55 protein-coding genes (2 of these 55 cut by a window edge) are annotated in these 56079 nt (G+C 61.2%); 19 read left to right on the top strand and 36 right to left on the bottom strand.

Annotated elements, in window-relative coordinates; translation table 11 throughout:
* A protein-coding gene (locus DXY02_RS07835) for a DNA topoisomerase (ATP-hydrolyzing) subunit A (protein ID WP_114988815.1) crosses the window boundary here: on the top strand, nucleotides 1-2437 show its 3' portion. Its footprint begins 32 nt before the window's first position; the window shows 2437 of its 2469 coding nt (coding positions 33-2469); its start codon lies beyond the left edge, outside the window; its stop codon occupies nucleotides 2435-2437.
* 7 nt (nucleotides 2438-2444) lie between these two features.
* Here the strand turns inward: DXY02_RS07835 and purF are convergent, their stop codons facing one another.
* From purF to DXY02_RS07800, 7 genes are all read right to left on the bottom strand, one after another.
* Nucleotides 2445-3902: an amidophosphoribosyltransferase gene (gene purF, locus DXY02_RS07830; RefSeq protein ID WP_114988814.1), complete on the bottom strand. Its 1458-nt coding sequence runs from the start codon at nucleotides 3900-3902 to the stop codon at nucleotides 2445-2447.
* Nucleotides 3903-3963: 61 nt separating this feature from the next.
* Entirely contained in the window at nucleotides 3964-6270 is a 2307-nt protein-coding gene (gene purL / locus DXY02_RS07825) for a phosphoribosylformylglycinamidine synthase subunit PurL (RefSeq protein ID WP_114988813.1), read from the bottom strand.
* Nucleotides 6271-6310: 40 nt separating this feature from the next.
* A complete protein-coding gene (locus DXY02_RS07820; RefSeq protein ID WP_114988812.1) occupies nucleotides 6311-7066 on the bottom strand; it encodes an RNA methyltransferase in 756 nt (251 codons plus the stop codon).
* A gap of 1 nt (nucleotide 7067) precedes the next feature.
* Complete coding sequence (gene dnaN, locus DXY02_RS07815; protein ID WP_114988811.1) at nucleotides 7068-8225, bottom strand: DNA polymerase III subunit beta; 1158 nt, start codon at nucleotides 8223-8225, stop codon at nucleotides 7068-7070.
* Between the two features lie 436 nt (nucleotides 8226-8661).
* On the bottom strand, nucleotides 8662-9720 hold the full coding sequence (gene thrC / locus DXY02_RS07810) for a threonine synthase (RefSeq protein WP_114988890.1): 1059 nt from the start codon (nucleotides 9718-9720) through the stop codon (nucleotides 8662-8664).
* Between the two features lie 101 nt (nucleotides 9721-9821).
* A complete protein-coding gene (locus DXY02_RS07805; protein WP_244276200.1) occupies nucleotides 9822-10328 on the bottom strand; it encodes an alpha/beta hydrolase in 507 nt (168 codons plus the stop codon).
* Nucleotides 10329-10427: 99 nt separating this feature from the next.
* A complete protein-coding gene (locus DXY02_RS07800; RefSeq protein ID WP_114988809.1) occupies nucleotides 10428-12287 on the bottom strand; it encodes an AarF/ABC1/UbiB kinase family protein in 1860 nt (619 codons plus the stop codon).
* A gap of 77 nt (nucleotides 12288-12364) precedes the next feature.
* On the opposite strand from DXY02_RS07800, the gene recN reads away from it, so the two are divergent.
* Genes recN through DXY02_RS12845 form a run of 3 tightly spaced genes read left to right on the top strand, consistent with a single transcriptional unit; the run spans nucleotide 12365 to nucleotide 17290 of the window.
* Nucleotides 12365-14047, top strand: coding sequence for a DNA repair protein RecN (gene recN, locus DXY02_RS07795; protein ID WP_114988808.1), 1683 nt, complete (start codon nucleotides 12365-12367; stop codon nucleotides 14045-14047).
* Nucleotides 14048-14092: 45 nt separating this feature from the next.
* Entirely contained in the window at nucleotides 14093-17068 is a 2976-nt protein-coding gene (gene uvrA, locus DXY02_RS07790; protein WP_114988807.1) for an excinuclease ABC subunit UvrA, read from the top strand.
* A gap of 57 nt (nucleotides 17069-17125) precedes the next feature.
* Complete coding sequence (locus DXY02_RS12845) at nucleotides 17126-17290, top strand: hypothetical protein (RefSeq protein WP_244276199.1); 165 nt, start codon at nucleotides 17126-17128, stop codon at nucleotides 17288-17290.
* A 91-nt stretch (nucleotides 17291-17381) separates the two neighbouring features.
* Here the strand turns inward: DXY02_RS12845 and DXY02_RS12840 are convergent, their stop codons facing one another.
* Nucleotides 17382-17531, bottom strand: a complete 150-nt coding sequence (locus DXY02_RS12840) for a hypothetical protein (protein ID WP_206749634.1) — start codon at nucleotides 17529-17531, stop codon at nucleotides 17382-17384.
* Between DXY02_RS12840 and DXY02_RS07780 the strand changes: the two genes are divergently transcribed.
* Nucleotides 17511-19634 (top strand): HAD family hydrolase, encoded by a 2124-nt coding sequence (locus DXY02_RS07780; protein ID WP_114988806.1) that lies wholly within the window; start codon nucleotides 17511-17513, stop codon nucleotides 19632-19634. The two genes, DXY02_RS12840 and DXY02_RS07780, sit on opposite strands and share 21 nt — an antisense overlap.
* Here DXY02_RS07780 and purT read toward each other — a convergent pair.
* Entirely contained in the window at nucleotides 19620-20798 is a 1179-nt protein-coding gene (gene purT, locus DXY02_RS07775; RefSeq protein WP_114988889.1) for a formate-dependent phosphoribosylglycinamide formyltransferase, read from the bottom strand. The two genes, DXY02_RS07780 and purT, sit on opposite strands and share 15 nt — an antisense overlap.
* A 137-nt stretch (nucleotides 20799-20935) precedes the next feature.
* Here purT and DXY02_RS07770 point away from each other — a divergent pair, with 137 nt between their 5' ends.
* Complete coding sequence (locus DXY02_RS07770) at nucleotides 20936-21088, top strand: hypothetical protein (protein ID WP_206749632.1); 153 nt, start codon at nucleotides 20936-20938, stop codon at nucleotides 21086-21088.
* 4 nt (nucleotides 21089-21092) lie between these two features.
* Here DXY02_RS07770 and DXY02_RS12530 read toward each other — a convergent pair whose 3' ends face one another.
* From DXY02_RS12530 to DXY02_RS07755, 4 genes are all read right to left on the bottom strand, one after another.
* Entirely contained in the window at nucleotides 21093-21260 is a 168-nt protein-coding gene (locus tag DXY02_RS12530; RefSeq protein WP_170951322.1) for a hypothetical protein, read from the bottom strand.
* Nucleotides 21260-21508, bottom strand: a complete 249-nt coding sequence (locus DXY02_RS07765; RefSeq protein WP_114988805.1) for a hypothetical protein — start codon at nucleotides 21506-21508, stop codon at nucleotides 21260-21262. Before DXY02_RS07765 ends, DXY02_RS12530 begins: the two co-directional genes overlap by 1 nt.
* A gap of 306 nt (nucleotides 21509-21814) precedes the next feature.
* On the bottom strand, nucleotides 21815-22849 hold the full coding sequence (gene mraY, locus DXY02_RS07760; protein ID WP_244276207.1) for a phospho-N-acetylmuramoyl-pentapeptide-transferase: 1035 nt from the start codon (nucleotides 22847-22849) through the stop codon (nucleotides 21815-21817).
* Between the two features lie 137 nt (nucleotides 22850-22986).
* A complete protein-coding gene (locus tag DXY02_RS07755) occupies nucleotides 22987-23256 on the bottom strand; it encodes a DUF3134 domain-containing protein (RefSeq protein ID WP_114988803.1) in 270 nt (89 codons plus the stop codon).
* Between the two features lie 152 nt (nucleotides 23257-23408).
* Here DXY02_RS07755 and DXY02_RS12525 point away from each other — a divergent pair, with 152 nt between their 5' ends.
* The gene (locus DXY02_RS12525; protein ID WP_170950881.1) at nucleotides 23409-23549 is read left to right on the top strand and encodes a hypothetical protein; all 141 of its coding nucleotides are present in this window, start codon (nucleotides 23409-23411) and stop codon (nucleotides 23547-23549) included.
* Nucleotides 23549-24760, top strand: a complete 1212-nt coding sequence (locus tag DXY02_RS07750) for an argininosuccinate synthase (protein ID WP_114988802.1) — start codon at nucleotides 23549-23551, stop codon at nucleotides 24758-24760. The genes DXY02_RS12525 and DXY02_RS07750 overlap by 1 nt, the downstream gene beginning before the upstream one ends.
* On the opposite strand, the gene DXY02_RS07745 is transcribed toward DXY02_RS07750, so the two are convergent.
* From DXY02_RS07745 to DXY02_RS07730, 4 genes are all read right to left on the bottom strand, one after another.
* Entirely contained in the window at nucleotides 24752-25087 is a 336-nt protein-coding gene (locus tag DXY02_RS07745) for a hypothetical protein (RefSeq protein WP_114988801.1), read from the bottom strand. The two genes, DXY02_RS07750 and DXY02_RS07745, sit on opposite strands and share 9 nt — an antisense overlap.
* Nucleotides 25088-25128: 41 nt before the next feature.
* Entirely contained in the window at nucleotides 25129-25503 is a 375-nt protein-coding gene (gene rpsF / locus DXY02_RS07740; RefSeq protein WP_114988800.1) for a 30S ribosomal protein S6, read from the bottom strand.
* 80 nt (nucleotides 25504-25583) lie between these two features.
* Nucleotides 25584-26096: a Tic20 family protein gene (locus DXY02_RS07735; RefSeq protein ID WP_256377311.1), complete on the bottom strand. Its 513-nt coding sequence runs from the start codon at nucleotides 26094-26096 to the stop codon at nucleotides 25584-25586.
* Complete coding sequence (locus tag DXY02_RS07730) at nucleotides 26086-26955, bottom strand: shikimate dehydrogenase (RefSeq protein WP_114988888.1); 870 nt, start codon at nucleotides 26953-26955, stop codon at nucleotides 26086-26088. The genes DXY02_RS07735 and DXY02_RS07730 overlap by 11 nt, the downstream gene beginning before the upstream one ends.
* A 116-nt stretch (nucleotides 26956-27071) precedes the next feature.
* Between DXY02_RS07730 and dnaK the strand changes: the two genes are divergently transcribed.
* Nucleotides 27072-28985, top strand: coding sequence for a molecular chaperone DnaK (gene dnaK, locus DXY02_RS07725; protein WP_114988798.1), 1914 nt, complete (start codon nucleotides 27072-27074; stop codon nucleotides 28983-28985).
* Between the two features lie 44 nt (nucleotides 28986-29029).
* Here dnaK and DXY02_RS07720 read toward each other — a convergent pair whose 3' ends face one another.
* Together DXY02_RS07720 and psbQ are read right to left on the bottom strand one after the other, a co-directional pair.
* Nucleotides 29030-30097, bottom strand: a complete 1068-nt coding sequence (locus DXY02_RS07720) for an FAD-binding oxidoreductase (RefSeq protein ID WP_114988797.1) — start codon at nucleotides 30095-30097, stop codon at nucleotides 29030-29032.
* A gap of 14 nt (nucleotides 30098-30111) precedes the next feature.
* Complete coding sequence (gene psbQ / locus DXY02_RS07715) at nucleotides 30112-30558, bottom strand: photosystem II protein PsbQ (protein ID WP_114988796.1); 447 nt, start codon at nucleotides 30556-30558, stop codon at nucleotides 30112-30114.
* Nucleotides 30559-30632: 74 nt separating this feature from the next.
* Here psbQ and purU point away from each other — a divergent pair, with 74 nt between their 5' ends.
* Nucleotides 30633-31487, top strand: a complete 855-nt coding sequence (purU, locus tag DXY02_RS07710; protein WP_114988795.1) for a formyltetrahydrofolate deformylase — start codon at nucleotides 30633-30635, stop codon at nucleotides 31485-31487.
* Complete coding sequence (locus DXY02_RS07705; RefSeq protein ID WP_114988794.1) at nucleotides 31484-32764, top strand: O-antigen ligase; 1281 nt, start codon at nucleotides 31484-31486, stop codon at nucleotides 32762-32764. Before purU ends, DXY02_RS07705 begins: the two co-directional genes overlap by 4 nt.
* Here DXY02_RS07705 and DXY02_RS07700 read toward each other — a convergent pair.
* The 3 genes from DXY02_RS07700 to acnB are packed head-to-tail and all read right to left on the bottom strand — an operon-like array spanning nucleotide 32751 to nucleotide 38428.
* Nucleotides 32751-34325: a radical SAM protein gene (locus DXY02_RS07700; protein ID WP_114988793.1), complete on the bottom strand. Its 1575-nt coding sequence runs from the start codon at nucleotides 34323-34325 to the stop codon at nucleotides 32751-32753. The genes DXY02_RS07705 and DXY02_RS07700 overlap by 14 nt on opposite strands.
* A 56-nt stretch (nucleotides 34326-34381) precedes the next feature.
* Nucleotides 34382-35827: a ClC family H(+)/Cl(-) exchange transporter gene (locus DXY02_RS07695; protein ID WP_114988792.1), complete on the bottom strand. Its 1446-nt coding sequence runs from the start codon at nucleotides 35825-35827 to the stop codon at nucleotides 34382-34384.
* A gap of 18 nt (nucleotides 35828-35845) precedes the next feature.
* The gene (gene acnB, locus DXY02_RS07690; protein ID WP_114988791.1) at nucleotides 35846-38428 is read right to left on the bottom strand and encodes a bifunctional aconitate hydratase 2/2-methylisocitrate dehydratase; all 2583 of its coding nucleotides are present in this window, start codon (nucleotides 38426-38428) and stop codon (nucleotides 35846-35848) included.
* Nucleotides 38429-38524: 96 nt separating this feature from the next.
* On the opposite strand from acnB, the gene DXY02_RS07685 reads away from it, so the two are divergent.
* Nucleotides 38525-39592, top strand: coding sequence for a 3-deoxy-7-phosphoheptulonate synthase (locus DXY02_RS07685; protein ID WP_114988790.1), 1068 nt, complete (start codon nucleotides 38525-38527; stop codon nucleotides 39590-39592).
* A gap of 16 nt (nucleotides 39593-39608) precedes the next feature.
* Here DXY02_RS07685 and DXY02_RS07680 read toward each other — a convergent pair whose 3' ends face one another.
* The 4 genes from DXY02_RS07680 to DXY02_RS07665 form a co-directional block, all read right to left on the bottom strand.
* The gene (locus DXY02_RS07680; protein WP_114988789.1) at nucleotides 39609-40259 is read right to left on the bottom strand and encodes a diacylglycerol/polyprenol kinase family protein; all 651 of its coding nucleotides are present in this window, start codon (nucleotides 40257-40259) and stop codon (nucleotides 39609-39611) included.
* Nucleotides 40260-40264: 5 nt separating this feature from the next.
* On the bottom strand, nucleotides 40265-41251 hold the full coding sequence (locus tag DXY02_RS07675; protein ID WP_114988788.1) for an RpoD/SigA family RNA polymerase sigma factor: 987 nt from the start codon (nucleotides 41249-41251) through the stop codon (nucleotides 40265-40267).
* 203 nt (nucleotides 41252-41454) lie between these two features.
* Complete coding sequence (ppk1, locus tag DXY02_RS07670; protein WP_114988787.1) at nucleotides 41455-43593, bottom strand: polyphosphate kinase 1; 2139 nt, start codon at nucleotides 43591-43593, stop codon at nucleotides 41455-41457.
* Between the two features lie 45 nt (nucleotides 43594-43638).
* A complete protein-coding gene (locus tag DXY02_RS07665; RefSeq protein WP_170951521.1) occupies nucleotides 43639-44880 on the bottom strand; it encodes an MFS transporter in 1242 nt (413 codons plus the stop codon).
* A gap of 45 nt (nucleotides 44881-44925) precedes the next feature.
* Here DXY02_RS07665 and DXY02_RS07660 point away from each other — a divergent pair, with 45 nt between their 5' ends.
* Nucleotides 44926-45393, top strand: a complete 468-nt coding sequence (locus DXY02_RS07660) for a GNAT family N-acetyltransferase (protein ID WP_114988785.1) — start codon at nucleotides 44926-44928, stop codon at nucleotides 45391-45393.
* On the opposite strand, the gene DXY02_RS07655 is transcribed toward DXY02_RS07660, so the two are convergent.
* The gene (locus DXY02_RS07655) at nucleotides 45354-46424 is read right to left on the bottom strand and encodes an anthranilate phosphoribosyltransferase family protein (RefSeq protein WP_114988784.1); all 1071 of its coding nucleotides are present in this window, start codon (nucleotides 46422-46424) and stop codon (nucleotides 45354-45356) included. The two genes, DXY02_RS07660 and DXY02_RS07655, sit on opposite strands and share 40 nt — an antisense overlap.
* Nucleotides 46425-46496: 72 nt before the next feature.
* A complete protein-coding gene (locus tag DXY02_RS07650) occupies nucleotides 46497-46667 on the bottom strand; it encodes a cyanate hydratase (protein ID WP_114988783.1) in 171 nt (56 codons plus the stop codon).
* A gap of 228 nt (nucleotides 46668-46895) precedes the next feature.
* On the opposite strand from DXY02_RS07650, the gene cynS reads away from it, so the two are divergent.
* Nucleotides 46896-47348 carry a cyanase gene (cynS, locus tag DXY02_RS07645; RefSeq protein WP_114988782.1) on the top strand — a complete coding sequence of 151 codons (453 nt, stop codon included), beginning with the start codon at nucleotides 46896-46898 and terminating at the stop codon, nucleotides 47346-47348.
* A 52-nt stretch (nucleotides 47349-47400) separates the two neighbouring features.
* On the opposite strand, the gene DXY02_RS07640 is transcribed toward cynS, so the two are convergent.
* The 5 genes from DXY02_RS07640 to DXY02_RS07620 form a co-directional block, all read right to left on the bottom strand.
* The gene (locus DXY02_RS07640) at nucleotides 47401-48123 is read right to left on the bottom strand and encodes a HEAT repeat domain-containing protein (RefSeq protein WP_114988887.1); all 723 of its coding nucleotides are present in this window, start codon (nucleotides 48121-48123) and stop codon (nucleotides 47401-47403) included.
* Between the two features lie 7 nt (nucleotides 48124-48130).
* On the bottom strand, nucleotides 48131-49018 hold the full coding sequence (locus DXY02_RS07635) for a formate/nitrite transporter family protein (protein WP_114988781.1): 888 nt from the start codon (nucleotides 49016-49018) through the stop codon (nucleotides 48131-48133).
* 35 nt (nucleotides 49019-49053) lie between these two features.
* Entirely contained in the window at nucleotides 49054-49188 is a 135-nt protein-coding gene (locus tag DXY02_RS07630; protein ID WP_006851080.1) for a hypothetical protein, read from the bottom strand.
* 70 nt (nucleotides 49189-49258) lie between these two features.
* A complete protein-coding gene (locus DXY02_RS07625; protein WP_114988780.1) occupies nucleotides 49259-50800 on the bottom strand; it encodes a ferredoxin--nitrite reductase in 1542 nt (513 codons plus the stop codon).
* Nucleotides 50801-51057: 257 nt separating this feature from the next.
* Nucleotides 51058-51363 carry a hypothetical protein gene (locus DXY02_RS07620; RefSeq protein WP_137024470.1) on the bottom strand — a complete coding sequence of 102 codons (306 nt, stop codon included), beginning with the start codon at nucleotides 51361-51363 and terminating at the stop codon, nucleotides 51058-51060.
* Nucleotides 51364-51405: 42 nt separating this feature from the next.
* Here DXY02_RS07620 and DXY02_RS07615 point away from each other — a divergent pair, with 42 nt between their 5' ends.
* Together DXY02_RS07615 and cobA are read left to right on the top strand one after the other, a co-directional pair.
* Nucleotides 51406-52053 carry a DNA mismatch repair protein MutS gene (locus DXY02_RS07615; RefSeq protein WP_244276198.1) on the top strand — a complete coding sequence of 216 codons (648 nt, stop codon included), beginning with the start codon at nucleotides 51406-51408 and terminating at the stop codon, nucleotides 52051-52053.
* A complete protein-coding gene (gene cobA / locus DXY02_RS07610) occupies nucleotides 52050-52838 on the top strand; it encodes a uroporphyrinogen-III C-methyltransferase (protein ID WP_114988777.1) in 789 nt (262 codons plus the stop codon). The genes DXY02_RS07615 and cobA overlap by 4 nt, the downstream gene beginning before the upstream one ends.
* Before the next feature lie 21 nt (nucleotides 52839-52859).
* Here cobA and moaB read toward each other — a convergent pair whose 3' ends face one another.
* Nucleotides 52860-53357, bottom strand: a complete 498-nt coding sequence (gene moaB / locus DXY02_RS07605) for a molybdenum cofactor biosynthesis protein B (protein WP_114988776.1) — start codon at nucleotides 53355-53357, stop codon at nucleotides 52860-52862.
* 45 nt (nucleotides 53358-53402) lie between these two features.
* On the opposite strand from moaB, the gene DXY02_RS07600 reads away from it, so the two are divergent.
* Together DXY02_RS07600 and DXY02_RS07595 are read left to right on the top strand one after the other, a co-directional pair.
* Nucleotides 53403-53639: a MoaD/ThiS family protein gene (locus DXY02_RS07600; protein WP_114988775.1), complete on the top strand. Its 237-nt coding sequence runs from the start codon at nucleotides 53403-53405 to the stop codon at nucleotides 53637-53639.
* A 3-nt stretch (nucleotides 53640-53642) separates the two neighbouring features.
* Entirely contained in the window at nucleotides 53643-54071 is a 429-nt protein-coding gene (locus DXY02_RS07595) for a molybdenum cofactor biosynthesis protein MoaE (protein WP_114988774.1), read from the top strand.
* Here the strand turns inward: DXY02_RS07595 and DXY02_RS07590 are convergent.
* On the bottom strand, nucleotides 54035-54898 hold the full coding sequence (locus DXY02_RS07590; RefSeq protein WP_114988773.1) for an NAD-dependent epimerase/dehydratase family protein: 864 nt from the start codon (nucleotides 54896-54898) through the stop codon (nucleotides 54035-54037). The two genes, DXY02_RS07595 and DXY02_RS07590, sit on opposite strands and share 37 nt — an antisense overlap.
* Before the next feature lie 59 nt (nucleotides 54899-54957).
* Between DXY02_RS07590 and DXY02_RS07585 the strand changes: the two genes are divergently transcribed.
* Complete coding sequence (locus DXY02_RS07585; protein WP_114988772.1) at nucleotides 54958-55767, top strand: hypothetical protein; 810 nt, start codon at nucleotides 54958-54960, stop codon at nucleotides 55765-55767.
* On the opposite strand, the gene glp is transcribed toward DXY02_RS07585, so the two are convergent.
* Nucleotides 55752-56079, bottom strand: the final stretch of a protein-coding gene (glp, locus tag DXY02_RS07580; RefSeq protein WP_114988771.1) for a gephyrin-like molybdotransferase Glp. The gene runs 923 nt beyond the window's last position; 328 of the gene's 1251 nt are visible here — the last part of the coding sequence; the start codon falls outside the window, past its right edge; it ends in the stop codon at nucleotides 55752-55754. The genes DXY02_RS07585 and glp overlap by 16 nt on opposite strands.

The following is a 56079-nucleotide window of genomic DNA, read 5'->3' as shown; positions in this document are numbered from 1 at the left end:
GCATCAGGAGATGCAGCGCTCCTACCTCGAATACGCGATGAGCGTGATCGTGGGTCGGGCGTTGCCCGATGCCCGCGATGGTCTCAAACCCGTCCAGCGGCGGATTCTGTACGCGATGCAGGAACTGGGGCTCACCCCAGACCGTCCTTATCGGAAATGCGCGAGGGTTGTTGGTGACGTCCTCGGCAAATACCACCCCCACGGTGATCAGGCCGTTTACGACGCCTTGGTGCGGCTTGTTCAGAGCTTCTCCAGCCGTCATCCACTGCTCGACGGCCATGGCAATTTCGGCTCGGTGGATGACGACCCACCGGCGGCCATGCGGTACACCGAAACCCGCCTGGCGCCGATCTCTTACCAGGCGATGCTGGAGGAGATCGGTGAAGACACGGTTGATTTCGCACCGAACTTCGATGGGTCCCAACAGGAACCCACCGTTCTTCCAGCCCAGCTTCCCTTTCTGCTGCTGAACGGCTGCTCCGGCATCGCCGTTGGCATGGCCACCAGCATTCCCCCGCACAACCTGGGAGAGGTGGTGGATGGCCTGATCGCCCTGATCCGCAAACCGGAACTGAGTGACGAAAAACTGCTGGCGCTGATCCCAGGGCCCGACTTCCCCACAGGCGGTGAAGTGCTTATCAGCTCAGGCCTGCGGGACACCTACCTGCATGGACGCGGCAGCATCCCGATGCGCGGCGTGGCCCACACCGAAGAGGTGCAACCGGGCAAAGGGCGCCACAAACGCAATGCCGTGGTCGTCACCGAACTGCCGTACCAGCTCAGCAAGGCCGGCTGGATCGAAAAACTGGCGGAGTCCGTCAACGACGGAAAAATCGGCGGAATAGCCGACATCCGCGATGAAAGCGATCGCGAAGGCATGCGTGTGGTGGTGGAGCTGCGTCGCGATGCAGATCCCGAGAAGGTGCTGAAGGATCTGCAACGGCGAACGGCACTGCAGAGCAACTTCGGAGCCATCCTTCTCGCCCTGGTGGATGGACAACCCCAGCAACTGTCGCTGCGCCAACTGCTGCAAACTTTCCTCGATTTCAGGGAACTGACCCTGATCCGGCGCACCAGTCATGCCCTGCGCAAGACCGAAGACCGGCTTGAGGTGGTGGAAGGACTGATCACAGCCCTGAACAACCTTCAGGCCGTGATCGCCATGATTCAGAAAGCGAATGACGCCGCTTCAGCCCGCGCCAGCCTGATGGTGCGCCTCGACCTCAGCGAACGGCAGGCGGATGCGGTGTTGGCCATGCCCCTGAGGCGCCTGACCGGACTCGAACAGGAAAGCCTGCGCCAGGAGCTGGATGAGCTTCGAGCGGAACGCCAACGCCTGAAGTTGCTCCTGGATAACCGGGATCAGCTGCTGGACGCGATGGTGACAGAGCTCAAGGCCTTGAAAAAACGCTTCAGCACCCCGCGGCGAACTCGCCTGGTGGAGGGCGGTGATGCCCTGATGGCCGAGCGGGCAGCCAGCCTACGGCCGAACACGGAACTGCTGCGTCAGCAGGCCCTGGCTGCACTGCCCGGAGATGGTCGGGTGCTGATCCAGGCCGATGGTCAAGTGAAAATCGTCACCCCCCAGGTGCTGGGACGACTGCACCTCAATGATCCCTGCCCCATTGGTGATGCACCATCTCCGGCACGGGTGATCCTGCCGATCGAGCCACCACCACGACTCTTGGCGGCGAGTGCGGGAGGACGCATCGCCCAGGTGCGCTGGGAATTTGCTGGACAGCAACCCGGCCCGATTGACCGATTCCTGCCCACGGGCCTTGACGGGGACCCCATCGTTTCGCTGCTGTCGCTGCCCAGCCAGAACCTCGACGCCCTGAGTCTGGGCTTGCTCAGCAGCGATGGACGCTTTAAGCGGCTCCCCCTCAGCGAAGTGGTGGACCTTTCCGGTCGAGCCACCAGCGTTCTCAAGTTGAAAGAGGGAGTCGAGCTCAACAGTGCAGTGATCTGCCGCGATCAGGGAACACTGGTGCTGATCAGCGACATCGGTCGCCTGCTGCGACTGCGAGTCACTGAAGATTCACTTCCGTTGATGGGTCGATTGGCACAGGGACCCATGACCATGCGATTGCTCCCCGGGGAACAGATCGTTGGAGCCGTCTGCACGGAACAGGCACCACTGATGCTGATCACCAGGCAGGGAATGATCGGGCGAATCGACTGTTCAGGCCTGCGCTACAACCAGCGGGGCGATCTTGGCAGCATGGCGGTACAGATTGATGCGGAATCGGATCGCCTGGTGGGCATCAGCACCGGACCAGGTCTTGTTGGTGTGCGCACCAGCAAGGATCGTCACGGACGATTGGATCCGGACAACATCAACATCTCAAAACCCGGAGACAAACTCACGGAACAGACGTCTCTTCAGAAGGGAGAGGCCATCGTTGATGTGATCAACGCCATTCAACCGAACCCCTAAACCCCGATTAGGAGCGGCAGTTCTGCTCCAACCACTGGAAATAATCTTCGTCGATTCCACCGGTCACATAGTGGCCATCAAAACAAGACATCTCGAGATCCTTGATCTCAGTGTTCTCCACAATGCTTTCCAGCAAGTTCTCAACGGTCTGATACACAACATGATCGGCCCCGAGAACATCTGAGATCTGCTCACTGGTTCGGCCGTGGGCAAGAAGCTCCGCCCGGGTTGGCATGTTGATCCCATAAACATTGGGATAGCGAACCGGTGGAGCAGCCGAGGTGAACGTCACCTTGTTGGCACCAGCACTGCGTGCCATCTGAACAATCTCGCGGGATGTTGTTCCACGAACAATCGAATCGTCAACAATCAGAACATTTTTCCCGGCGAATTCAGTTCCGAGAGCATTGAGCTTCTGCCGCACTGATTTCTTCCTTTCAGCTTGACCCGGCATGATGAAGGTGCGGCCGACATAACGGTTTTTATAAAACCCTTCTCGATACTCAAGACCCAATTGCTTGGCCACCTGCATCGCCGAAGGTCTTGCTGAATCAGGAATCGGCATCACAACATCAATATCACCAGCCGGCAATGTTTCAGCAATGGTTTGAGCCAGACGATCACCCATCCGTAAACGCGACTCATAGACCGATATGCCGTTCATAACAGAATCCGGCCGCGCCAAATACACGTACTCAAAAGCACAGGGAATCAAGCGAGGAGACTCAGCACACTGACGCTGGTGCAAGTTCGAATCAGCATCGATGAACACCGCCTCGCCGGGATCAACATCGCGAACGATCTCGTAACCACTGTTTTCAATCACCAGCGATTCGCTAGCGACAATCCACTCCTCACGACCCTGGTCAGACAACCGCCTGCCGAGAATCAGGGGACGAATTCCATAGGGATCCCGGAAGGCCAGCATTCCGTGGCCCGCAATCAAAGCAATCGCCGCGTAGGAGCCCTGAACGCGGTGATGGAGTGACGCCACCGCATCAAACAACTGATCCGGTGTCAGATCACGACCTGTGAGTTGGGATTGAATCTCCGTGGCCAACACATTGACCAGCATCTCCGTATCGCTGGTGGAATTGGTGTGACGACGATCAATCTTGAACAGATCCTGCTCAAGCTGAAGGGTGTTGGTGAGATTGCCGTTGTGAACGAAAGTGATGCCATAGGGGGCATTCACATAGAACGGCTGAACTTCCTCTTCTGACGCAGCAGCTCCACGGGTGGCATAACGAACGTGACCGATCCCGGCATTACCCAGCAGCTTTCGCATGTCTCTTGTGCGAAAGGCTTCACGCACACGTCCCCTTTGTTTGTGCACGTGGAAGGTGTGATTGTCCATCGTGACAATCCCTGCCGAGTCCTGACCGCGGTGCTGAAGCAGAAGCAGATTGTCGTAGATCTGTTGGTTGACCGAGTCAACACAGAACATTCCGATAATGCCGCACATGATGAATCCGAAGTCAGAGAGATAAGGAAGAGAAACGACCGTCAGGCAACGCCTGACTCAATCACTCCGAATGAATCCGTCGGGGCAACGCATCACGGAAAACAGCAGCACAGCGTTGCACCTCAAGATCAAGCTGAACGGCTGATTCGGATCGGATCACCAATCGAGGCTCCGCAGTCACGCTGCCCAGCTGGGTGACGCAAAGCGCTGGCTTGGATCCGATCAACTGCTCCCATGCAGGGAAGGATGCTGCATTCACCGACACAATCACCCGGCTGCCACCTTCGGCGAACAGAACCCGCTCCAAGCGCGCTGAGCCTGTGGACAAGGTCACGCTGATGCCCAGATCGGAGGCGATGCAGGATTCGGCCAACGCCACGGCCAAGCCGCCATCACTGCAATCGTGGGCGGAGGCCAACAAACCTTGAGCAATGGCCTCACGCACCAAATGCCCCACCGCTGCTTCGAGGGCAAGATCGGGCTTGGGCGGTCGTCCGGCCAAGGAGCCAAGGGTCTGCTGCTGATAGGCACTACCGGCCAAACCAAGGCTGGGATCGGCACCATCCTCCGGGGGAACACCAATGAGGAAGATCGCATCGCCGGGCTGTTGCCAGGCCAAGCCAGTCACACGGCTGATGTCATCCACACCACCAACCATGCCGATCACCGGCGTGGGGTGGATCGGCTGCATCGTTCCGTCGTCCTGTTTGGTCTCGTTGTAGAGCGAGACATTGCCTCCAGTGACGGGGGTGTTGAGGGCACGGCAGGCATCGGAGATCCCGCGGCAGGCCATGGCCAGCTGCCAGAAGCCCTTGGGTGTTTCCGGTGACGGGAAATTGAGGTTGTCGGTCACCGCTAGGGGCTCCGCCCCGACACAGCTCAGGTTGCGTGCCGCTTCGGCAACGGCCGCCTGAGCGCCGCGTTCGGGATCCAGGGCAACCCAACGGTTTGGGCAATCCACCGTGGCAGCAACACCACGATTGGATGCGGCCATGGATCCATCGCCTTGCTGAGGTCTCAACCGCACCACGGCGGCATCAGCGGCTCCAGAAGAGACCACCGTGTTGGCCAGCACCTGCTGGTCGTACTGACGGTGAACCCACTGCTTACTCGCAATGGTGGGGTCATCCAGAAGCTGAAGCAGGGCTGTCGCTGCATCGCTCAGCTCCGGAAGCTCCTGCTCGGTCCAACTCCAGAGCGCCTGAAGGTCGGCCGGGGGCTCCTGCAACAGAGCATGTTTTTCGATTGGGGTGTCATCGGCAAGAGCCGTGGCCGGCACCTCAGCGGCGACAGCACCGTGATGCAACACCCGCACAATCGGTTCCTGGAGCACCTTGCCCACAACCGCCGCCTGCAGTCCCCAGCGACGGAAGCGCTGCATCAAGGCGTCCTCCCGGCCGGCCTTCACCACGAACAACATCCGTTCCTGGGATTCCGACAACAGGAACTCGTAAGCCGTCATCCCGGTTTCACGGGCCGGAACACGGTCCAGATCCAGTTCCACCCCCAGGCCCCCTTTGGCAGCCATTTCCGAACAGCTGCAGGTGAGACCAGCGGCGCCCATGTCCTGAGCAGCCACCACATCACCACTGGCGAAGGCCTCAAGGCAGGCTTCGATCAGCCCTTTCTCCAAAAACGGATCGCCCACTTGCACGGCGGGGCGATCATCGAGGGAATCGGCACTGAGCTCAGCACTGGCAAAGCTGGCTCCCCCCATACCGTCCCGACCGGTGGTGCTGCCCACGTACACCACAGGATTGCCGACGCCGATCGCACCGGATTTGACGATCTCCTCGGTCTCCATCAGGCCAAGGGCCATGGCATTCACCAGCGGATTGCCGGAATAGGAAGGATCAAAAGCCACCTCGCCACCCACCGTCGGCACCCCAACGCAGTTGCCGTAATGGGCAATGCCGGCCACAACGCCTTCCATCAGGCCAACGTTGGCGGGATCCTCAAGTGGGCCGAAGCGCAGAGCGTTCAGCAGCGCGATCGGACGGGCCCCCATCGTGAAGATGTCACGCAGGATGCCGCCCACCCCTGTGGCCGCCCCCTGAAAGGGTTCGACGGCGGAAGGGTGGTTGTGGCTTTCGATCTTGAAGGCCAACCGGTGGCCCCCACCGAGATCCACCACACCAGCGTTTTCGCCGGGTCCAACAAGGATGCATGGTCCCTCCGTGGGGAAACCACTCAGCAGAGGCCGGGAATTGCGATAACAGCAGTGTTCGGACCACATCACGCCGAACATGCCCAGTTCGGCTCGATTCGGCTCGCGGCCGAGACGCCGACAGATCTCATCCCAGTCACTGGGCTTGAGCCCTTCCTGCTTCAGGGCTGCAGCTATGTCGTACGCAGGGGAGGAAACCACGAATCGCGGAGCACCTCCTCCCAGTGTTGCCGACCGCCCGTCAGACCCAGGGATCTTCGTCCTCGCAGCGGCGGCGAGAGGGAGGCTCATCCCAGCTTTCGTCGTCCCAGACTTCAGGTCCAGACACCTCTCTTGGTTCATCCTCGTCGTCGGATCTGAAGCGCACGCTTTCCGATCGCAGCTCTTCGATGGGCGAGTCGTCCAACCAACCCTCCAGGCGATCGCTGGCCCGATCACCCATGGAACGCAACTGGTCCCGCCAGTGTTGGGTGCGTTGGAGCAGATCGTGCCGAACGCTGGCGCGGGCCATGGGCAGATCGTCCAATCCCATCAGGCCGGTTTGGATCTGGCCCGGTTGTTGATCAAGGATGCGATCGGGAGCCAAACGCCATCGGGAACTCCCCGGCAACCGCGGGTCGCTGCGGGCGATCAGGTAGTGAAGAATCGCGCCATCGGCAGGTCGAAAATCAAGGTCCACAACGCTGCCGATCCGCTCACCGTCACGATCCAGCAAGGCTGCATCCATCAGCGTGGGCAAGCGCTCCAGAGTCACCTGATCGGTGACCGCCGGCTCGCCACGGACAAACACCTGTTGATCGCTCAAACCACAACACTGGTTCAAACGCCAGACATCCCGTGACATGCGCAGGGCTGATGGACGGCTGACCCAGCCCAGAAGACGATGCACTGGCGGATGCATCCAGGCCATGACCCCAGGCCCGTGATCCAGACCCAGATCACAACGAACCGTATGACTCAGAAGATCACTGAGGAGCAGCTGATCCGGTAGCGACACATCAGGAACGAATCTGAACAGGCATCACCAGATAGGTGAAGGCTTCGGACGCGTCCTCGGAACGGAGCACAGCCGGCGTGGTGGGCGCGTTGCAGTGCAGAACAATCCGATCAGAGCCCATGGCTTTCAGGCCATCCAGCAGATAGCGAACATTGAAGGCGATCTGCATGGCGTCACCCTCCAAGTTGGAGGGAAGCGATTCAGAGCCACTGCCCACATCCTGCGCATCGGCACTGATCTGGACAACACCGTCCTCGGGCTGACTGCTGAATTTCACAACGTTGTTGTGTTGATCAGCGAGAACAGCAATCCGCTCCAAAGCAGCGATCAGGGCGCGACGGTCCATTCCAAAGGTGCGGGTGAAACCATCGGGGATCAGCTGGCCGTAATTGGGATAGGTGCCTTCCAAGGTGCGGCTGGTGACCATTTGATCGGCCGCAAGAAACACCACCTGGCCGCGATCACAGAACAAACTGACCGGTTCATCGGACCGCCAGGACGCCATCAGCCGCTCCACCTCCCGAAGGGAGCGCGATGGAAGAGTCACGGCGAACCCCTCGTCGTCCACCGCATCGGTCACGGCCGCATCCTGCAGGGCATCTTCAACATTGAGCACGGCAAGGCGGTGACCATCGGTGGCAGCCGCTTCCAGAGCTCGCTGGTTGAATTTGAGATGCACGCCGGTGAGCAGTTGCTTCGCTTCATCAGCACTGCTGGCAAACAGAGTGCCTTTGAGGGCCTGCACCAACCGTTCAGGTTGCAGCTTGAGCGTCATGCCGCTCTCCACCATCGGAAGATCGGGATAGTCGTCAGCGCTCATGCCGCGCATCTGATAGCTACCGCTGAGGCTGGTGAGCTGAACCTGCTCACCGGAATCGTCTACGGCGAGGGTGACCGGAGAATCGCTGGACAAGCGCGACACGATCTCTCCCAGCAGCCGGGCCGGCAGTGTGATGGCCCCGCTGGTTTCCACACTCGCGGCGAGGGACGTCTGAATTCCCAGGCTCAGGTCAAAACCGGTCAGGCTGAGGCGGTTGCTGCCGGCATCGGCGGTGAGCAAAACATTGGCCAAAACCGGGTGCGTGGGGCGTGTAGCGACTGCACGGCTCACCAATTGCAGAGCGCTATTCAGTTCGGACTGTGAACAGACCACCTTCATCGTCCTGAAGACCTGAGCGCGCTGAGGTGTCCCACGGTTTCACAGGCTGAGGGGAAGTGCAATGGCCAACGGTTCGGGTGCCTCTGTTCGGCTGTTTGGTTGTTATGGATTTAAAAAATAAAAAACAAAAACAGCAGTTGTAGGGCCTGGGGAAAAGGGGGAAAGAAGCTCAGAACTCAGTGCTCACAACAGTTCTCGATGAGCCAGAACTGAGGAGAATTTTTCACAGGATGGGGAGTAAGGCTTCGTTTTCCACCTCTTCACAGCGGGTGGAAAACTCGCGCGACAAACCGGTGGATAGTTCTCGGCTGTTTTCCACAGCGTGTTGGGGTGGTTTTCGGGTGTCTTCCGCAGCCGCTTTGTCGGTTGGTTTTGTCTTACGGCCACAAAAAAGCCCCCTGACGGGGGCAGCAGTGCGTTGATGCAAGGCGGTGTGTCAGAAGCCCATCACACTGGCGACGGTGTCCAGATCAGGATTGAGGTTGGTGTGGAAGGCGGCGTCGTTGTTGCTGATGGCGCAGTCGGGATCCTTGAGGCCGTTGCCGGTCAGAACGCAGACCACCGTGGCGCCGGCTGGCACTTCATCTTTGCGCTTGAGCAGGCCTGCCACAGAGGCAGCGCTGGCGGGTTCACAGAAGATTCCCTCCTGGCCGCCAAGCAGCTTGTAGGCCGAGATGATCTCCGCGTCGGTCACATCCAGGAACGCGCCATTGCTGGCTTCGCGAGCTGCCAGGGCCTTGGCTCGGTTGACCGGGTTGCCAATGCGAATGGCGGTGGCGATGGTTTCGGGGTCCGTCACCGTGGTGTTGTTCACCAGAGGGGCGGATCCGCTGGCCTGGAATCCCATCATTCGGGGCAGGCTGCGGCTCCTGCCGGCCTGTTGATATTCCTGGAAACCCATCCAATAGGCGGTGATGTTTCCGGCGTTGCCCATGGGAATGCACAGCCAGTCGGGTGCATCACCGAGGGCATCCACGATTTCGAAGGCCGCCGTTTTCTGGCCCTGCAGCCGGTAGGGATTCACCGAGTTCACGAGGGTGACGGGATACTTCTTTGCCGCTTCGCGAACGATGTCGAGGGCGCGGTCGAAGTTGCCGCGGATCGCCAACACCTCAGCGCCGTACACCAACGCCTGAGCCAGTTTTCCCTGGGCGACATAGCCATCCGGGATCAAGACGAAGGCCCGCATCCCACCCCGCCTGGCATAGGCCGCAGCCGCAGCACTGGTGTTGCCCGTGCTGGCACAAATCACCGCTTCACAACCGGCTTCCTTGGCTTTGCTGATGGCCATGGTCATGCCCCGGTCCTTGAAAGACCCTGTGGGGTTCAGGCCGTCGTATTTCACGAACACCTTCACGCCCTTGCCGATCTGTTCCGCAACCGATGGCACGGGGATCAGAGGGGTGGCGCCTTCACGCAGGCTGATAACGGGCGTCGCATCGCTGACGGGCAGCCAGCTGCGATAGGCCTCAATCAGTCCAGGCCAGTCCTGCATCACAGGGGTGGCAGTGAAACGCCGACGGAGGTTCTGAAACAGGGACACCGGCTGGGATGGGGGGATTGCCGGAATCTAGGCGGCGTCCGTTCAGGGCTTGGTCAGGGTTGCGCTTCTTTCAATCCGTCCAAGGGGGAGTCGGAGAAAAACTGCACCAGACCGGCGATGGATTCCGCTTTTTCGATCACTCCAAACAGAGCCGGAAGATTCACCGCCATGACGGCATTGGGGTAGCTCTTCAAAAAGCTCACTGCCGTGAGGCCATCTTCGCTTTGCAATCCACTGATCACTCCGGCGCGGATCGCCGGAACACTCACCTCAGGTTCCGGTGTGTAGATCGGATGAATGATGCGTGCGACACGACGCAGGATGGCTTCACCGATCCGTGTGTTGATCAGACGGCTTGTGAGCACCAGGGGAAGCTCGAGGCTCTTGTTGAGCATCTGCGCCACTTCGTTGGGGTCCTGCCCGGAGAGCTCCAGCAGATCCTCCAGCAGACCAGTGGCATCACCGGTTTCGGCGAGGTGTTCGATTTCTTTCACAGGAATGGAGCGGCGGAAGGCACCACTCACCAGGGCGACCTCCGTGGCGGCATGCAGGGGTTGCATGACGCAGCTCAAACTCAGCCCAATCCCTGCTGTCATGGCCAGCAGAGAGGAACGGGTGAAGGGCTTGGGGCGCATCACGCTGAAGGTGTTGGCCGGAAGTTAGGCCGGAACTCCAGCAGCGACCCTCACCAGGCGGACAACTCCCCGTTCGGCCAGCCCCTGAGCCACCTTGAGGCCCATGCGCCGGGTGTCTGGTTCATTGAGCACCCTTGGCATTCGACGCAGCAGAAGCTCAGGGGTGAATCCCGGCAACGATTGCAACACCTGGATCAACTCCCGCACCGGCTCCAGTTGCATCAGTGGATCGGAGAGCCCGGGAGGTGTTTGGGTAAAGGCGGAGGGTTGCAGTCGTTTGGGGAGGCGTCGACCCAGGCGTTGCATCGTCGACCAACCCAGAGCATCCAGACGATCAACCGTCGCGGTCACCAGTTGATCCCGAAGCAGTCCTGCCTTGGGTGAGAACAGGAAGTCGAGCAGTTGATCGAGCAAGGCCTCCAGATCCAGCTGGGCCTGGCTTGCAGCACTGGAGACCAGATTTTCCAGACGGGTCCAACGGAACGCGTCCCCATCGAACAGCATCTCCTTAAGGCTCTGACGCAACTGGGGATCGGGATCCTCCATCAGCCGCCTGGCGAAGTAGGGGTAGGCAGCACCGAGGATCTTGAAGTTCGGATCAACACTGAGGGCGATGCCTTCCAGGGTGACCAGTGATCGAATGATCAGGGCGTAATAAGGCGGCACCCGGAAGGGGAATTTGTACATCACACCGGACATGTCGTCGGTGACCGCTTTGAAATCCATGCGGTTGACGCCGGCTTCCAAGGCCTGGCTGAACACCTTTTCAAAGGCGGGAACAATCGGTTCAAGGTTCACGTCTTCCGCCAGGAACCCCAGGGTGACGAAGTCTTTGGAGAGCTTCCCGAAGTTCCGGTTCACCAGATGAACCACGGCCTGAATCAAGCCGGTGCGTGACTCGCGACTCACTTCGCTCATCATCCCGAAGTCGAGATAACAGAGGCGACCGTCCTCCAGAGCCAGGAGATTGCCGGGGTGGGGGTCGGCATGGAAGAAGCCATGCTCAAGCAACTGTTGAAGGCTGCAGTTCACGCCCACTTCCACCATGTCGTCCGGGTCCACCCCGAGCTCGCGAACCGCATCAAGGTTGGTGAGCTTGACGCCGTCGATCCACTCCATCGTCAGCACCCGGCGACTGGTGGCGTTGCGATAAATCGTCGGAACAGCGATGCGAGGGTTGTGTTGATGCAGCTCAGCGAAGGTCTCAGCGTTTGAGGCCTCGTTGAGGTAATCCATCTCTTCGAACACCCGTCGCCCCAGTTCATCGATCAGGGCAACGAGGTCGCTGCGGATCAATCCGATGTTGCTGTTCAACCAGGCGGCGATGTTGCGCACGATGTACAGATCCAGGGTGATCTGTTCGCGCAGCCCCGGGCGCTGCACCTTCACCGCCACCCTTGCGCCACCATTGAGGGTTCCCTTGTGCACCTGACCTAACGAAGCGGCTGAGATCGGTTCCCGGTCCAGCTGCTCGAAAATGTCATCCACCGGTGCGCCCAGGTCTTCCTCGATGCAGGCCATGGCCAGGCCGCTGTCGAAGCCGGGCAGTTGGTCCTGCAGTTGGGCCAGTTCTTCCAGCAGCAGCGGGGGGACGATGTCTGGTCGTGTGGAGAGCGCCTGGCCGGCCTTGATGAAGGCGGGACCAAGATCCACGAGAAGTTCAGCGCATTCGCGAGCTCGAGCCCGGGCCCGTTCCTCATCCTTCAGCAACTGGAAGATCCAGTCGAAGGCGACGCCCAGCAGCAACAGGCCGATGGGTACGAGGGTTTGCCAGAGCCGGCGGATCAGCCGCTGGGGATGGCCGGCATAAATACGTGTGATGGCGGCGGGGTCGTACTCAAGCAACCCAGCGGCTTCGATGAAATCCCCGAGCTCCTGCGCCATCAATTCATAGGGATGTCCGACACCCCTTCTAAACGAACCGAGCTGCCGCTACGGTCGGCATCATCACAGGGCTGGACGTGCTCACCGGTCTGCTGCTGCAGAACATCGCTCTGATTGAGAGTCTTGAACTGGAGTTCAGCTCGGGTTTCACAGTGCTCACCGGTGAGACCGGCGCCGGTAAATCGATCCTTCTCGATGCCCTCGATGCGGTGCTGGGTGGAGCGCAGGGTTCCAGCGGCGTTCGTCTGCTGCGGACGGGTTCGGATCGCGCCAGGATCGAGGCTGCGTTTCAACTCAACCCAGCCCTCGAGCAGTGGTTGATTGCGGCGGAGTTTGATCCCGAGGAAGAGCTTCTGATCAGCCGGGAATGGAAACGGCAGGAGGGTGATCGTTATTCCAGTCGCTGTCGGCTGAATGGCAGCATGGTGAACCGTCAGCAGTTGCTTGAGCTGAGGCCGCTGTTGATTGATCTCACGGTTCAGGGACAGACCCAGTTGTTGTCGCGGGCGGGGCAGCAACGGCTCTGGCTTGACCGTCTCGGTGGATCGGCATTGGCTGAGGTCAAAGTTCAGGTGGCTGATGCCTGGACCGAATGGCGCCAGGCCGCAGATGCCCTGACGGCACTTGAGCAGGAGCAGCAGCGCTCCGAACAGGAGCAGGCTGAACAGGAAGAGCAGTTGGAGCAGCTGCAAGCTGCCGATCTCGACGACCCCGACGAGCAGCAGCGGCTGGAACAGGATCAAGACCGCCTCGTCCATGGCGTGAGGCTGCTGGAGGGTTTGGCCTTGCTGTTTGGGCGTCTCCGCGACGGTGTGGATCAGGCGCCTTCCCTGCAGGAACATTTCGCGGCGTGCATCCAGGAGCTGCAGGCCATGGTGCAGCTGGATGGTTCGCTTGAGCCCCTGCGTGATCAGGCGCTGGATCTCGAAGCAGGTGTGGACGGTTTGTTGCGCTCCCTCGATCAATACGGTCTGGCGCTCGAGAGCGATCCAGACCAGCTGGAGCGGATTCAGGACCGTCTGTCGGTTTTAAAACGGCTGCAGCGCCGTTACGGCCTTGACCTGGCCGGTTTGATTCAGCGGCGCGACGAGCTGCTTCATCGTTTGGGATCGGAAGGCTTCGCGGCGGATCTCGTCCGCCTGCAACAGGCCGAAACCGTCCGTCGCCAGACGCGTGATCAGGCCAATGCGGCCCTGCGTCGCGAGCGGTTTAAGGCGGCGGAGGCCTTAGAGGCCTCGTTGCTGAAGCTGTTGCCACCCATGGGCCTGGCCAACGTGCGCTTCAAGGTGGATCTCACCCCCTGTGATCCGGCTGAGCATGGGGCGGACGCTGTTCAATTCCTGTTCTCCGCCAATCCCGGTCAACCGATGGCACCGCTAACCGAGGTGGCCTCCGGCGGTGAGATGTCCCGTTTTCTGCTCGCACTCAAGACCACCCTCGCCGCAGTGGATGGCTCCAGCACGCTTCTTTTCGATGAGATTGATGCCGGGGTCAGTGGACGCGTCAGTGGAGCGATGGCCGATCTGCTTCAGACCCTGGCCCGTCAGCGTCAGGTGTTCTGCGTCACCCACCAACCGCTCGTGGCGGCAGTGGCCGATCACCATTTCCGGGTTAGCAAGCATGTTGAAGACGGCATCACCCATTCGCGAGTGTCCCGACTGCGGGACACTCAGGAACGCCGCCAGGAGCTGGCAGACCTCGCTGGTGGCGATCAGGCCGATGCCTATGCAGCGAGCCTGCTGGACCAGCGAACAGCTTGAAGGCTTCGGTTCTTCCTAAACTCTTGAGCTTTCCAACGGGTCCTGATGGCGCGAGCTGCTGCCAAGAGCACCGGTCAGAAGGCCCCCGTGAACCTTTCGGGCGGAAGTCTTGAAGATGTGATCCGCGTGCGTGGCGCTCGCCAGCACAACCTCAAGAACGTCGACGTCACCATTCCCCGCAACAAACTGGTGGTCTTCACCGGAGTGAGTGGCAGCGGCAAGAGTTCACTTGCTTTCGACACGATCTTTGCCGAGGGACAGCGCCGCTACGTCGAAAGTCTTTCGGCCTATGCCCGCCAGTTTCTGGGGCAGGTGGACAAGCCCGATGTTGATGCCATCGAAGGCCTGTCTCCGGCGATTTCGATTGATCAGAAATCCACCAGCCACAACCCGCGCTCCACGGTGGGCACGGTCACGGAGATTCAGGACTATCTCCGTCTGCTGTTCGGCCGCGCCGGTGAGCCCCATTGCCCGCAATGTGAACGCTCGATCCGGCCCCAGAGCATCGACGAAATGGTCGATCAGATTCTTCTGCTGCCGGAAGGAACCCGTTATCAGCTGTTGGCGCCGGTGGTGCGCGGCAAGAAGGGCACCCACACCAAATTGATCAGCGGTTTGGCAGCAGAAGGTTTCGCCCGGGTGCGCATCGACGGCGAGGTGCGCGAGCTGGCCGACAACATCGAGCTCGACAAGAACCACAGCCACAACATCGAAGTGGTGGTGGATCGTCTTGTGGCCCGCGAGGGGATCCAGGAACGGCTGACCGATTCGCTGCGCACGGCTCTCAAACGCGGCGATGGTCTGGCCTTGGTGGAGGTGGTGCCCAAGAAAGGGGAGGAGCTTCCCGACGGCATTGAGCGGGAGCGTCTCTACTCCGAAAACTTCGCCTGCCCCGTTCACGGCGCTGTGATGGAGGAGCTGTCACCGCGACTGTTTTCGTTCAACAGCCCTTACGGCGCCTGTGAGGACTGCCATGGCATCGGCCATCTGCGCAAGTTCACCTGTGACCGGGTCATTCCGGATCCCAGTCAGCCGGTGTATGCCGCTGTGGCGCCTTGGGCAGAGAAGGACAACAGCTACTACTTCTCACTGCTGTTCTCGGTAGGGGAAGCCTTTGGCTTTGAGATCAAGAGCCCCTGGGATCAACTCAGCGATGAGCAGCGGGATGTGCTGCTCAATGGAAGCCGCGAACCGATTCTGATCCAGGCCGACAGCCGTTACCGCAAGGGCAAAGGCGGATACACCCGACCTTTCGAAGGCATTCTTCCGATTCTCGAGCGGCAGCTCCGTGATGCCAGCGGCGAGTCGCAGCGCCAGAAGCTGGAGAAATATCTGGAGTTGGTGCCCTGTGCCAGCTGTGCCGGTCAGCGGCTTCGTCCCGAAGCCCTGGCGGTGAAGGTGGGGCCGTACCGGATTCCAGAACTCACGGCCGTCAGCGTTGGTCAGACCCTGGAACGGATCGAAAAACTGATGGGTGTGGGCGCCTATGAGGGCTCAGAGCCCTTGCTGAATGCCCGTCAGATCCAGATCGGTGATCTGGTGCTCAGGGAAATCCGCCTGCGTTTGAAATTCCTGCTCGATGTTGGTCTGGACTACCTGAGCCTGGATCGACCGGCGATGACGCTCTCCGGCGGTGAAGCTCAGCGCATCCGCCTGGCGACCCAGATCGGTGCTGGTCTCACCGGGGTGCTGTACGTGCTGGATGAGCCAAGCATCGGTTTGCATCAGCGGGATAACGACCGTCTCCTGAACACCTTGGTGCGGCTCCGGGATCTCGGAAACACCCTGGTGGTGGTGGAACACGATGAAGACACCATCCGTGCTGCCGATCACGTGGTGGACATCGGCCCTGGTGCCGGCGTCCATGGGGGCCACATCGTTGCGGAGGGAAGTTTCGATGACCTTGTGGCCAGTAGCGAATCCCTCACCGGCGCCTACCTGAGTGGCCGTCGCTCGATTCCAACGCCGGCCGAACGCCGCCAGAGCGGTTCGCGCTCACTCAAGTTGATCGATTGCAACCGCAACAACCTCAAGAACGTTTCGGTTGAGTTCCCCTTAGGCCGTTTGGTGTCCGTTACCGGGGTGAGCGGCAGCGGCAAGAGCACCCTGGTGAATGAGCTCCTGCATCCCGCCCTGGAGAACGGCCTGGGTCTGAAGGTGCCTTTTCCGCAGGGTCTGGGGGAGCTGCGTGGGTTGAAATCGATCGACAAGGTGATCGTGATCGACCAGAGCCCGATTGGACGCACGCCCCGCTCCAATCCAGCCACCTACACCGGTGCCTTTGATCCGATCCGTCAGGTGTTCGCCGCCACGGTGGAGGCCAAGGCTCGCGGTTACCAGGTGGGTCAGTTCAGCTTCAACGTGAAGGGTGGCCGCTGTGAGGCTTGCCGTGGTCAGGGCGTGAACGTGATTGAGATGAACTTCCTGCCGGATGTGTACGTCCAGTGCGACGTCTGCAAGGGCGCCCGCTTCAACCGCGAAACCCTGCAGGTGAAATACAAGGGCCACACCATCGCGGATGTGCTGCAAATGACGGTGGAGCAAGCCGCTGAGGTGTTTGATGCGATTCCTCAGGCGGCAGATCGCTTGCGCACCTTGGTGGATGTGGGGCTGGGGTACGTGAAGCTCGGCCAGCCCGCACCAACCCTCTCGGGGGGTGAGGCCCAGCGGGTGAAGCTGGCGACGGAGCTGTCAAGACGGGCCACCGGTAAGACGCTTTATCTGATTGATGAGCCCACGACCGGCCTCAGCTTCTACGACGTGCACAAGCTGATGGATGTGATGCAGCGGTTGGTGGACAAGGGAAACTCGATCATTTGCATCGAGCACAATCTTGACGTGATCCGTTGCAGCGACTGGATTATTGATCTCGGCCCTGAGGGCGGTGACAAGGGTGGCGAGATCCTGGTCACCGGCACTCCAGAAGAGGTCGCCCAGCACCCCACCAGTCACACCGGCCGCTACCTGGCTCGAGTTTTGGAGCAGCATCCACCAGAACTACCCGTTTCCCTGGCGGCTTGATGGCCCGACTTCGCACCCACCTGGCGGCTCTGGCGTTTGGCATGTCACTGGCCCTTGGTGGGGGCAGACCACTTCAGCCTTCGCAGTTTTCGCGGTGAGCCGTCCCCAGCACAGGTTGGGCCGGTCATCCTTGGCTGGATCAACGAGCAGCTCGAGGTGGATGGCGCCGTCAGCCTCTCTGGGGGTGGTTGGGGTGACGAGCGGGGTAGCTTGTTGATGTAAGCGCCCGCCTCTGACGTTGCTGGCTTGTTACAACAAGCCGAGCCTTTGACTGTTGTCCCTAGGGCTCAGATCCATTGCACGACAACACAACTCAGCTTTCTTGCTCGGTTTGATTAGCAGGTCTTCTAAGGTTTTTTTCATTTTTTACCCCTTCTTCCGCCTCTAAAGAAAAAACAACGGCACCGAATCTGCGTCCCGTTGTTGTTTGTGAGTGGAGCGAATGGGGATCCGGTTGTTGCATCTGCACCTTCACGGTCTGTTTCGTTCCCATGAGCTCGAACTGGGGCGGGACGCTGATACCGGTGGCCAGACGTTGTACGTGCTGGAGCTCGTGCGCAGCCTGGCGCAGCGGGCGGAGGTTGAGCAGGTTGATGTGGTCACCCGGCTGATTCAGGACCGTCGGGTCGATCTCGATTACAGCCAACGGGTCGAAGCCATTGCTCCAGGGGCCCGCATCCTGCGCTTCCCCTTCGGTCCGAAGCGGTATCTGCGCAAGGAGTTGCTTTGGCCCCATCTCGAGGAGCTGGCTGATCAGCTGGTGGAACATCTGAGTCAGCCCGGCCAGAGGGTGGATTGGATTCATGCCCATTACGCCGATGCCGGCCTGGTGGGTGCTTTGGTCAGTCAGCGGTTGGGGATTCCGCTTGTTTTTACGGGTCATTCCCTCGGCCGGGAGAAACAGCGTCGTCTCTTGGCTGGTGGCTTGGATCGCTCTCAACTTGAGCAGACCTATGCCATCAGCCGGCGCATTGACGCCGAAGAGCGTGCCCTCGCCCAGGCGGATCTGGTGATCACCAGCACCCGTCAAGAGGCGGATCAGCAGTACTGCCGCTACGGCCACTTTCAGGCGGATCAGGCGGCGGTGGTGCCCCCTGGCGTTGATGCTTCCCGGTTTCATCCCCACGGTTCATCGCAGGAATGCTCCGCGTTGCAAAGCCTGTTGCAGCCTTTCCTCAGGGAGCCGGATCGTCCGCCCCTGCTGGCGATTTCCCGTGCGGTGCGGCGCAAGAACATTCCCGCTCTGGTCGAAGCCTTTGGTCAGTCGCCGGTGCTGCGGCAGCGTCACAACTTGGTGCTTGTGCTGGGCTGTCGGGATGACCCGCGTGAGCTCGAGAAGCAGCAGCGCGATGTGCTCCAGCAGGTGTTCGATCTGGTGGATCGCTTTGATCTCTATGGCCAGGTGGCCTATCCCAAACAACACAGCCGTGCCCAGATTCCTGCCCTTTATCGCTGGGCGGCGCGTCGTGGGGGGTTGTTTGTGAACCCTGCGTTGACCGAACCCTTCGGACTCACCCTTCTGGAGGCCGCGGCCTGTGGTTTGCCGATGGTGGCCACCGACGATGGTGGTCCACGGGACATCCAACACCGTTGCGACAACGGTCTTCTGGCGGACGTCACCGATCCCGGGGCACTTCAGGAGGCCCTGGAATTGGCCGGCAGTGATCGCTCCCGTTGGCGCCGTTGGAGTGACAACGGGGTTGAGGCCATCAGTCGGCACTTCAGCTGGGATGCCCATGTGTGTCAGTACCTCGCCCTGATGCAGCAGAAAGTTCGCGTGTCACCTGTGCGTGGAATGTCGGTGGTGCGGCGGCCCAGCCCCGTCTCCAGGCTGTTGGCGCTGGATCTCGACAGCTGCTTGGAGCTGCCGGAGGAACGCTCCCTGGCGCATCTGCGCGATCGGCTTCAGGCCGCACCCCTCGCTGCGTCGACAGGTTTGGTGATTCTCACGGGGCGGTCGCTGGATCAGGCGCGTCAGCGCTACCAGGAGTTGCATCTTCCCGAACCCAAGGCCTGGATCTGCCGGGCTGGAACCGAGATTCACCACAGCTCGGATCGCGTGGAAGATCCCGTGTGGGCGAAGCGCATCAGCCAAGCCTGGGATCGTGAGGCTGTTCTCTCAGCGATGGGTCAACTCCAGGAACACCTTCAGCTTCAGGATCCGGATCATCAGAGTCCCTTCAAAGTCAGCTACCTGTTGCGTGCTTCCAACCGCGGCCTGATTGGTTTGGCCCGTCAGTGCCTGCGCCGCCATGGTCTGCAGGCGGAACCTCAGCTCCGTTGCCATTGGTTCCTGGATGTTCTTCCCCAGCGCGCGTCCCGCAGTGAGGCCATCCGTTTTCTGGCCCAGTCCTGGCAGCTCCCCCTGCAGCAGGTTCTGGTGGTGGCCAGTCAGCAGGGGGATGGAGAGTTGCTAGATGGTTTGCCCGCCACCGTGGTTCCTGCGGATCACGATCCCTGCCTGTTGGGCCAACGGATCCAGCAGCGGGTGTACGTCTCGAAACGCCCCAGTGTTGGAGCCGTGCTGGATGGCTTAACTCACTACCGGTTTTCAGGCAGCCGTTGATCCTGGAATCACGGTCACACAGGCGGCTGCCCTGTCGGCCTTTGCTTGTGCTTCCTTCCGATCTCCTCCCCTTGCCAGGGCCACACCCATGCGGCGACCGGGGCGGGCTGTGGGCTTGCCGAACAGCAGCACTTGAGTGTCAGCTTCCGTGAGCGCTTGTTCGACTCCTTCAAAAGCCACGGAGTCCATGTTCGTTTGGGCCAGGATCACTCGGCTGGCCGCCGCATCAGCTGCCGTGATGGTGGGGATCGGCAGACTGAGAACAGCGCGCAGGTGCAGTTCGAACTCGCTCAGGTTCTGGCTGATCAGGGTCACCAGGCCAGTGTCGTGCGGCCGGGGCGACAGTTCAGAAAAAATCACCTCATCGCCACAGAGGAAAAATTCCACCCCGAAGAGACCGGCACCGCCCAGGTTGTCGGTGACGGTTTTGGCCATGGCCTGGGCCTGACGCAGTTGTTGGTCGCTGAGTTGAGCGGGCTGCCAGCTGCATTGATAGTCCCCTCCTTCCTGTTCGTGGCCGATCGGCGCACAGAACAGTGTTTCGCCATTGCGCTGACGGATGGTGAGCAGGGTGATCTCCAGATCGAAATGAAGAAATTCCTCCACGATCACCTGGGTTGAGGTGCCCCGTGCACCGGCCATGGCGGCCTCCCAGGCCTTGGGCAGATCGTCTGCACAGGTCACCACGCTCTGGCCTTTGCCGGAGGAACTCATCACCGGTTTCACCACGACGGGCCAGCCCAATGGTTCCGCCACTGCTGTGAGTTCTTCAGCACTGGAGGCATAGGCGAAGCGGGCGGTGCGGAGACCGAGTTCGCCGGCCGCCAGGTCGCGGATGCGGTCTCGGTTCATCGTGACGGCCGTCGCGCGGGCTGTAGGAATCACGGTGATTCCCTCTTGTTCAAGTTCCGCAAGGGCATGCACGGCGAGTGCTTCGATCTCCGGGATCACCACGTTGGGTTGGTGGCGCCTGACCACCTCCAGCAAGGCATCGGCATCGGTCATCGGCAGCACTTCGGCCACGTCAGCCACCTGCATGGCCGGGGCAGCGGCATAGCGATCGCAGGCGATCACCCGGCAGCCAAGCCGTTGGGCAGCAATGGCCACCTCCTTGCCCAGCTCCCCGCTGCCCAGCAGCATCACGGTGCGTGGAAACGACGGCATGGTGATCCTTGAATGGCCTGCCTGCATCATCAATCAACGCAAGTCCTGAGACTTTCCGCAGCCTGGGGTGCAGCGCCTGATCTCCCGCTAGGTCAAGGATGCGTTCTTGATTGAGTCCAGTGCTTCGGGCGACGTTGTTGGCGGTTCTTGCTGGAGCCTGTCTCCAGCTCGAGTCTGTTCAGGCCAGGCCTGCGGATTCGATTTCACCGGTTGCCCCCTGGCTCAGTGATGCGGAGGCACTGGCCTTGCTGCCTGCTGCTGTTCGTTGCTCGGTGGAAGCGAGCCGCTGAGGGCTCAATTCGAATCGGTGCTGCTCTGACGGCGCACTTCGCCGATCAGCCACACGCCCATGAATCCAAGCGACGACACACCGAAATAGATCAGCACCCACCGCAGAACCCGATCAGGATCTGCAGCGGCGCTGGCGAGCAGCTCAGCGGTTTTGGCAAGCAGGTTGTCCATCAGTTCTGAAGATCGGGGATCAGCGTGAGTTGGCGAACCGGTGATGCTTCGCTGACGAAACCCCAGGCTTCAAACACGGTGGGATCGGGATGCGTGATGCGCTGCTCCGTTCCATGGCGCTCCATTTGGAACCCTTCGCTTGACATGCGCCGCATCAAACTGGCCGACTCCTCAAAGCGGGCAGCCATCGCTTCGAGGCTTGAGCAGTCAGCGGTGAGACCGGATTCACGCCAGGTGAAATAGGTCATCCTGCCTTGCCGCCTCAAAACATGACTTTAAGGGATGTGAGCGGTGGAAAGCGTTCGTTTTGGATCTCAAAAATCCTGTGAGTACCGGCTATGCCGTTTAGGCCTCCATTCAAAGAGAAACAGTGATGTTGTCACTCAAAAAGCTTGAAAATGTCGGTCATTCTTTTCTGTATCAGGGCCATTTTTAAGAAGGTATTGACTTTCTGCGCTACGCAACCAAGTTCAATTTCGTTGTCGATCTGAAGCAACTGCATCCTTCAGCTCACTTCAATGATGGTCCTCGGGATTGGATCAAACGATCGGCGCTTAGGGACGCAGCACCAGTCCGAGGAGGACAAGTCCTGCTGTGACCAGCCAGAACGCGGGCACCACGCTTCGTTCATCGGTGCCGCCCAGCTCAAAGTGGTGATGCAGCGGCGCCATGCGGAACACGCGTCGCCCCTGACCATCAGGGCCTTTTGTGGCCTTGAACACCCAAACCTGGATGATCACGGAGAGGGATTCCGCGACGAAGACGCCTCCCATCACCAGCAGGGGCCAGAGGCTGTTGGACAACAGAGCCACACCGCTGAGGGCGGCTCCCATAGCCAGGGATCCCGTGTCGCCCATGAAGGCCCGAGCCGGGTTTCGGTTGTGCACTAGAAACCCAAGCCATGCCCCGGCCATGGTCATGCAGAAGCCAGCCAAGGCGGGATCTCCGTTGTCTCCCCGGAGCATCAGTTGAAGTGCCAGACCGGTAAACACCAGTGCTCCGCAGCCGCTAGCCAAGCCATCCAGGCCATCGGTGAGGTTGGTGGCGTTGCTCTCCGCCAGAACGACAAACAGCCCCAGCGGCCAGATCAGAAGCCCTAAGGGCAGTTCAAGGCCAAAGGGCAGGGCAATGCTGCTGCTGATCCAGCCCTGCCAGGCAGCGATGGCCAGAAAGGCTGCGGCTGCCATGGCTTGCAGCAGCAATTTTCCTCGCGCCGTCAGGCCAGCATTGGTGTGTTTGGTGAGGCTGCTCCAGTCATCGATGCCGCCGATCAGCATGAACGCCAGGGTCTGGGCTGCCAAGCAGAGCAGTTGTTGTGACGCCACGGCGTCCCGTGTGATCAGGCTCCCGAGAATGACCCCGACGGGAACCACCAGAAGGCCCCCCATTGTTGGCGTTCCCGCCTTGCTCTGATGGGCTTTCGGGCCTTCCTCACGGATGAACTGCCCCATCTTCAAGCGCCGCAGAAGGGGAATGCCCAAGGCTGCAGTCGCTGTTGCGCAGACCGCTGAAATCAAGAGCGGCAGGCTCAGTTGCGCATTGGTGATCCACTTGTCGGCTGCAAAGCTGGTCATCAAGACCACCAGCATCAGCAAGCTGGCACTCAATGAGCCGTTCTCCCACCAAGGACGGTGGTTCAAATCCGTGGATTGCAAAGCTGCACTGGACTGATCGCTGGGACCCTAGGTGAGTCGCTCAGTGGCGACCAGTCAGTGCTTGGGGGACGTCAGTCCTCCCACTGCTCCTCGTTTTGCTCGTCATCCTTGTTGTAATCCTCTTTCTCACCCATGAGCGCGGAGAGTTCCTCCTCTTCGACCGTGCTCACCTCAGGTGAACCGGATTCTTCGTCGGCAACGAGACGGCCGCTGGTTTCCAGCCAGGACAGAAGGTCAGGCTCCTCACGCAGGGGCAGCACGGGTGCAGGGTCGCGGCGCCCGTAGCGGGTGAGGGACGGGTTGACGCTGTCCAGGGCGTTTGAATCAACCAGAGCACTCATGCAGGGAGGGACGCGGGCCAATCAACCAAGATAGACCATGTGCTGTTTTTGACCCTCTACTGAACAAATCTGCGCTGCTCGTTCTTCTGTGGGGTCTGGCCCTGATCATCAGCTCTGGTCTGCATTGGTGGGGTTTGCAGCGGCCTGAACCGTTGCAGACCTCCTGGACCCTGGCGCTGCTGCTGGTCTTTGTTCCGGCTGCGGCGTTGGCTGCATGGTTGCTTGCGGCTTCTCCACAGGTGGCGGCCGGCGAGACGAGAGAATCAGACGATTGTGATCAGGAGACCCATTGATGGGCCGCGCCAAGAAGGTGGTACTCGCCTATTCCGGGGGAGTTGATACCAGTGTCTGCATCCCGTACCTCAAGCAGGAATGGGGTGTTGAGGATGTCATCACCTTTGCCGCTGATCTCGGCCAGGGCGATGAGCTGGAGCCGATTCGTCAGAAAGCGCTGGATGCGGGTGCCAGTCAGTCGCTCGTGGGAGATCTGATCGAGCCCTTCATCAAGGATTTCGCTTTTCCGGCGATTCGTGCCAACGCCCTCTACGAAGGCCGTTACCCCCTCTCCACGGCCCTGGCGAGGCCTTTGATCGCGAAGCGCCTGGTGGAGGTGGCCCGGGAAGTGGGTGCCGATGCTGTTGCCCATGGATGCACAGGCAAGGGCAATGATCAGGTGCGTTTCGATGTGGCCATCGCTGCGTTGGCACCGGACCTCAAGGTGCTCACCCCAGCCCGTGAGTGGGGCATGAGCCGTGAGGAGACCATCGCCTACGGCGAACGCTTTGGTCTGCCCGCACCGGTGAGCAAGAAGTCGCCTTACTCGATCGATCTCAATCTGCTGGGCCGCAGCATTGAAGCCGGACCCCTTGAAGACCCGATGGTGGCTCCGCCGGAGGAGGTGTTTGCGATGACGCGATCGGTGGAGGCGGCTCCGGATGCCTCTGAAGAGATCGAGATTGCCTTTGAAGCAGGCAATCCTGTGGCGATCAACGGTCAGCAGCTGGACCCGGTGGCCTTGATCCGTGAAGCCAACCGCCTGGCGGGCACCCATGGCATCGGCCGTCTCGACATGATCGAGAACCGTGTGGTGGGGATCAAATCCCGGGAGATCTACGAAACGCCTGGCCTTTTGCTGTTGATCCAGGCCCACCAGGAACTGGAAAGCCTGACCCTGGCCGCCGATGTGCTGCGCAGCAAGCGGCAATTGGAAATGCAGTGGGCCGATCTCGTCTACCAGGGCCTTTGGTTTGGCCCTCTCAAGGATGCTCTGGACGGCTTCATGGACCGCACCCAGACCACCGTCAATGGTGTCGTTCGTCTCCGGCTGCACAAAGGAACGGCCACGGTCACCGGCCGCGGTTCAGCCGACAGCAGCCTGTACGTCCCCGAAATGGCTTCTTACGGCAGTGAGGATCAGTTCGATCACCGCGCTGCAGAGGGCTTTATCTACGTCTGGGGTCTGCCGACCCGACTCTGGTCAGCATCCCAGCGCCGTTCAAGCTGAGCGCTGCCGCTTCTGCAGGAAGTTGAGAAGCCTCAGGCCCGGAAAACGCACAACGTTATCCGGTTCTGAGCTTCCAGGCAGGGCTGGCTGAGGCCGTTCGATCCGGTCTTGATCAACCTGTTCAGCCAGCAGTTGATAACGCTCCATCAACGGCTCAAGCCGCTGTTGGAAACGTCGTTCAAAGACGTCCGGCAGTTCGGCCAGAAGCTCGTTGTGGGCCTCGATCTCGGAAATTCTCTGTTTCAGCAACCGAATCACTTCAGCGTCGCCATGACGCTCGTTCCAAACAGGTTCGGTTGGTTGAGGGTGGTCGTGTTTCGAATCCATGGGCGGACGGTATCGCCCACCCACGAATCCAACAATGCTGATCAGTCAGCTGATGCAGCGGCTTCGGCCTGTTGCTGTTGAGCAGCTTCGCTGCCCGGCATCACCCGAGGTGCGGGAAGGGGACCTTCCTGCTTCACGGTCAGATAGCGGATTACATCCTCACTGAGGCGCATTGCCTTCTCGAGAACAGCAACGTGCTGGCCATCGCCGTTGTGGCTCAGTTGCACGTAAATGCCTTCCTTGTGCTTCGCAATCGGATAGGCCAGACGGCGCTTGCCACGCATCTGGTTGTCCAGCACGTCGGCACCAGCTTCCACGAGCATGTCGCGGTACTTGGTGAGATGGCTTTCAACTTCTTCCTCCGGAATGTCCGGACGAAGGATGTACATGGTTTCGTAATACGGATCGTGCGTCATGGGCAGCACCGAAGGGGCATCAGGCTCACCGAAGTGAGCGACGGATCTAACACCATATCCCCTGGCGTGCCCCCGAAGCTTCAGTAGAGCTGCATGCGTACGGCTTGGCTGATGCCGGGAAGATCCGGTTCGCGACCGCGCCAGCACTCCACCAGGGCGAACAGAAGGATCGCCAGCACCGCCACCACAACCGTGCTGGACAGGGTGCCCAGCAGCAGGCTGCCTCCGGCAATCGGTTTGAGAAGGATCCCAAACGCGAAGCTCAGCACAACGATGACGATGTCGGTGAGCAGGGCCTGCAGGGTGTTGAAGCGCAGGAAGTAGGGAACGGCTGGATTCCGCACCACCGCCAGAAACAGCACGAAGAACAGCAGCAGGCCACCGAAGGGAACCCCCCGATCCAATTGGATCAGCGGTACTGCAGGAACGATCAGCAGCCTCAGCAACGGGATCTGGTTGAACACACCGTCAGCCCCGAGGCCAAAGGGAATGGCGTCACTCCAGGGGAGCAGGTACACCAGCGGTGCAAGCAGCCGCTGCCAGAGGGGAATCTGCACGGTGGAGCTAGGGATTGTTGGGACCTTAGGTCGCAAGAGCAGTGGTGGCGGCGCTGCGCATCGCCTCGACGGGAACGTTGTCACGTCCACTCCACAGCCGCAGCGAGGCAGCGCCCTGCTGCACCAGCATCTCGAGGCCATCGATGCAGCGGTGGCCCCGTTGTTGCCCAGCGGCGAGCCAGCTGGTGGGCCTTGGTGTGTAGATCAGGTCGTACAGCACCGCTTCTCCGTTCAGGTTTGTCCAGAGTTCGGCCCCCAGTGGCATCGCCTCGGGGTCGCCGTGCTGGGCCATCCCGACCGGGGTGGTGTTCACCACGAGAGCCGCTCGGGCGATGGCGTCGTTGAGCTGACCTGCGTTGTCAAGAAAGGGCGTCAGGGGGGGCTTGTCCTGCTGCAGATCAGTGATGAAGGCTTGCAGTGCCTCGCTTCGCCGTCCCACAACGGTGATGCTGCTGAGGTTCAGGGTCTGCAGACCGGCGACCACGGCTCGAGCTGATCCGCCGCAGCCGATCACCACGGCATGGCGACCTGCCCAGGCGTCGTTGGCACCGAGGGGTGCCAGAAAGCCCTCCACGTCGGTGTTGGTGCCGAACCAGCCACCGCCCGCTCCCGGAATCAGGGTGTTGACGGCACCGAGCCGTTTCGCCAGTGGGCTCAGCCCTTCGCAGAGCTCGGCGATGGCTTGTTTGTGGGGGATGGTGACGTTGAGGCCCTGGCAGCCAACGGCTCTGAGACCCTTCAACACCTGATCAAGGTTTTCGCTTGTGCAGGGCAGGGTCAGGTAGCGCCAGTTGAGCCCCATGCTTTCGATGGCGGCGTTCTGCATCACCGGCGAAAGCGAGTGGCGCACTGGATTGCCAAGCAGGCCCACAAGGCTGGTGTCGCCGTTGATCATTGCCAGGGCCGGATCGCTCCACCAGCCTGCCTGTTCGGGAACCACACCTCGCCTGTCACCGGGTCTGCTGTGGAGGATGAGCCCATTCAAATCACCATTTCTGGAGGTGGGCACCGATGGGCAAGGTTGTCGGCATTGACCTTGGCACCACGAACAGCTGTGTTTCCGTGATGGAGGGCGGCAAGCCCACCGTGATCGCGAACGCCGAGGGCTTCCGCACCACGCCCTCCGTGGTTGCTTACACCAAGAACCAGGATCAGCTGGTGGGTCAGATCGCCAAACGTCAGGCGGTGATGAACCCGGATAACACCTTCTATTCCGTCAAGCGTTTCATCGGCCGTCGGGTTGATGAGGTGAACGAGGAATCAAAAGAGGTGAGCTACGGCGTCGAAAAAGCCGGCTCCAACGTGAAGGTGAAGTGCCCGGTTCTCGACAAGCAATTCGCGCCTGAAGAGGTTTCCGCTCAGGTGCTGCGCAAGCTGGCCGAGGACGCCGGTAAATATCTCGGTGAAACCGTCAGCCAAGCGGTAATCACCGTTCCCGCTTACTTCAACGACTCCCAGCGCCAGGCCACCAAGGACGCCGGCAAAATCGCTGGCCTTGAGGTGCTGCGCATCATCAACGAGCCCACCGCTGCGGCTCTGGCCTACGGCCTCGACAAGAAGAGCAACGAGCGCATCCTGGTCTTCGACCTGGGCGGCGGCACCTTCGACGTGTCCGTTCTGGAAGTTGGCGACGGCGTGTTTGAGGTGTTGTCCACCGCTGGTGACACGCACCTCGGCGGTGACGACTTCGACAAGGTGATCGTTGATCACCTGGCTGAGACCTTCAAATCCAACGAAGGCATCGATCTGCGTCAGGACAAGCAGGCCCTGCAGCGCCTCACCGAAGCCGCTGAAAAAGCCAAGGTGGAGCTGTCCAACGCCACCCAGAGCGAGATCAACCTGCCGTTCATCACGGCCACGCCTGAGGGTCCCAAGCACCTGGATCTCACCCTCACCCGCGCCAAGTTCGAGGAACTGGCTTCCAAGCTGATCGACCGCTGCGCCATGCCTGTGGAGCAGGCGCTCAAGGACGCCAAGCTCTCCTCCGGCGAGCTGGACGAGATCGTGATGGTGGGTGGTTCCACCCGCATTCCGGCCGTGCTCGAACTGGTCAAGCGCATCACCGGCAAAGACCCCAACCAGACGGTGAACCCCGATGAGGTGGTGGCTGTTGGTGCTGCCATTCAGGGCGGTGTGCTGGCCGGCGAGGTGAAGGACATCCTTCTGCTCGACGTCACGCCCCTCTCCCTGGGTGTGGAGACCCTCGGCGGTGTGATGACCAAGATGATCACCCGCAACACCACGGTTCCCACCAAGAAGACCGAGACCTACTCCACGGCTGTGGATGGTCAGACCAACGTGGAAATCCACGTGCTCCAGGGTGAGCGCGAGATGGCGTCCGACAACAAGTCGCTTGGAACCTTCCGTCTCGATGGCATTCCCCCGGCTCCCCGGGGCGTGCCTCAGATCGAAGTGACCTTCGATATCGACGCCAACGGCATCCTCAGCGTCACCGCCAAGGACAAGGGCAGCGGCAAGGAGCAGTCCATCTCGATTACCGGTGCGTCGACTCTCTCGGATTCCGAGGTCGACAAGATGGTTAAGGACGCCGAGGCCAACGCCAGCGCTGACAAGGAGAAGCGCGAAAAGATCGACCTCAAGAACCAGGCCGAAACCCTCGTCTACCAGGCTGAAAAGCAGATGGGAGAACTGGGCGACAAGGTTGATGCCGACGCCAAGGCGAAGCTGGAGGAGAAGCGCCTCAAGCTCAAGGAAGCCACCGAGAAGGACGACTACGACGCGATGAAGACCCTGTTGGAGGAACTGCAGCAGGAGCTCTACACCGTGGGCGCATCCGTCTATCAGCAGGAAGGGGCTGCAGCTGGTGCTGGTGCGCCTGGTGCTGACGCCGGTGCCGGAGCCAACGCCGGTGGTGGCGATGCCAGTGATGACGTCATCGACGCGGAATTCACCGAGACCAAGTGATCGGTTGATTCACCAACGCGCTAGGGCCCTGCGGGGCCCTTTTTTTATGCCTGCTCAAGTGATCTCTGCTCGAGTTCAGCGGCGACCCACTCGGCGGTGCCAGGCGTGAGCAGAACGCCGTTGCGATAGTGCCCACTGGCAAGGATCAACCCGGGTTCCAGCTCCTCCAGCAGAGGGGCAGGGCGATCCACGGGCCGGGCTCGCAGGCCACTCCAATGGCCAACCACCGTGGCTGAGCGCAGCCACTCCGGTGCCCGCTCATTCAGGTTGCGCATCAGCGTCAGAGGATCCTCCGAAGCGTGATCGCCCGGTTCCACGGTGGCCCCGAGCAGCAATCGCCCGGGTGCGGTTGGAATCAGGTTGAAGCCCTGATCCACCAGCACCGAGGGCCAGTTGTTCCACGTTGTCGGACCCGTTGTCAGTTCCAGTGACAGGGCCTGGCCCAACACCGGTGTCATCGGTCGGGCTTGGCCCAGAGGTTCCAGCAAGACGTCCGAGCTCAGGGCCGTGCAGAGCACCACAAGCTTGTGAACGGAGCTGTCTCTATCGGCGCGATGCACATGCCAGTGGTTGTCGTTGCGCTCCAGACGGATCACTGCCGTGGCATTCAGCTCCACGCTTTGCTCTGCCAGCGCCTGACGCAGGGCCCGTTGCAGCAGCAGTGGATCCACGCGACCGTCGTGGCGCGAGTGCAGGCCACCGTGACTGGCCGTAGGCCAGACAGCTGCCAGGTCGGAGCTGGTGACCATCTGCAGGCCCAGGTCAACGCGCTGGGCGGCCAGCACCTCCATCCGCTCAGCCGCTCGTTCATCCTCGGCGATTTGCAGCAGGCCCGCATGGAGTTTGAGGTCAGGCTGGTGGGCCTGCAGCGTTTCGATCCATTGCGGCCAGAGCTCCATGCTCCGGCGGCGCAGCCTCCAGCCCCGTCCGCTGCTGCGGCGAAACACGTGGCCCATCAGCACCCCGAGGGATGCCGAGGTTCCACTCAAATCGTTTGCTGATCCCTCGCGATCAACGGACTGGTTCAGGCGAGGGTCGTAAACAGAAACATCGTGCCCTTGCTGGGCCAGATGCCAGGCGATGCCGAGGCCGATGGCCCCGGCACCAATCACTCCAATGGAGCGGGTCAGTTGAAGGCCTCAGCGGGGATCAGATCGCTGTAAGCATCAAACCCGGCAGCCACGGCGCTGTAGGACTTCTGCAGGCGGCTGAAGTCCTGCAGGCGTGCCGCTTCATCCAGATCGGCGAGAGCTTCTTTCAAGGAGCGGGCCACCTTGGTGGCTTCCTTGCGCTCGCTCTTGTCGAGGCGCTGATTGATGTATGACATTTCCCGGCTCACTTCCTGCATGGGGCCATGCAGGAGGTTGCGGGTGAACACCCAATCCTTTTCACTCACCAGCCGGGCCAGATCAGGCAGACGGGTCTTTGCGTCTTCAAAGGCTGCGGCCTGGCGGCGGATCACGCCCAGGTCGTCAGGATTGATGCCGGCAGCATTAACAGCCGGGGCTATCAGACCCAGGCTCAAAGCGACGCAGAGGCAGAACGCGGCAAGGCGGCTCAGAGCCTTCAGCATGGTGATTGAAAATTTCCCTGCGACTTTAACCAGCCCCTCCTGCGCGGGAGAATTTTGTTTTTCAAAGCGTTGTTGTGAGTGACGCCACCGTCATCCTTCAGATGATCTGCCCCGATCGGCCGGGCCTGGTCAGCGAATTGGCGGGTTGGGTGGCGGCCAACGGCGGCAGCATTCGCCATGCCGATCACCACACGGATGCGGGAGCTGGGGTGTTTCTCAGCCGGATTGAGTGGCAGCTCCAGGGATTCGGCATTCCCCGGGATGTGCTTCCTGAAGCGGCTCAGGCTCTGGGACAGCGGCTTGGTGGCGAAGCGCAGCTTCACTTCTCAGACGAGTATCCGCGTGTGGCGATTTTTGCCAGCAAGCAGAGCCACTGCCTGCAGGATCTGCTCTGGCGGGTTCAAAGCGGGGAGCTGCCGATGCAGGTTCCCCTGGTCATCGCCAACCATCCGGATCTGGAACCCCTGTGTGCATCCTTTGAGATTCCGTTTGTTTGTGTTCCCGTCAGTCGGGACACCAAAGCGGAAGCGGAGCAGCGGATCCTGGAGCTGCTTGAACAGAACAAGGTTGAACTTGCGGTGCTGGCCAAATACATGCAAGTGCTGAGCAGTGATTTCCTCGAGCGTTTCCCCCAGGTGATCAACATCCACCATTCGTTTCTGCCAGCATTCAAGGGTGCTCAGCCGTACCACCGGGCCTGGGATCGTGGGGTCAAGCTCATCGGCGCTACAGCCCACTACGTCACCGAAGATCTGGATGACGGCCCGATCATTGAGCAAACCACCGTTTCCGTCAGCCATCGGGACGAAGTGGAGGATCTGATCCGCAAGGGCCGTGACACGGAACGCCTTGCCTTGGCGCGGGCCCTTCGCTTGCATCTGCGCCGTCAGGTGATGGTCTATCGCGGGCGTACCGCTGTTTTTGCATGACGGCACGTCTGTACGCATGGCTGAGAGGCGACTGTCCGGTCGCCGCATCCCCCTGGGGTTGGTGCTTGTTTCAGCTCGGACTGCTGTTGCTTCCCTCGTCAGTGTTGCTGGCAAGCCTGCTGTTTGTGCCGGCCTTGGTCCTGGGCAGCCTCCGTCGTGAATGCGCCTACTGGCATGACCGCTGGAACTGGCCGCTTCTGTTGGCTGGCGGGCTCATGTTGCTCGGCTGTTTCAGCGCCTTGCGTGCTGACCTGGCTTGGGCAGGTCTGGCTAATTGGCTTCCTTTCTTTTGGGGATTCTGGGGGTTCCAGCCCTATGTGGCGGAGGCGGGGGCGCGCCGCCGAACGGCGCTCTGGATGGTGGCGGGCACGGTGCCTGTTGTGGTGACTGGATTGGGTCAGTTGTGGTTGGGTTGGCAGGGCCCCTGGCAGTTCTTGGGGGGCCTGGTGATCTGGTTCATGGCTCCTGGAGGTGAGCCGGAGGGCCGGCTGTCGGGTTTGTTCGATTACGCCAACATCGCCGCGGCCTGGTTGGCGCTGGTGTGGCCGTTGATGCTGGCGGCCCTGGTGCAACCCGGACTCGATCGCCGTCGTCGGAGTGTTGTTCTGATCCTGGCTGTCGCTTTGGTGACGGCTCTCGTGCTCACGGAGTCCCGCAACGGCTGGGGCGCGTTGGTGCTGGCGTTGCCCCTGGTGCTTGGACCGGTGAGTTGGCCCTGGTTGCTGCCCCTGTTGGCCCTGGGATTGATCCCTGTTCTGCTGGCGGTGTGGCCCGGTGTCCCGGAGCTGCTCCAGGACCCTGCCCGGGCATTGGTGCCTGAGTCGGTGTGGTCACGGCTCAGCGATAGCCGCTATGCGGGGGAGCGTGTCTTGGCCTCTACCCGTCTCAGTCAGTGGGGTGTGGCTTTGCAGTTAATCGCTGAACGCCCATGGCTGGGCTGGGGTGCTGCCGCTTTTTCTGTGCTGTACCCCTTGCGCATGGGTAAATGGCATGGCCATTCCCACAACCTGCCATTGGAGCTGGCGGTCAGCAGTGGGGTGCCGGCGGCGCTTGCGCTGGTGGGTCTGGTGCTGGTGTTGTTGATCGTCTCCTTGCGCTGCAGCCGCATGGGTTTGTTTGATCGTGCTTGGTGGGCTGCGGTGCTGGTGCTGGTGGTGCTTCACGGCACTGATATGCCGTTCTTTGACAGCCGCCTAAACATTGCCGGTTGGATTCTGTTGGCCGGACTGCGCAGTTGGATTCGGCAGACCGAGACGGCAGCGTTTAGCCCAGGTTGAGGGCCTCTTGCCTGTGTTCCTGCAGCTTCTCCTGACTCAAGGGGCCATCGAGATGGCACCAGGGCAACACCGTGTCAGAGGCCCATGCATCGTGCACCACGCTCTCCCAACTGGGAGGCAGCGGTAAGACAACGCCTGCGCTGCGGGCTTCAGGAAGTTCACCAGCCAGGGCTGCTCGGTAGGCCTTTTTCCAACCCCCCAGGCTTTCCTGGGAGCCGCGCACCGCAGCGATCACGGGGGCCAGGCGCCTGTCGCTTCGAGACAGCAGGGCCTGAATCACGCTCCAGCCATAGCTTTCCGGGCGCAGATCAATGCCTTTGGGTTTGAGACGTTTCGCCAGCAGCTTCAGGCGTTTTTCTGCTTCAGGGCGTACCCCTTGCCATTGGAACGGGGTGTGCGCCTTCGGCACAAAGGTGCTCACCCCCAAGGTGAAGCGCAGCCCAGGGGTGCCTTTCTTAAGGCTCAGCAGCAGCGCTGCGGTGCTTTCCACATCGTCGTTGTCTTCACAGGGAAGTCCCACCATTCCGTAGAGCTTCAAGGCCTTGAGGCCACCTTGCTTGGCATGGCGGGCGGCGGCTTCGATTTCTTCGCCGCTGAGCTTTTTGTTCACCACGCGGCGCATGCGCTCGCTGCCGCTTTCGATCGCGATGGTGAGGGATTTGCTGCCTCGTCCTGCCAACACTGCCGCCAGCTTCGGAGTGACCGTTGCGGCCCGCACGGAACTAACGCTGACGCGTAGGCCATCGAAACGATCTTGGGCTAGCCAATGGAGTAGATCGCCGAACTGGGGGTGCTGGGTTACGGACGCTCCCAGCAGCCCGAGGCGTTTGGTGGCTTTAAGGCCTTTTTCCACGGCCGGGATCAGCCCGTCATCCAACGACGGTGTTCGGAACGGCAGGGTCAGATAGCTGGCCAGGCAAAAGCGGCACAGTTCCGGGCAGCTGCGCACCACTTCCACCATGTGGATGTCAGGCCAAGCCGCTTCCGGCGTGATCACCGTCGAGTGGCTGAGGCTGTTGCCGCGCCATGTCTGTTTGGCCACCCGTTCTGGAAGAGTTGCATCCACCGGTGCCACCCCCAAAAGGGTGCCGTCCGCTGCATAGCGGGGTGCATGGAGCTCAGGCACGTAGATCCCCGGCACCCGGGCCAGATGCTGCAGTTGTTCGGCTCGGGGTTGGCCCTTCACGCTCTGAAGGGCATCGATAAAGGCGGGCAGCAGATCCTCGCCATCGCCCAGCAGCACGACATCAAAAAATGGTGCAAGGGGCTCGGGATTGGCGGTCAGTACAGGTCCGCCACCAAACACGATTGGATGCTCGTCGGTGCGCGCGTGGCTCCAGATCGGGATGCGCTGCTGTTCCAGCAGATCGAGCAGGACTGGTCCGTCGAGTTCCCAGCTGAGAGAAAGCCCAAATAGGTCGCAGTGCCTGTGGGGTGGATCTCCTTGATCAGTGAAGAGCCGGCGCACGTCGACGTCGGATCGCATCGCCAGGGTGGACCAGACGATCTGATAACCGAGGCTGGTGATGCCCACGGTGTAGGTGCTGGGAAAGGCCAGCACCGTGCGCAGGGCTCCGGGTTCCGGTGTGGCCGGATCGAACAGCAGCGTTTCCTGGTTCAGCTGGGGCCTCCTGTTGGGCCTGATGGTGGGGTTGGCGGCGTGAACGGACGTCTGTAGCGATTGAGCTTCATGGCCATCCGATCTTCAGCGTCGAGTTCCATGCCCATCTGACGCTCGTAGATCGAGTGGGGGTGGAATAGTCGGGCGATCACAAAGCTGGTGAGACAGGCCACCAGGATCGGTTTGAGGATCAGCAGATCCTTGGTGAGGGCAAAGGCCAGGAACATCGCCGAGATTGGCGTGCGGGAACAGCCTGCAACGAAGGCGCCCATTCCCGCGAACACATAGGTGGTGGGCACATGGCCGGTGAGGGCCTCAACACCGGAACCACCGGCCAGGCCAATGGCCCCTCCCAGCGTCAGCATCGGCATGAACAGTCCCCCTGGCGCTCCTGAGCCCGCTGCCAGTCCGGTGCTGAAGAAGAGCACCACAAAGCTGGCGAGGGCCAGGCTGATATCGGCCTTGCCGGCTCCAATCAGGTGCTTCAGTTCGCTGGGGTTATGGAAGGCATCCGGCAGGGCTGCATAGACGCAGCCCAGCACGAGCCCGCTCACGGTCATGCGCAGGATCAGACGGTCTCCGAACCAACGGTTGCCCTGCCGCTGCATGGTGAGCACATAGCGGGTGTAAAGCTCCGCCAGCACACCGATCACCACACCGAGAGCCACCAGATACAGCAGATCCACCGGCAGGAAGCGCACCAAGGGGGTGTATTCCCGTTCCAGTTGAAACCCGATGGTGCTGTTGAGCCCGCCGCCCCCGGGGTTGAGGCCAAGAAAGCCGAGCACATCCGCCAGGGTGTCGGCCGAGAAGGTGGTGATGATCACCAGCAGCAGCACCACGGGCCTGGCGGAGTGGAGCAGCTCCTCGATCGCGTAGATGAATCCACCGATGGGAGCACTGAACACGGCGGCAATACCGGCACCACCACCGGCGGCCACAATCACCCGGCGAAAGGCCACCGGTGCCCGCAGCCAGCGGGACATCTGCCAGGCCACGGAGCCGCCCATCTGAACGGCGGGGCCTTCCGGACCCAGAGGGAAACCCGAGCCGATGGCAATAATGCCGGCCACCAGTTTCACCAGGCCCACCCGAAGCCCCATCGGAACTGACCGGTGGCACAGGAAGCCCATGATGTGGGTGATCCCGGCTCCGCCAGCGGCTGGAGACAGGTTGGTGATCAACCAGGCCGAGACCATGCCGCCGAGGGCGCCGAGGGCGGGGAGTACCACCCAGGCTGGAAATTCATCGAGCAGGTCGAGCCGCCAATCCCGCAGCAGGCTGATGCCGCTGGTGAACAGCAGGCCGGTGATGGCAGCCCCAAGGCCCGTGAGCGCCAGAGCCAAAACCACCACCAGCCAGCGGCGTTCCAACAACCTCCTGATGCTCCGGCTGGAGCCCAGGAGGTGGCGTCGTTGCTTGGGTTCGCTCAGGGATGGCACAGATGAGGTGATCCGGAATCAGGCCTGAGCCAGAACGGTTGCTGCGTCGTCAGCATTGACCACGCGCCCCTGGTCTTCAAAGCCGCTGATCTGATCGAAGTTCAGGTAGCGGTAGAGCTCATCGGAGAGAGGGTCGATCTTCTCGGCCGCAATGCTGCGGTATTCCTCCGGGGTGGGAATGCGTCCCAGCTGGGCGCAGACGGCGGCCAGTTCGGCACTGCCCAGGTACACCTGAGCACCCTTGCCCAGGCGGTTGTTGAAGTTGCGGGTGCTGGTGGAGAACACGGTCGTGTTGTCTTCCACGCGGGCCTGGTTGCCCATGCAGAGGGAGCAACCCGGCATCTCCATGCGGGACCCGGCGGCCTCGAAGGTGGCGTAATAGCCCTCCTCCTTCAGGGTCTCTTCGTCCATCCGCGTTGGGGGACAGACCCACAGGCGCGCCGTGTTCTGGCCGGCGCCTTCCAGCACCTTGGCCGCGGCGCGGTAGTGGCCGATGTTGGTCATGCAGGAGCCGATGAACACCTCCTGCACAGGGTCACCAGCCACCTCGCTGAGCAGCTTCACGTTGTCGGGATCGTTGGGGCAGGCCACCACCGGTTCGGTGAGGTCGTCGAGGTTGATCTCCAGCACTTCCGCGTACTCCGCGTCTGCGTCAGCACTCATCAGCTTGGGATTCGCCAGCCAGGCCTCCATCTCCTTGATCCGGCGGGCCAGGGTGCGGGCGTCGCTGTAGCCGCGGGCGATCATGTTTTTCAGCAGCGCCACGTTGCTGCGCAGGTATTCGCTCACCGTGTCTTCGGAGAGCTTGATCGTGCAGCCGGCGCAGGAGCGTTCGGCGCTGGCATCGGTGAGTTCGAAGGCCTGTTCCAGCTTCAGGTCGGGCAGACCTTCGATCTCCATGATCCGGCCGTTGAACAGGTTCTTCTTGTTGGCCTTTTCAACGGTGAGCAGTCCCCGCTGAATGGCCACCCAGGGGATGGCGTTCACCACGTCCCGGAGCGTGACGCCCGGTTGCAGGGATCCGCTGAAGCGCACCAGCACCGATTCAGGCATGTCCAGTGGCATGGCGCCGATGGCGGCTGCAAAGGCCACCACCCCAGAGCCGCCTGGGAAGGAAATGCCGAGGGGGAAGCGGGTGTGGCTGTCGCCGCCGGTGCCGACGGTGTCGGGCAGAAGCATCCGGTTCAGCCAGCTGTGGATGATGCCGTCACCGGGCCGAAGAGCCACGCCACCGCGCTGGGCGAAGAAGTCGGGCAGTTCGTTCTGGGTCTGCAGATCCACCGGCTTCGGATAAGCGGCGGTGTGGCAGAAGCTCTGCATCACCAGGTCGGAGGAGAAGCCCAGGCAGGCCAGTTCCTTCATTTCGTCCCGCGTCATCGGGCCGGTGGTGTCCTGGGAGCCGACGGTGGTCATCAGCGGTTCGCAGCTGGTGCCGGGTCGGACGCCTGCAAGACCGCAGGCCTTGCCCACCATCTTCTGCGCCAAGGTGAAGCCCTTGCCGGTGTCTGCCGGGGCTGAGGGGCGGATGAACAGATCCGAAGGGGTGAGGCCAAGCTTGGCGCGCACCTTGTCGGTGAGGGCGCGACCGATCATCAGGGGGATGCGACCGCCGGCCCGCACCTCGTCGCTGATGGTGGTGGGCTTCAGCTCGAACCGACTCACAACCTTGTCGTCCCGTTCGATCGTGCCGGCGTGGGGGCGAATGGTGATCACATCACCAGTGTTCAGGTCGGTGACATCGCATTCGATCGGCAGGGCACCGGAGTCTTCAGCGGTGTTGAAGAAGATCGGGGCGATCTTGCCGCCAAGGATCACGCCGCCGGCCCGTTTGTTGGGCACATGGGGAATGTCATTGCCGGTGTGCCAGAGCACCGAATTGATGGCGCTCTTGCGGGAGCTGCCGGTTCCCACCACATCACCGACGTAGGCCACGGGATGGCCTTTCTCTTTCAGGTTTGCGATGGTTTTCAGTCCCTCTGGATCGCGGGTCTCGAGCATCGCCAGGGCATGGACGGGGATGTCCGGCCGGGTGGTGGCGTGGGTGGCCGGCGACAGATCGTCCGTGTTGGTTTCGCCTTCAACCTTGAAGACCGTCACGGTGATGCTCTCGGCCAGTTCGGGCTTGGCGGTGAACCACTCGGCTGCGGCCCAGCTGTCCACAACTTGCTTGGCGAAGCGGTTGTCCGCCGCCAGATCCATCACTTCGTTGAAGGCGTCGTAGACCAGCAGCGTTCGGCTGAGTCCCTCAGCAGCACAGCCAGCCAGTGCAGCGTCGGAGTGCTTCAGCAGCTCGATCAGGGCGGCGACGTTGTATCCCCCCACCATGGTTCCCAGCAGCCGGGTGGCCTCCAGTGGTGACACCAGGGGGCTTTTGGCGTCTCCCTGAGCCACGGCACTGAGCCAGGTGGCCTTCACGTAAGCCGCTTCATCCACACCCGGTGGGATCCGCTCGCTGAGCAGGTGCAGCAGGAACTCCTCCTCGCCGGCGGGAGGGTTCTGCAGCAATTCGGTCAGTCCCTGGGTCTGCTCGGCGTTGAGCGGAAGAGCGGGAACGCCCTGGGCTTCCCGGGCGGCGGCCAGCTCGCGGTAAGCGCTCAGCATGGAGATCTCTGTTCAGGGATGACCACCATTCTTCCGGACCGTGTCTGTTGCCAGTGAGCGGGGTGCGTAGCCTTGGTCGGAGTCTCGCGTCCAGTCATGGCCACCACCTCCGATTTGCATGTGGTGGAGACACGTCCTTTGGTGGCCCCTGCTGTGTTGCATCAGGAGCTGCCCATGGACGCGGCGGCACTCGAAACCGTGGCGTCAGCCCGCCGGCGCATTCAAGAGATCCTCAGTGGTCGTGATCAGCGTTTGCTGGTGGTGGTGGGCCCCTGCTCTGTTCACGACGTCAAGGCTGCCCGGGAGTATGCCCAGCGCCTGGCTCCGATCCGCGAGCGCTTGAAGGATCAGCTCGAGGTGGTGATGCGGGTGTATTTCGAGAAGCCGCGCACCACGGTTGGTTGGAAGGGACTGATCAATGACCCCCATCTCGACGACTCCTACGACATCAACACCGGCCTGCGGCGGGCCCGGGGACTGCTGTTGGATCTCGCCCGGGAGGGGATGCCTGCTGCAACGGAACTGCTCGATCCCGTTGTTCCGCAGTACATCGCTGATTTGATCAGCTGGACCGCGATCGGTGCCAGGACGACGGAAAGTCAGACCCACCGCGAAATGGCCTCAGGGTTGTCGATGCCGATCGGCTACAAGAACAGCACCAACGGCAGCGCCACCATCGCGATCAATGCCATGCAGGCGGCAGCCAAGCCGCATCACTTCCTCGGCATCAATCGCGATGGTCATGCCTCGATCGTCAGCACCACGGGCAATCCCTACGGCCACCTCGTGCTGCGCGGCGGCAGCCAGGGCAGCAATTACCACTTGGAAGCTGTGCAGGAGTCCGCAGCCGAGTTGAGCAAAGCCGGTCTGCAGGATCGTCTGATGGTGGATTGCAGCCATGCCAATAGCAACAAAGACTTCCGCCGACAGGCGGAGGTGCTGGCCAGCGTTGCCGAGCAGTTGCGGGGGGGCTCCAATCACGTGATGGGCGTGATGATCGAGAGCCATCTGGTGGAAGGCAACCAGAAGCTCAACGCCGACCTGACGCAGCTCACCTATGGCCAGAGCGTCACGGATGCCTGCATCAGCCTCGAGACCACCGAAACCCTGTTGGAGGATCTGGCCGCGGCTGTGGCCAGTCGCAAACAGACGGTTACCGCCTGAGCATCAACGCCTTGGTTCAAACCACCAGTTGACTCCACAGCACCCCCACGCTGAGGGGAACGCTGAGGTTGTCGAGACCGCGCCAGCTGAGCTGTTCCAAACCGGTTGCCATGGCCACCATGCCAAGGGCTGCTGGCAGGGATAGGTCAGCCCCCGACCATCGCGCCAGGCCGATCAGCACCAGGCCTGAGACAACGGCCATGGTCATCGTGCCGACGCTTGATTTGGTCTGACCAAACAGAACCCACTTCGGGGACACGACGTTGCGGCCGATCAACCCTGCAAGCCCATCCCCTAAGGCCATCACCAGAACCCCGGCGGACACCGCATCGGCTCGGGTTGGCCAGAACGGCAGAAGCAGCGTTGTGATTGCGATGCCGTAGGCGATGGTGCCGTAGCTGTTGCGATCAACATCCTCAACAGCGGGGATGAAGCGCCATTGGTGGTTGATCGTCGTCACAACGGTGATCACCGCCGCAACAGGCAGGGCAACAACGAAGGGAATTTCAAAGAACCAGGCCAAAGGAACCACGGCTCCGGTTCCGATGTGCACAATTTTTCGGCTCAGTTCCCGTTGATTCGGCCGAAGCCGGCGGCACAACACGGCGCCTGCTACCACCATCGCCATCCAGGTCAGGATGGCGATGAGTCCGGTGATGGAAAGCAAGTGGCTTAGGCGGCTTGTTGGTGGTTGGTCATGGCGCGCAGCTTGAGAATCGCTTTGGCCTCCAGCTGTCGGACGCGCTCACGGGACACATTGATCTGACGACCGATCTCCGCAAGGGTCAGAGGCTCTTCACCACCAAGACCGAACCGCAACTTCAGAATCTTCTGCTCGCGTTCGTTCAGCTGCGAGAGCCAGCCCCCCAGATGTTCCTTCTGGATGCTGCGATCCATCCCCTCCATCGGTTCTTCACCGTTGGGATCCGGGATCAGTTCACCCAGGGTGCTGCGATCTTCCTCGCCACGGGCATGGGCATCCAGCGATGCACAAGGTGCGCTCTGGGAGATCAGATCCTCCAGTTCCCGGGGCTCGATGCCCATGGCACTTGCCAACTCCAGCCGATTCGGTTGACGACCGAAGCGGTGGGACAGCTCCCGGGAGATGCGACGCATCTTGGAGAGTTTTTCGCTGATGTGGATCGGCAGGCGAATGGTGCGGGCGCTGTTGTCGATGGCCCGCGTCATGCCTTGACGAATCCACCAGTAGGCATAGGTGGAAAATTTGTAGCCCATGGCGGGGTCGAACTTGTCGACCGCTCGCTCCAGGCCGATGGCACCTTCCTGAACCAGATCGAGCAGCTCCAGGCCCTGGTTCTGGTATTTCTTCGCCACGCTCACCACGAGGCGGAGGTTGGCGGCCATCATCCTGTCGCGGGCCCGTTTGCCCATGCGGATCTTGTGGCGATGCCGGGAGGTCAGCTCCTCTTCCGGTAGCTCCTGAAGTTGCTTCATCGCTTGCACATGGTGTGCAAGTTCGATCTCTTCAGCTGCCGTCAGCAAGGGGATGCGTCCGATGCTGCTCAGATAAAAACCGATGGAGTCGGTGGCAAGCCGCCCTCCTTGTCGAGTTGATGGTCGACGTCCGGTGGACGGCAACGCAGGTTCCTTCTGGGACGACTGTTTTGTCGTGCCGGAAGATTCCAGAGGGATCCCCATCACCCTGGTCTCCTGAATGAATTTGGGCTGAACTTAGCACCAAGCAACAGTGCTGACTGTTTCGAATCGAAAGAATTTCAGGAGCTGAATCTTTGGGCTTTCAAAACAACTGATTCGGCCGTGATCGTGGTGGCTTCAACTTTGTTTTTGAAGGAATGTTGTATCGGATGTCACAGACGCAATCCCTTTGAAAACCAAAAGAATCACAAGGATTGGATGCCGTTGCTCCATTCCTTGATCAATTGAATCTGGGAATTGCGTTCCGAGGTGTCGTTTTCGGGTTTGCGCTGCACAAATGTGCCGTCGCTCTGCATGTCCCAGGCGGCCTGGTTGTCATTCAAGTACAGCTGCAGCAGGCGTTCCAGTTTCTGGCGATGCTCTGGGTCTTCGATCGGAGTGACTGCTTCAATGCGGCGGTCGAGGTTGCGGCTCATCCAGTCGGCACTGCCGATGTACACCTCCGGTGAGCCGCCGTTGGCGAAGGAAAAGATTCTCGAGTGTTCCAGGAACGGGCCGATGATGCTGATTACACGAATGTTTTCACTCAATCCTTCACAACCGGGATAGAGACTGCACATGCCGCGAATGATCAATTCGATCGTCACTCCGGCTTGGGAAGCTTCATAAAGAAGCGCAATGATCGTTGGGTCCACCAGGGAATTCATCTTGGCTCGGATCACGGCCTCTCGGCCCTGCTGAGCATGTTCAATTTCGCGGCGAATTAACAGCTCCATGCCTTTCCGCAGGGTGACGGGGGCTACGAGCAGGCGACGAAAACTTTGCTGCTTGGAAAAACCGGTGAGGTAATTGAACAGTTCCACCAGGTCTTGACCCAGTTCCTGGTTGGCGGTGAGCAGGCCCAGGTCGGTGTAGTGCTTGGAGGTTTTGGAGTTGTAGTTGCCCGTGCCGATGTGCGCATAGCTCTGCAGCTTGTCTTTTTCCTTGCGCACCACCAGAACAATCTTGGTGTGGGTTTTCAGCCCCAGCACCCCGTAGACCACATGCACTCCGGATTGCTCCAAGTGCCGGGCCCATTGGATGTTGTTGTCTTCGTCAAATCGTGCTTTCAATTCCACCAGTGCCATCACCTGCTTGCCGTTTTCGGCGGCACGGATCAGTGCAGCGATGATCGGCGAGTCTTTGGAGGTGCGGTAGAGCGTCATCTTGATGCCCATCACCTGGGGATCGTCCGCTGCCTGGTTGATGAACTCTTCGACGGTTGTCGAGAAGAGGTCATAGGGATGGTGCAGAAGGATGTCCTGACGGCGAATCACCGAGAAGATCGATCTGAACTCATCCGGCTTGATTGCTCCCTCGTCCAGCAGGTGTTGCTGACTGCGGGCTAGCACCGTCGGTGTCTGGCCTCCGTGGCTTTGGCTCTTGAGTTTCGGCAGCGGTAGGGCGGTCAGGCTGAGCAGGTCGTCCAGGCCCAGGGGACCATCAATCACATAGAGGTCTTCCTCTTCAACGCTGAGTCCTGTCATCAGCATCTCCACCACGTCCTGAGGCATTTCGTTGGGCACCTCGAGGCGCACCACCTCACCGCCCATGCGTCGCTTTCGCAGTCCTTGTTCCAGGGCCAGCATCAGGTCATCGGCTTCCAGATCCCTCAATTCCAGATCCGCATCCCGCGTCACGCGGAAGAAGTAGTGCCCCTCGATCGTCATGCCAGGGAACAGCTCCTTCAGGTTGAAGGCGATCACCTGCTCGAGGGCGATGGCGGTGTGAACGGGTTTGTGCTCCTGGCCGCTCAGGTGCGAGGGGATGGCGATGAAGCGAGGCAGATTTTTCTGGGGAACTTTCACCCGGGCAAATTGCCGTTGTCCTGTTTCCGGATCAACAACCACGGCCGCAACGTTGAGGCTCAGGTTGCTGACGAAGGGGAACGGATGGGCGGGGTCCACAGCCAGAGGTGTGAGCACCGGAAACACCGAGGTCTGGAAGGTGTCGTCAACCCATTGGCGTTGGTCTTCGTTCAGCTGTTTGTAATCGAGCAGCTCAACCTTGTGTTCCAGCAGCTTCGGCCTCAGGTGCTGGCGGTAATGCACCTGTTGCTCTCGCAGCAGGGGAATCAGCCGTTCCCGGATCGCCAGCAGCTGCTCCAACGGCGATTTGCCATCCTCACTTGGCTTGCTGACGCCCGCCTCCACCTGAGACTTCAGTGACGCCACGCGAACCATGAAGAATTCGTCGAGGTTGTTGCTGAAGATGGCGCTGAACTTGGCTTGATCGAGCAGAGGTGTGCGCGGATCCAGGGCCTGGGCCAGCACCCTTTCGTTGAAGGCGATCCAGCTCAGCTCCCGGTTGATGTAGTGCTCCGGGGCTAAGGCTGCTGCGCTCATGGGCTGAACGGCTCGGCGCTGGTGTCGTTAGCCGAAACGTAGCAATCAGGACTGGCTTGGTTGTGTGTCGGAGGTGTCCGGCAGAGGGCTGCCGGCCACCAGGCCGATCACGATCACCAGCACGGTTGCCGCAGCTGCAAACGGGCTCACTGGACCAAGCAGGTCGTAGCTGAATCCCGCCAGGGGAGGGCCGAGGAAACTGCCCAAACTTTGCAGGGCCTGCAGGCTGCCGAGGGCACTGCCTTGCCCTTCCCGACCCAGGCGCCGTGACACCAGGCTGCGCAGGCTTGGTGTGACCAATCCGGTGCCCAGGGCCAGGATGCCGACGGCAGTAAAGATGGCGCCCGCCCGATCGGATGCACCGACGCTGGGGATCAGCAGGCACCCAATGATCACCAGGCCGAGGCCCAGCAAGGTCAGACGCCATTCGCCAAACCGTTTCACCAGCGGTCCGATCAGCCCTCCTTGCACCACAGTGGCGACCACCCCCACCACCAGGAAGGCGGTGGTGGCGAGCTCAGGGCCCCAGCCGAAGCGCTGCTTGAAATAGAGCACCAGGATGGCGGTGAAGCCGTTGAAGGCCAGGAAGAAGAGGAAAAAAGCTCCGCACAGTCGCCCCACACTGGGGTTCATCAGCACCTGGCTCAGCCGTGCAAACGGATTGAGGTCGCGTTTTCTGGGCAGGTTTTTGCGGGATTCCTGGGGATGGGTTTCCGGCAGCACATTGAGCACCACCAAGAGGTTGAGTGCAGCAAAGCCTGTGGCCACCCAAACGGGAAGGGACACGGCCACCCGGGCCAGTTGCCCGCCAACGAAGGGTCCAAGGATGAACCCCAAACCAAAGGCCACGCCGATCAAGCCGAAGGCACGGGCTCGCTTGTCGGGAGGCGTGATGTCGGCGAGCACGGCGCTGGCTGTTGCTGCCGTACCGCCACTGATGCCGTCAATGATCCGTGCTGCGAACAACAACAGCAGGGGCAGCAGACTTTGGCTGGGCCAAGGCAGTGAAACCGTCACGGCAAACAGGCCAAGCCCCACCACGGATCCTGCGACGCAGATGCTGATCACGGGGCGGCGGCCGTAGCGATCACTGAGCGCTCCGATCAAGGGAGTGACCAGGAACTGCGCCAGGGCATAGCTTCCCGCTAACAGTCCCAGGGTTCGTCCGTCTGGGGCGAACTGGGCCAGGAGAAAGGGCAACAGCGGAAAAACAATGCTTTCGCTGAGGCGGTCGTTGAGCAGCGTGAGAAACGCGCTGAGCAGTGTGGGAATCCGAGGACGCTGCAAGCTTGCTGCCACGCAGGAGAGACTCACATTCCCACAAGCGGCTCCATGGCTTTGCGTCCGATCGCTCCGGAGGATCACCCGCTGTTGCGGGAGATCTATGCCGATGCGATCGAATCTCAGGCTCCCCTCCTTTATTCAGATGAACAAGTCAGGGCCTGGGCGGCTCTGGCCTGGTTGCCTGGCGTGCTCGATGCGAGTTTTCGGGAGGGCTCGGGATGGCTCACCACTGATGGTTCGGCCTTTGCGATCCGCTATCCGGAAGATCGTCTCTCGCTGCTCTACTGCCGTGGTTGTGCCTCGAGGCGGGGGCATGGCAGTGCCCTCCTGAAACGGATTGAGGCGGATGCGCTGGCGTCCGGCGTTCAACAATTACGAACGGAGGCCAGCCAGTTCAGCCGACCGTTGCTGGAGCGACGGGGCTGGTGTGTGGAAGCGCCAGAGACGATCCTGATTGGAGGCGTTCCGTTCGAGCGCTATCGGATGGTCAAGCTGTTTCGCCAAGCGCAGAGTTGATCAAGCTGGGCTTGGGCCTGGCCCATCTCCAGAACGGATGCTGCCCGTTGAATGCCCTGTTCCAGGGAATCACTGCAGCCGGCGAACCACAGATAGGCGCCGGCATTCCAGCGCAGGGCGTCGCAGAGAGGGCCTTTGTTCTGAAGGGCGTTTCGTGCCTGCTCCGCCCAGGTGGTGTCGTCAGCCCATTCCACGTCGGCGTCGTGACAGCCATGGTCACGGGGGTGCAGGATCAATCGCTCCGCTTTGCCATTCCGCACCCGGGCCGTGATGCAGGCTCGGCCGATGGGCAGGTCGGTGCCTCCTTCCAACCCCTTCACGGTGAGAACATCGGTTTCGCCGGCTTGCTTGAGGGCTTCCCAGGCGCGGGCTTCTGTTGGTGGGTGGACAAAGCCACTCACAAGGAGGTGGTCGCCTTGGTGGGGTGTCCAGAGCAGTTCCAGGCTGGCAACCGGGGGACGCTTGCCCAGTTCTTCGCGGTAGCCGATCAGGGTTTCCGCGATGGGGAAATGATCCGGCTGGTGAATCAGGGCGAAGCCGTTCTGCTGGAACCCGTCTGCAACGGCGCTGATCGACAGACCTGTGAGGTTGAGATCGAGAAGGCGGAACAGATCAACAGCGGTGACGCCGTATTTGATCGGCATCCGCTCACCGCCCTGCAGAACCACCGGCTGACCACAGGCCAACAGCACCAGCGCGGTGAGCGGGTAAATCGGCGCTGTGCGCGTGCGCCCGTCGTAGGGCATGCCGAAACACAACGGTGCTCGACTGCCAACAGTGGATTGCAACACCGGGCCATTGGCTCGGTAGGTGTCGAGCATCCCCGTGAGTTCTTGAGGTTCGGGCCGTCGGATGCGATGGGCAATCAGGAAGGCGCCGATCTGTGCGGGCGTCGCTTCGCCCTGCAGCATCAGCTCCATGGCATCAGCCGCTTCCTCACGACTCATGCCTTTGCTGGTGTGTTCACCGCTTCCTACCTTGCGCAGGTGCTGCTTGAAGCGGTCGCGGCCGGAGAGAACTGCGCTCGTCAAAGGTCCGGCCTCTAGCTGTGATCAGTCTTCAGGAGTGACTGACCCGGCAGGGGTAGCAATTGCTACGAAAGCTCAGGGCCTGCTCAGACGGGATAGCCCCTCGAAACTGCCATGGCGTGGGTGCTGCGGGTGGTGGCGTCCTTCGGCGTAATAGAGCCGCTCCAGCATCAGTTGGGGAGCAGTGGTTGGCGGAAGGAATTGCGCCTGCAGCAGGTTCGCCATCGATTGGAAGAATTGGCTCATTGCAAATTTCTTCTGTAAAACAAATTTCCCCGATCAAGAGCCTGTCGGCTGTGCTTGTTGCTTCAAAACAGGCTGTTGTTTTGTAGTTGATGCTTCATTGTTCAGTCAGCGTTTGCGCAACAGTTTCTCTGCTGCTGAGACGTTCCAACTTGGAATGCTGTTTTTGAGGCGGCTATAACAATTTTTCGTTCAATCATGACTGTTTCAGCTGTTCCCTCGACCCCGTCGTTGGCAGCTCCTTCCCAGGAGACCGTCACCGCCACCTTGATGGCTGCAAAGAAGGCCAAGGGCATGAGCTTTGCTGATCTGGAAGCAGCCCTGGGCCTCGATGAGGTCTGGATTGCTTCCTTGTTCTATGGACAAGCCACAGCTTCAAAAGAAGAGGCTGAAAAGCTGGCTGAGCTGCTCTCCCTTGACTCAGCCATCACCGCCGCTTTGCAGGAGTTCCCCACCAAGGGAAGCCTCGATCCAGTGATCCCCACTGATCCCTTGATCTATCGCTTCTACGAGATCATGCAGGTCTATGGCATGCCCCTGAAGGATGTGATCCAGGAGCATTTTGGTGACGGCATCATGAGCGCGATTGACTTCACGCTTGATGTCGACAAAGTGGAGGATCCCAAAGGTGATCGCGTCAAAATCACCATGTGCGGCAAGTTCCTGCCTTACAAAAAGTGGTGAACATTCAAGTGTCTTGATTGAAGACATCAAGCCCCGCCATCGCGGGGTTTTTTTATTGGCGGAATTGTTGGCTCAGTTGGGTGCTGGCCATTTTCCGCCGAACGTCGTCATTCAGCTCCTGGCTTAACTCCAGCAGGCAGCGCTGACTGGAAGGTGTGGCGATGCAACCGAGCGCGCGGAAGGCGGCCTCGGCAACAGGCAGGGAACCATTTCCACACAGCTCTGACAGCTTTTCGCTGATCAACACGCCATCGCGGCGTTGCAGAACCCGAATGGCGGCCACAACGACTGGATCGCGAAAATCATTCAAAACCTCTTGGCAGAACTGCAGCAGTTCACCGTCGTCGAGGCAATGGGATCGGAAGCTGAGCAGTTGAAGACCGGCAAGTCGGTGCAGTTGGCCCGGGTGATGCAGGCAATTCACCACCACCGATTCGGGAACTTCGGCACCCCAGCAGGCGAGAGCCTGAACCACCATCAGGTTGGCGTCCTCATCGTCTGAGGTTTGCTCGAGTTGAGCCAACAACCAATCGCGGGCTTCGCTCTGGTGGCAGAGTCCTGCCGCCATCACCAAATCGGGCAGAACCCCGTGGCTGGCGAGGAGGTCTTGGATCACGGGCCAGCCGCGCTCGGCCTGCATCCCCAGTTTTTCGCAGAGGGCTCGCCGCAGATCAACAGAAAGGCTGGGGGAGTAGACCTCCCCCAGCCAAGCGGGCTCCAAAGGAGCGCGTCGAGATCGGGCGAGCCGTTCCCAGAGAACGGCTTCGTCGTTCATGGATGGATCAGCGGGCACCCAGTTCAGCAGCGAGCTCACGCTCCAGCTTTTCATCGTGCTCGGTGGGCAGCACGTTCTCCATCGGCGTGCGATGGGTGCTGTAGAAGAGCATGCCGATGAACACCATGCCGCCCACGATGTTGCCGAGAGTGACAGGCAGCCAGTTCCAGAAGATCACCTTGGTGAAGGGGACGCCGGAACCGAGGATCGGGCCAGCGGTGTGCAGGAACTGGTTCACCACGATGTGCTCCATGCCCATCGACTGGAAGGCGGTGATCGGAAGCCAGCAGGCCAGGATCTTGCCGGGAACGCTCTTGCTCACCAGGGCCATGGTCACGCCCAGGCAAACCAACCAGTTGGCCACGAGTCCGCGCAGGAAGGCGAGGAAGAAGCCCATGCTTCCCAGGGCCTCGTACTTCTTCTCAACGTTGATTTGATTGAGGGCCATGATCTTCTGGGCCACGGCATCCCAGATCGGCGGGCCGACGTTGTCAGCAGCGCCATCCATGGTGCCGCTGGTGAGGCTGATGGCCATGATCACGGCCACAACGGCGGTGCCGATCCAGTTGCCGATCCACACCCAGACCCAGTTGCGGAAGGTGGCACCCCAGCTGCTCTTGCCCGCCCAGGTGGCCATCGGCAGCAGGGCGAAGTTGCCTGTCACCAGCTCCATGCCGAACAGCACGATGCTGGCGAAGCCGAAGGGGAACAGCAGCGATCCCACGAACGGGGCTTTGACGGTGATGCCCACGGTGAGGGCCAGGATCACCGCCAGGCCAAGGATGGCTCCGGAGTAAAAGCCACGGATCAGCAGGTTCTTCACGCTGACCGTTGATTTTTTGCCGCCGGCGGCAATCATGCCGTCGACAAGCTCATTGGGTAGGACGTAGTCCATCAGATGAGATTGAGAGTTGGACGAAGGTTTTGATGTCAGCCGCTGATGCGGTTCATCAGGCGGGAAAACAGATCAGGGCTGCCGCCCTGACGGTTGATGGCGGCTCCGTCGCGACCACTGGCGCTGAGCCAGTTGACGAAACGAGAGAACACGTCGTTGCGGTTGGCCATGACGGTGAGGGGGAGTGGTCGATGCGGGGAGCCGTGACTTCAAAAGGAAGCGTCACGGCAACCGCAGCGATCAGGCCTTCGGGGTGGCCCCGAACTTCTCGATCAACACCTCTTTGAGAGCGGCCTTGATCTCATCGGCCGGGATCGCCTTGCGGTGGAGTTCGCCGACCGTCGGATTGGCGCTTTGGGAACCACCGATGGTCATCGTGTAGCCCTCGCCCATCACGCCTTCGCTGTTTTTGGCTTTGGTGCCCGTAAGGCCGATGGCACCCATGTAGGCCTGGCCGCAGGTGTTGGGGCAGCCGGTCCAGTGGATCTTCAGCTCTTCAGGAAGATTGAGCTCCTGGTCGAGTTCCTTGGCTGCCGCCAGGGCTTGATCTTTGGTGTTGGTGAGACCAAAACCGCAGTAGGTGTTGCCCGTGCAGGACACGGTGCCGGCCGCGATGGTGCCTGGCTCCAGCGGGAAGCGTTGCACCAGGGCTTCTGCCTTCAGGGCCTCGAGCTTGTCGTGGGGAAGGCCGACGAGGATGACGTTCTGATCTTCGGTGAGACGCACCTCACCACTGCCGTAGTTGAGGCTGGCGGTTGCCAGATCCTGCAGATCCTGGGCGGTCAGGCGACCCACCGGAACGTGCATCCCGGCAAAGGAGAGACCTTCCTGCTTCTGCGGATGGATTCCGTAGTGGGAGCGGGGCGTGGTGTTGAAAACAGAGCCCGGGTCTGGGGTCAATGGACCGAAGAGTTCTTCCACCTGGCTGCGGAACACGTCGTGGCCCACTTGATCCAGGTAGAGGCGGAAGCGGCCTTTGGGGCGCTTGTCGCGCTCACCGTTGTCGCGCCAGAGCCGGATCACGGCATCGGTCATCTTGCAGATTTCCTCTGGCTTCACCCAGGCGTTCAGGGGAATGGCGTAGGCATTCATCTGTGAGGACAGAATTCCTCCGATCCAGACGCCGAATCCCATCACCCCATCCCGTTCCACGGGGTGGAAAACGATGTCGTTGTGGAGCAGGAAGTTGTCCTTTGCACCGGCAACGGCGGTGTTCCACTTGCGGGGCAGGTTGGAATACTCCGGGTTGCCCTGGCAGTTGTTGGTGAGGAAGTTCTGCAGCTCGGTGGTGTAGGGCCGCGTGTCGACGATCTCGTTGGGATCAATGCCGGCAATGGGGTTGCCGGTGACGTTCCGGGGGTTGTCGAAGCCGGATTGGATCGTGCTGAGGCCGGCTTCCTTTAGCCGCTTGAGGATTTCCGGTAAATCGCTCAGCAGCACGCCGCGCAGTTGAAGGTTCTGACGGGTGGTGATGTCGCAGCTGCCGTTGTCGCCGTAGCGCTCAACGATGGAGCCAACCACCCTCAGCTGATCGGCCGTCAGCACACCATTGGGCACCCGCAGGCGCAGCATGAATTTGCCTGGTGTTTTCGGACGCCAGAACATGCCGTACCACTTCAAACGCAACTGGAGGTCGGTTTCATCCACCTGCTCCCAGCCGAGCTCGGCGAATTTTTCAATTTCGCTGCCGACCAACAGGCCATCTTTGGCCGCCTTGTTCTGCTCGATCTTGTTGAGCTTCTTGCCATCCAGGTAAGCCCTGGAGGGAGAGCTAATGGTCATAAGTCGAATAACGATTGGGCGGATTGATTGCTCAAAGACGAGGCGCGAATCAATCGAGATGGCCCGAAGACCGGCAACGCTTCAAAACGAAGGGGAGCGTTGGGTTGACTGAATAAACACTGCGACGGCGACCCTGGTCCGTAACAAAGAGAACACTTTTGGTGTTGATCAATCCCGGGGCTTTGTTCTGCCTGATTTGTAATGCCGGCTACATCTGGTGGTTCCCGTGAGGCCGTAAAAGGCAGCCTGCTTTGGCTTCAGTATTGGCGTCCAATTTCGCCAACCATGCGCACCGCTCCGGCCCGGAGCATCTGCCAAACCCGCTTCATCGCAGCGAAGTCTTGGTCGAGTTCGGAGGGTCCGGTGGGGCGGTCGAAGCTTCGGTCGTACCGGTCATACCGGTCGTAACGAGCCTCCCTGGGGTCGTACCCCCGGCTATACCTCTCGTCCCGGACGTCGTCCCAGTCGTCTCGGAAGTCGTATCGCTCAATGCGTCCGTCCAGCGGTTCCCGGTAGGAGCGGCTGTCCAATGGGGCACGATCAAAACGACGGCGGGGCGCCATGACTCATCCAACGTTCACAACAACCCGATGACATCAGCCGGCATGGTCATCAATCCGTGGCCATTGCTACGGAATGACGCTTCCGATGGGGGGCGGCAAGGGTTGCATCTGGTGGTGCATGGCCGCAGTGGCGGTGTTGTTCCTGAGTGTTTGGCCTCTCTGCCGGACCTTCTGGCTCAGCGGCGCTCAGCGCCCGTGCAGTTGGAGGTGCTGACGGCTGAACAACCCGTATCGGCGCTTTCCCATTCATCTTGGATCGTTCCGTTGCTGCTGCTGCCTGGGGCGCACGCCCGCACGGATGTGCCGGCGATTCGCAACAGGCTTCGTCGTGCCGGAGCCAGTGTGCGGTTGCTGCCCTTTCTGGGCTCTTGGACCACGTGGTGGAACGCTGTGCTCTCAGCACTTCCGTCGTCTGAGCGCGCTGATGCCGTGCTGGTGCACCACCCCTTGCGCCCGGGGGTGGCGGATCGCTTCCTCGCGATGCTGGCGTCTCGCCTGGCTTTGCCGTTGGTTCCCTTTGATGCCTGGCCCGAGTTCCAGCAGCACCACCCCAGGGCTCGGCCACTTCCACTAACCCTCGCGCCAAACCGCATGACGGATGCGTTGAGCGAAGCTGGTGGATTGCCTCCTCTGCTGGAGCATCCCCCCACCCGTCAGGCCCTGATCGATCTGCTTGTTTCCTTGCCGTGACCACCGCTGAACAAACCGGAACCGTTTATCTGGTGGGAGCCGGTCCCGGCGATCCCGAGTTGCTCACGCTGAAGGCGCATCGGCTGCTGAGCCAGTGCGATGCCCTGGTGTACGACTCGCTGGTGCCCGAGGAAGTGCTGGATCTTGTGCCGGCAACCTGCGAACGCCGTTTTGTCGGCAAGCGTCGCGGACATCATTCGGTGCCCCAACCCAGCACCAATGCCGTGCTCGTGGAAATGGCCCAGAAACACAGCACCGTGGTGCGCTTGAAGGGGGGTGATCCCTTCCTGTTTGGTCGTGGAGGGGAAGAAGCCGCTTACCTGGCGGAGCGGAACATTCCTGTTCAGGTGGTGCCTGGTGTCACCGCTGGCATTGCTGCCCCTGCCTACGCCGGAATTCCCGTCACCCACCGGCGGGCGGGGTCATCGGTGACCTTCGTCACCGGTCATGAGGAAATTGACAAGCGCCGTCCTTCCGTGGATTGGCGTGCCCTGGCTGCGGCCAGTGACGGATTGGTGATCTACATGGGGCTGCACAACCTGCCTCGGATCGCAGAGGAGCTGATGGCGGGTGGTTTGGCTGCGACTACCCCCGTGGCGGTGATCCAGCAGGGCACGGTGGCGGGGCAACGCTGCCTCAAAGCCACCTTGGTTGACGTTGCCGACCAATGCCGAGCCGAAGCCTTCAAGTCACCCTCGATCGTTGTGGTGGGTGCGGTGATTGATCAGCAGGTTGAAGCCTGCATGCCCACACCGGCAGCGGTCACGATGCCGATTCCTTTCTGAACAGCTCCGCTCGATTCCGCTCTATTCCTTCAAGCGAGCCCGGAGCTGGGCCAGGTTGCACGGTCGGGTGTCGGCATCGAGTTGAGCCCGGATGAGCCGGTTCCAAGCGGTGGTCACCGCATCCAGAGATCCCGGCAGCACAAACACGAATGTGCCGTTGGCCACGCCGGCCAGGCAGCGGCTTTGCAGGGTGCTGGTGCCGATGCTCTCGAAGGAGAGCACACGGAACAGTTCACCGAATCCTTCGATGGTTTTGTCCAGCAGCGGTGCCACCGCCTCGGGGGTGCCATCGCGGCCGGTGAGCCCGGTTCCGCCGCTGGTGATCACCACATCAACCGCAGGAGCGGCGATCCAGCGGCTCAGTTCACGGCGGATTTGATAGCGATCATCCGCGCAGAGTTGTCGCTCATGAAGGTGATGCCCCGCCTCTTCAAGGCTGCGCTGCAGCTGATCTCCGCTGCTGTCGTCCGCCAGGGTGCGTGTGTCGGAGATGGTGAGCAGGGCGATGGAGAGGCCCATGGCACAGCGGCGGAGCCCTCGGACGCTAGAACCACTCCAGCTGCCATGGACGTGGTGCTGAAGGTGCTGCTGTTCGCTTCCCTGCGAGAACGCGCCGGTTGGGCCGATCGTTCCCTTCCCTTCACACCAGGCGTCTCGACGGCTCGTGAGGTCTGGAATCAGTTGGATCTTGGTCCGCTGGAGGGCATCAGCATTGCGGTGAACCAGGAGTTGGTCGGTGCCGATCAGCCGTTGCAGGCCGGTGATGAGCTGGCCTTTCTTCCACCGTTCACGGGGGGGTGAAGCGTGACCGATTGCCGTGTGGAGGTGTGCCCGGATCCCTTTGATCCTTGGCAGCAACTGGCGCTTTGGAGCGGGGATGCCGCGGCCGCGGCGATCTTTATGGGTCGGGTGCGTCCCTCCACGATGGATGGCCGGCCTCTGGAGGCACTTGAGCTGGAGCACTTCCCCGGCCTTTGCGAACGTCAGATCACGGCCATGGCGCAGCGCCTGCAGCAGGAGCACCGGACGGGGCCGATTCTGGTGCTGCATCGGGTGGGCAAGCTCGCCCCCGGTGAGCCGATCGTGCTGGTGGCGGTGCAGGCCGATCGTCGTGGGGCGGCGCAGCGCTGCTCAGCCGCCTTGTTGGAGCAACTCAAGCACCAGGCCCCGTTCTGGAAGCGGGAGTGGTGCGCTGGTCAGGGCACCTGGCTGGACGCCAACACGCCACTCTGATCAAGGCGTGGGTGCTGCAGCTGGTAGCCCAGCTGTTTGAGCCGGTTGTTGCGGATCCGCCGGCCCCCTGAGCCCGGTTCGTCCTGCCCAAGCCAGCGCACGGGCGCCAGGCCCTGGCGCTGCAGGCTGCGCCCCACCAGATCCCGCAGCCGAATCGGCTCGTCGTTGACCACATTCACCAGGCCGGCCCATTCAGCATCGAGAGCTGCTTCCAGGGCACCGGCAGCATCCACCACATGCAGCCAGTTGCTGTAGGTCGAGCCGCTGCCAGGGCGTTCCAGTCCGGCGAGCCCGCGCAGGCGTCGGTCGAGATCGCGGCCAGGGCCATAGAGCGCCCCGAGGCGCAGGATGCACACTCGCCGGCCGCTGATGCCGCTGAGCAGTCGTTCGCTTTCCAGCAGAACATCGCCATGGCCGCGGCCTGGCGCGGGAGGCGTTTGCTCATCCACCCAGTCCCCCGCGGCATCGCCGTACACCGAGCAACTGCCCGTGTAGACGATCTGCCGCAGTTTCGGCAGTTGTGGCAACAGCGACGTCAGGCAATGGAAGCTGTCGACGAAGGTGCGGCGGTAGCCGTTGGCATCCACCTGGCGATCTCCCTTTGGCCCGAGGCAGAACACGGCGCTGCTGCTCTGCCGCAGGGCGTTCCGCAATTGCACGGGGTCTGTGGCGTCGCACAGCTCCACCCGATCGGCCAGGGGGCTGAGTTGCTCCAGCCGTTCGCTGGTGGTGGTGGTCAGCGTCAGCTTCAGCTGGGGGCGTCTTGGTTGCAGCCGCTCCGCCAGAGCGAGTCCCACGTAGCCGCAGCCAACGATCGTCAGGTCCATGGCGGGGATGGCTGCTCGGGCGACCCTAAGGAGATCGACCGTTCCATGCCGTCACGGACATGACTGATCAATGGACCCTCAACCGCCGCAATTTCGCGGGCCATTGGCAGGGCTGTGGTTCTTGGTTTGAGCGGAACGGCAGCGGTCGGCTGGATCTGCAGCATCCGACCCGTCGGATCGACCCCACCACCTACGCGATTTCCTTTTCCGATGACGACCACGGGGTGTGGGATGGATCGGGTCTGGCCTTTGCCCCCGGGGGTAAGGCCACCTATCCCATCAGCCGGGCCACCTACAACGCCGGTGGAGGCTGCTGGCAGTTCCCCGGGGCGGGCGGTCAGTCCAGCCGGGGGTTGGATGCCGAGCGTCCCCGCTTTGGCCATGAGATCAACCTGTTCTGCGGTCGTTCCCGCTCGATGCTGGTGCTGCTCTGGGAACCACTTGACGGCGGCTGGCGTTTGCAGCGTGTTGGGGCGGTTGGTTTCCGTTGCTTGAACGGCACCGATCCCGAATCTGACCGTCCCGCATGCGGGACACCCGAGGCCCTGCTGGCGCCGGTGCAGGGATGGAGTGGCGAGCGGCAGATGCTCAAGCCGCAGGCGGGGGTGAACGGCCAGGCGGAGGACGCCGCTTCGCTGGTGTTCGATCCAAGCCAGCTGTTGCATAACGACTGCTCAGCGGTGATGCCCGACGGCTTGGTGTTTTCGGTGCCCAGTGAGCTCCCCAGTGCGCCCTTCAGCCTCGAGATCGGTGGCCGTCTCGGCGCTGCCCTGTTTCAGCAGATCAGCATCCATTTCGATTCATCCGGCCAGCTCATGGCCTGGGAGCGCCGCTGGTTTCAGCCTGATCCGGCTCAGAAAATCCGCTGACGAATCAGCTGGGCCCAGAGACGGGTGCCGCTTTCGAGCGGGCCGGCTTCCGCTGGCAGTTCCAGCAGCAGATCGGCCTGTTGCAGGGAACCGATCCTGGACGAGGCCTGCGAGCCATCCACCCGTGCCAGCAGCGTTCCTGCGCCGTTGGTGTCGAGGCGGGCCCGAGCCAATTCCGGCCGTCCCGGTCGGCGGGACAACGGGTCGGCCAGTTCCACCATCACCCGGGGGAACAGTTCCGGTTCGCTCTGGCCCTCCAGAACCTGCAGGGCGGGCCAGAGCAGTTGCAGGGCGGTGACCGCCGCTGCTACG

The sequence above is a fragment of the Synechococcus sp. N19 genome (assembly GCF_900474045.1).
Taxonomy (GTDB): Bacteria; Cyanobacteriota; Cyanobacteriia; order PCC-6307; family Cyanobiaceae; genus Parasynechococcus.
Note: the sequence above shows the minus strand (reverse complement) of the source record. Positions and strands in the feature narration are given on the sequence as shown.

Excerpts from the sequence above, each read along its gene's own strand:
- purF (WP_114988814.1), bottom strand. The coding sequence starts at position 3,902 with ATGTGCGGCATTATCGGAATGTTCTGTGTTGACTCGGTCAACCAACAG.
- dnaN (WP_114988811.1), bottom strand. The coding sequence starts at position 8,225 with ATGAAGGTGGTCTGTTCACAGTCCGAACTGAATAGCGCTCTGCAATTG.
- thrC (WP_114988890.1), bottom strand. The coding sequence starts at position 9,720 with ATGCAGGACTGGCCTGGACTGATTGAGGCCTATCGCAGCTGGCTGCCC.
- DXY02_RS07805 (WP_244276200.1), bottom strand. The coding sequence starts at position 10,328 with ATGCAACCCCTGCATGCCGCCACGGAGGTCGCCCTGGTGAGTGGTGCC.
- DXY02_RS07800 (WP_114988809.1), bottom strand. The coding sequence starts at position 12,287 with ATGGCGCAGGAGCTCGGGGATTTCATCGAAGCCGCTGGGTTGCTTGAG.
- uvrA (WP_114988807.1), top strand. The coding sequence starts at position 14,093 with ATGGCGCGAGCTGCTGCCAAGAGCACCGGTCAGAAGGCCCCCGTGAAC.
- DXY02_RS07780 (WP_114988806.1), top strand. The coding sequence starts at position 17,511 with ATGGGGATCCGGTTGTTGCATCTGCACCTTCACGGTCTGTTTCGTTCC.
- DXY02_RS12840 (WP_206749634.1), bottom strand. The coding sequence starts at position 17,531 with ATGCAACAACCGGATCCCCATTCGCTCCACTCACAAACAACAACGGGA.
- purT (WP_114988889.1), bottom strand. The coding sequence starts at position 20,798 with ATGCCGTCGTTTCCACGCACCGTGATGCTGCTGGGCAGCGGGGAGCTG.
- DXY02_RS12530 (WP_170951322.1), bottom strand. The coding sequence starts at position 21,260 with ATGGACAACCTGCTTGCCAAAACCGCTGAGCTGCTCGCCAGCGCCGCT.
- DXY02_RS07765 (WP_114988805.1), bottom strand. The coding sequence starts at position 21,508 with ATGACCTATTTCACCTGGCGTGAATCCGGTCTCACCGCTGACTGCTCA.
- mraY (WP_244276207.1), bottom strand. The coding sequence starts at position 22,849 with ATGCTGGTGGTCTTGATGACCAGCTTTGCAGCCGACAAGTGGATCACC.
- DXY02_RS07755 (WP_114988803.1), bottom strand. The coding sequence starts at position 23,256 with ATGAGTGCTCTGGTTGATTCAAACGCCCTGGACAGCGTCAACCCGTCC.
- DXY02_RS07750 (WP_114988802.1), top strand. The coding sequence starts at position 23,549 with ATGGGCCGCGCCAAGAAGGTGGTACTCGCCTATTCCGGGGGAGTTGAT.
- DXY02_RS07745 (WP_114988801.1), bottom strand. The coding sequence starts at position 25,087 with ATGGATTCGAAACACGACCACCCTCAACCAACCGAACCTGTTTGGAAC.
- rpsF (WP_114988800.1), bottom strand. The coding sequence starts at position 25,503 with ATGACGCACGATCCGTATTACGAAACCATGTACATCCTTCGTCCGGAC.
- DXY02_RS07730 (WP_114988888.1), bottom strand. The coding sequence starts at position 26,955 with ATGATCAACGGCGACACCAGCCTTGTGGGCCTGCTTGGCAATCCAGTG.
- dnaK (WP_114988798.1), top strand. The coding sequence starts at position 27,072 with ATGGGCAAGGTTGTCGGCATTGACCTTGGCACCACGAACAGCTGTGTT.
- psbQ (WP_114988796.1), bottom strand. The coding sequence starts at position 30,558 with ATGCTGAAGGCTCTGAGCCGCCTTGCCGCGTTCTGCCTCTGCGTCGCT.
- DXY02_RS07705 (WP_114988794.1), top strand. The coding sequence starts at position 31,484 with ATGACGGCACGTCTGTACGCATGGCTGAGAGGCGACTGTCCGGTCGCC.
- acnB (WP_114988791.1), bottom strand. The coding sequence starts at position 38,428 with ATGCTGAGCGCTTACCGCGAGCTGGCCGCCGCCCGGGAAGCCCAGGGC.
- DXY02_RS07685 (WP_114988790.1), top strand. The coding sequence starts at position 38,525 with ATGGCCACCACCTCCGATTTGCATGTGGTGGAGACACGTCCTTTGGTG.
- DXY02_RS07675 (WP_114988788.1), bottom strand. The coding sequence starts at position 41,251 with ATGGGGATCCCTCTGGAATCTTCCGGCACGACAAAACAGTCGTCCCAG.
- ppk1 (WP_114988787.1), bottom strand. The coding sequence starts at position 43,593 with ATGAGCGCAGCAGCCTTAGCCCCGGAGCACTACATCAACCGGGAGCTG.
- DXY02_RS07660 (WP_114988785.1), top strand. The coding sequence starts at position 44,926 with ATGGCTTTGCGTCCGATCGCTCCGGAGGATCACCCGCTGTTGCGGGAG.
- DXY02_RS07650 (WP_114988783.1), bottom strand. The coding sequence starts at position 46,667 with ATGAGCCAATTCTTCCAATCGATGGCGAACCTGCTGCAGGCGCAATTC.
- DXY02_RS07640 (WP_114988887.1), bottom strand. The coding sequence starts at position 48,123 with ATGAACGACGAAGCCGTTCTCTGGGAACGGCTCGCCCGATCTCGACGC.
- DXY02_RS07635 (WP_114988781.1), bottom strand. The coding sequence starts at position 49,018 with ATGGACTACGTCCTACCCAATGAGCTTGTCGACGGCATGATTGCCGCC.
- DXY02_RS07630 (WP_006851080.1), bottom strand. The coding sequence starts at position 49,188 with ATGGCCAACCGCAACGACGTGTTCTCTCGTTTCGTCAACTGGCTCAGC.
- DXY02_RS07625 (WP_114988780.1), bottom strand. The coding sequence starts at position 50,800 with ATGACCATTAGCTCTCCCTCCAGGGCTTACCTGGATGGCAAGAAGCTC.
- DXY02_RS07620 (WP_137024470.1), bottom strand. The coding sequence starts at position 51,363 with ATGGCGCCCCGCCGTCGTTTTGATCGTGCCCCATTGGACAGCCGCTCC.
- DXY02_RS07615 (WP_244276198.1), top strand. The coding sequence starts at position 51,406 with ATGGTCATCAATCCGTGGCCATTGCTACGGAATGACGCTTCCGATGGG.
- moaB (WP_114988776.1), bottom strand. The coding sequence starts at position 53,357 with ATGGGCCTCTCCATCGCCCTGCTCACCATCTCCGACACACGCACCCTG.
- DXY02_RS07600 (WP_114988775.1), top strand. The coding sequence starts at position 53,403 with ATGGACGTGGTGCTGAAGGTGCTGCTGTTCGCTTCCCTGCGAGAACGC.
- DXY02_RS07590 (WP_114988773.1), bottom strand. The coding sequence starts at position 54,898 with ATGGACCTGACGATCGTTGGCTGCGGCTACGTGGGACTCGCTCTGGCG.
- DXY02_RS07585 (WP_114988772.1), top strand. The coding sequence starts at position 54,958 with ATGACTGATCAATGGACCCTCAACCGCCGCAATTTCGCGGGCCATTGG.